Genomic DNA, 57,671 nt, shown 5'->3' with positions numbered 1-57,671 from the left:
TATAGCCAAACGTAAGCCGATCCGCCATTTAATGATCAACACCAATGGTGTCAGAATAGCAAAGGATAAAGAGTTTACTGCAAGATTGGCTACCTATATGCCGGATTTTGAAGTGTATCTGCAATTCGATTCCTTCAAACCTTCGGTTCTTGAACGCATGAGAGGTAAGGATCTGACGGATATACGCAGGCAGGCTATAGAAAACCTGAATGAAGCAGACCTGAGTACTACACTGGTAGTAACGCTGCAAAAGAACATGAATGATGATGAAATAGGAGAAATCATCGATTATGCCTTGAAACAACCTTGTGTCAGGGGCGTTACTTTTCAACCTGTGCAGGTGGCAGGAAGAACAGACGATTTTGATCCGGCTACTGATCGTATAACTTTAACGGAAGTACGTCAGCAAATCCTTGCTCAATCACCTATCTGGAAGGCCAATGATATTATTCCTGTTCCCTGCAATCCCGATGCTTTAGCAATGGCTTATGCTCTGAAAATAGACGGACAGGTTTTTCCACTCACCAGATATGTTGATCCTGCTGTGTTACTGAACAATGGGAAAAATACAATTGTATATGAGCAGGATGAAAGGTTACACCAGCACGTACTTAAAATATTCAGTACAGGTATTTCAACAGATGCAGCAGTAAATGATATGCAGTCGCTGCTTTGCTGTTTGCCACAGGTACAGGCGCCGGGGCTTAGTTATAAAAACTTATTTCGCATAGTGATCATGCGTTTCCTGGATGCTTATGATTTTGATGTTCGCGCCATTAAGAAGTCATGTGTTCATATTGTGCATAAAGATGGGCGTATCATCCCATTTGAAACTATGAATCTTTTTTATAGAGATGATAAAGAAGCATATTTGAAGGAATTGCAGAAGGAGAGAGAATCCATATCAATCATTTAAACAAGTTGTATGAGCAGTTTTGCCAAGAAAGTACTGATCTTTATTTTAATACCGCTTGGGGTGCTGGGATTATGTTCGATGTTTGGTAGAAATGGTGAGGGTTTTCTGACGGGATTAGCATTCATAGGCTTTTTATTAATAGGATATTTTTTTGCCTCAGTAGTTATGTTTATAGCAAACCGTAATGAGATAGCAAAGGCGCTGCTACTGGCTACAGGAATAATTTTGCTGGTAGGGTTATCTATTTGCGGGATTATTTTGGGGGGAAGTTGATTAACAGGTGGTTTGATGTTGAAACCTAATATGTATCATTTTCAATGGAAGAGAAACTTATTCGTCGTTACCAGAAGTTAATTTTTCTATATCATCTAAATCCTTATGTCGTCCTACTGCCTTTTTGGCTTCAATAAGATTATTTAAATGCAAAAATCTTATCATTAACCCTTCATCATTGAATAACTGAGCATTTGCAAATGCGGAATTAAATTCTACACCTTTCAAATTTGTTATAATGTCGATGCTTACTGGAGGACGTCCATAAGAAAACACATCTATATTATCTGCAAAAAATTTAGCTTCAGTCATATCATATATTGGAAGGCCGAACTCCATAAATGCAAGAGTTAACTTAAGATAATTTTCTTTAGTTCTGTTTACCCAAATATCCATATCTCCGGTAACTCTTCTATAACCATGAAGGATTACAGCATATCCACCAACCAAGATGTATTCTACATTATGTTTATTCATTGCTTGAATAAAATCTCTGAAATCATCATTAAAAATGGTTCCCATTAGCGACCAAATTTCTTAATAATAAAGTAGTTTTTATCAAGTTTAGGCTGGTTTTGCATTGTAAATCCATACGCCTGAGAGATTAAATAATATGCTTGACGCAAACGTTCAGCATATGGGGTATCTTTGCTAAAGATATTTCTATTCTCTGCTTCTTCAAAAGACTGGATTTTAAATGCAGATCTATCTAATTTAAAATCTTTCATGATTATTATTTATTTATTAAAGATAAATCTTTTCAGCTTGCCGACATTAATAGTAAACCATACTTTAATTGGCAATAATCTAATTTGTTATAAATCAATATATTGCAATGATATTTTTAGATAGAAAAAGGGGTGTCTCAAAAGTAATGAGACACCCCTTTTCTATTATTTAAGATTCAATTATATCACCACATTGATCATCTTTCCTTTAATGACGATCATGCGTTTAGGCGTTTTCCCTTCCAGCCATTTTTCAACAACCGGGTTAGCCAGTACTGCTTTTTCTATTTCCTCCGTTGCCAGATTCAGATCGAAGCTCATTTCAGTACGGGTTTTACCGTTGATGGCAATTGGGTAGGTAAATGCAGATTCTACAGTGTATTTCTCTTCAAACACAGGGTAAAGTGCATTTAAGATGCTTTCGTTATGACCCATATATTGCCACAGTTCTTCGCAAAGGTGTGGCGCATATGGAGTCAGTAAAACCAGCAAAGGTTCCAGAATGGCGCGTTTATGGCAATTCATGGAAGCCAATTCATTTACACAGATCATAAACTGACTAACAGCTGTATTGAAAGAGAAGCCATTAGTATCGTGATCTATTTTCTGAATGGTTTTATGTAATACTTTCAGCTCTTCAGGAGTAGGAGTCTGTTCGTTTACCAGGATACCTTTTTGCTCGTCTGCAAATAAGCGCCACAGCTTTTTCAGGAAGCGGTGAACACCTTCAATACCTTTGGTATCCCAAGGTTTGGATTGTTCTACAGGACCCAGGAACATTTCATACATACGGAAGGTATCCGCACCATACTTGTTTACCAGATCATTCGGATTAACGGTATTGAATAAACGTTTACTCATTTTCTCCAACTGTACACCACAGATGTATTTACCATCTTCGAGGATGAAGGTAGCATTAGCAAAATCCGGTTTCCATTTCTTCAGAGCTTCAGTATCCAGTTCCAGACCATCTACGATATTAACGTCCACGTGTAATGGATCGGTTTCGTATTGGTCTTTCAGGCCATGAGAAACATATTGGTTAGTACCACGGATGCGGTAAACCAATCTGGAGCTTCCTCCGATCATACCTTGGTTGATCAGTGACTTGAAAGGTTCCTGGAAGCCGATGAAGCCCAGGTCGAACAATACTTTTGTCCACATTCTTGAATATAACAGGTGGCCAACAGCATGTTCTGTTCCTCCAACATATACATCTACCTGATTCCAGTAGTCGGTGGCTTTACGATCGGCGAAGGTATGGTTGTTATGTGGGTCCATATAACGCAGGAAATACCAGCTACTACCGGCATAACCAGGCATTGTGTTGGTTTCGCGTTTTACTCCCGGAGAGACATTTACCCAATCGGTAACATTGGCCAATGGTCCTTCTCCTTCTGGTCCTGGTTTGTAGTTTTCCACATATGGCAATTCTACTGGCAGGTCTTTTTCGTCCATGGCATAAGGAATACCATCTTTATAGAGAATTGGGAATGGTTCGCCCCAATAACGTTGACGGCTAAATCCGGCATCTCTCATTTTATAGTTGATCTGCCTGCGGCCGATGCCCATTTCTTCCAGCTTATTGATAACTACGTCCATCGCTGGTTTCATTTCCATACCGTTGAGGAAGCCGCTGTTTTGTAGCTTTGCTTCTTTGGTTGGATTAGCTTCAGTACCATTAAAGGCATCTCCAATTATGTTGGTAATCGGAATATTGAAGTGTTGAGCAAAGCCATAGTCGCGCTGATCGCCACATGGAACAGCCATGATTGCGCCAGTACCATAACCGGCCAATACATATTCTGCAATCCATACGGGGATTTCGCGTCCATCGAATGGGTTGATGGCGTAAGCACCGGTAAAGCAACCGGTAATTTGTTTTACGTCTGCCATACGTTCTCTTTCAGAGCGACTTTGAACGTAATCCAGGTATTTATCGATTGCTTCTTTTTGTTCCGGAGTAGTGATTTTAGCTACCAATTCATGTTCCGGAGCCAATACCATGAAATCGACGCCGAAAATGGTATCAGGGCGGGTGGTATATACTTCAATCTTTTCGTTGTTGCCTTTCAGATCGAATTTAATCTCAGCACCCTGGCTTTTACCAATCCAGTTGCGTTGCATTTCTTTCATGGCATCGCTGAAGTTTACTGTTTCCAGTCCTTCCAGCAGTCGGTTTGCATATTCGGTGATACGCAGGAACCATTGGCGCATTTTTTTCTTAACTACGGGATGACCACCACGTTCGCTAAGTCCGTTGATTACTTCATCGTTGGCCAATACGGTACCTAATGCTTCGCACCAGTTTACTTCTGCATAGGCCAGATAAGCCAGTCGGTACTCCATCAGAATGTGCCTGCGGGTAACTTCATCGTAATTTTTCCAGTCTTCGGCTGAGAACTGGATGGTGCGATCGCCAGGGCAAACATGATTTTTATTTCCTTCCAGCTCAAAAATCCCGATCAGAGTTTGAAGAGGAAGTGCTTTTTGCTGTGATCTGTCGTACCAGCTTTCGAACAGTTGCAGGAAGATCCATTGAGTCCATTTGTAATATGATGGATCGCTGGTATTTACTTCTCTGCTCCAATCGTAGCAGAATCCAATATTATCTAGTTGTTGTCTGAAGGCTTTAATGTTTTGTTCAGTAGTAACAACAGGATGTTGCCCGGTTTCGAGGGCGTATTGTTCGGTTGGGAGGCCAAAAGCATCGTACCCCATAGTATGGAGCACATTATAGCCTTTGAGCCTTTTATAACGAGCATAAATGTCTGTTGCAATATACCCCAGTGGGTGTCCTACGTGCAGACCCGAACCCGATGGGTAGGGGAACATATCCAGCACGTAGCATTTCGGCTTGGCACTATCATTACTTACGTGGTAGATATGGGAATCTTCCCATTGTTGCTGCCACTTTTTTTCGATTGCCCTGAAATTATATTCCATATCGATTGAAGCTGGCCTTAAAGGACCTTGTGTAAACAATACAATTGGTCGTTAAGGCGTTATCATTAAAAAATTAAAAACCTATTCGGCAAAATAATGTTAAATTCATTAATACACCAATGTCAATCCCTCACAACTACATATCTTGCTTTTCCATTGCCACCTGTTTGGGATATTAACTGATGGAAGGGCAAAATTAAACACATAACTACTATTTTTTATTATTTTCGCCGATAAACTGCAAGATTAATGGCGCAATCCGGGAAATCATCAGCAAAGAAGTCTAAACCATCCTACCTGTACTCCATCATTGGTGTAGCACTGGTATTGTTTTTACTGGGCACATTGGGTCTGGTGGTCATACATGCCAACAAATTAAGCATGTATTTTAAGGAGAGCATTGAAATACAAGTGATTTTAAGAGACAATGTCCGCGAAAATCAGGCTTTGGCACTTAAAGATTCAATTGCCAATAAGCCATATATAAAATCTATTGAATATGTGTCTAAAGACATGGCGGCTGAGAGATTTAAGAAAGAATTCAGGGAAGATTTTCTTACCCTGCTTCAATATAATCCTCTTTACAGCAGTATAAATATCCGGGCTAATGCCGGATATGTGAATAATGATAGCTTAAAGATTATTGAAAATAATCTGTTGCAACAGAGCATTGTAAGAGAGGTTTCCTATCAGCGCTCTTTGGTGAGCAAGCTGAATGAAAATGTGAATAAGATAGGATTGGTGATTTTACTTATCAGTGCATTATTGTGTCTGGCAGTTATTTTCCTTATCGATAATACAATCAGGCTGGCAATGTTCAGTAACCGTTTCCTGATCAAAACCATGCAAATGGTAGGAGCCACCAGGTGGTTTATTGCCAAACCATTTGATATGCGCAGCATTATAAATGGAGCGATTAGTGCGGTAATTGCAATAGCTGCACTGGTTGGAGTAATGTCTGCTGCCGATACAGTATTACCAGAACTTGCCGGATTAAGGGATAATCTGATGATTGCAGTATTGTTTGTCGGAATGCTTCTGATTGGAATTAGTATTTCATTAGTTAGCACACATAGAGCAGTAATGAAATATCTTCGTTTAAAACTAGACGATCTTTATTAATAATATTATTCAGAAAATAATAACATCAAACTTATGGCTCAAACAACCGTTAAGTCAACAAACCAGGTATCACCAGAAGGTAAACCTATTTTCCCTAAAGAGAACTATAAATTCATGCTGATCGGGATTATAGTGATCATTATTGGTTTTCTGTTAATGACAGGTGGAGATTCTCCTGATCCTAATACCTTTAAAGCATCTGATGTTTATAGCTTCCGCAGAATTACCCTGGCACCAATTGTTATTGTATTGGGCCTGTTAATAGAAGTTTATGCCATCATGCGTCGTCCTAAAGCCAACGCGTAATCAACAACAGATAAAATATTTAATAGCGATGAAGACCCTCATCGCTTTTTTTTTCACTATTAACCATATTGAATTCGATGAATGCTTTTCAGGCTATTATCATTGCCATAGTAGAAGGATTGACAGAATTTCTGCCTATTTCCTCTACAGGCCACATGATTATTGTTAGCTCTCTTTTAGGAATTGGCAAAGATGATTTTACTAAACTTTTTGAGATTGTTATTCAGCTGGGAGCAATTCTGGCTGTAGTGGTATTGTACTGGAGAAAGTTTTTTGTTTTTGATAAGAATAGAATGCAATTCTATTTTAAACTAATCATAGCGGTAATCCCGGCCCTTATTATGGGATACCTGTTTAGTGATAAAATTGATATGTTGTTGGAAAGCCCTTTAACAGTAGGTATTACCTTATTGGTAGGAGGGATTATTCTTTTGTTTGTAGATAAATGGTTCAATAAACCGGAAGTACTGAAAGAAGAAGATATAAATGTATTTCAGGCCTTGAGAATTGGGTTATATCAATGTTTGGCCATGATTCCAGGAACCAGCCGTAGTGCGGCTTCTATTGTTGGAGGTATGCAGCAAAAACTTTCCCGCGACGTGGCAGCCGAATTTTCCTTCTTCCTGGCAGTGCCAACAATGGCTGCTGCTACCGGTTATAAATTGTTGAAAGGCAGAGAATTGTTGATGGCGCATCCGGAAAACCTGAAACTATTACTGATAGGTAATGTTGTTGCGTTTGTAGTAGCATTGCTCGCTATCCGCTTCTTCATCGGCACTGTAAAACGTTTTGGTTTTAAAATGTGGGGTTACTACCGTATTGTAGTGGGTATCATCATTATTGCAGCTATTTTGCTGGGATATCAGTTGGAAGTATAGGTTATTTATATAAAAAGCAGAAGCCTCGAAATCACTTCGAGGCTTCTGCTTTTTATACAAATATCTATTATCCCTTCACTGCCAGGAGCAGCTCCAGATCAGTATATTTTAATTTAAAACGTTCGCTGAGGTGATAATTGGTTAAAGCCCCTTTATATAGGTAGATGCCATTTCTTACCCCACGCTTAATCCAGACAAGGTTTTCGAATCCTCCGTCATCGGCGGCTTCTACAAGCAACGGCATCAGCACATTGCTGATAGCTTCAGATGCCGTACGGGCAAAACCAGAAGGAATATTTGGTACACAATAGTGTACTACATCATATTTCTTGAAAACCGGGTTTTCGTGAGTGGTGATTTCCGAAGTTTCGAAACAACCGCCCCTGTCTATGCTCACATCTACGATCACAGAACCAGCTTTCATATTGCTCACCATTGATTCTGTTACAACAATAGGAGTACGCCCGCTTTGAGAAGAAAGGGCTCCTACAGCCACATCTGCATTTTTTAATTGCTCGGCAAGTACTTTAGGCTGAATTACGCTGGTAAATACACGAACTCCGATATTATTCTGCAGACGCTTTAATTTATAGATATTATTATCGAATACCTTCACGGAAGATCCTAAGGCCAGGGCTGTGCGGGCAGCAAATTCGCCAACAATACCTGCACCGATAATTACAACTTTGGTTGGTGGAATACCGGTGATTCCTCCAAGCAAAATTCCCTTCCCTTTATTATCATTACTCAGATACTGGCCGGCAATTAACATACAGGCTCCTCCTGCAATTTCACTCATCGCCCTAACGATAGGATAGGTGCCCGCATCATCTTTCAGGTTTTCGAACGACAGCAGCGTAATACGCTTATCCATCATTTTTTGCACCTGGTGAGCTTTCAGAGCAGCCAGATGTATAGGAGAAATAATGATTTGATGAGGATGAAGCAATTCTATTTCTTCATCATTAAGAGGGGCCGACTTCACGATAATTTCTGCTTTAAAAACTTCCTTTTTATCGTAAAGGATTTCTGCACCCGCCTCAGAATAGTCGGTATCGTAGTAATGCGATCCATCGCCAGCTTTATGCTCTACTACGATATGATGCCCATGCGCAGCCAGAATGCTGACAGCATCCGGGGTTAGAGCGATCCTGTTTTCCTGAAAAGAGGTTTCCTTGGGTATACCTATGTATAAACGGGAATTTTTTTGTGGAATATCCAGCGTTTCTTCCAGTGTTGAATAGGTAAAGCCAGCACTTACTACAGGTTTTTGCCTCTGCTCCATAAAACGGTTTATTGTTTTAATATCGAAGAATTCAAAGATACGTTATTTAGTAGAGGATGTTATTTCACTTAATATCCTTTTTTGGTCTGATTGCACCTCAATTTGAAGATGAACCGTGTCTTCCGGTAACATTCCAGCAACTATATCAGGCCATTCAACAAAACAAATAGCATCCTGGTATAAAGTGTCTTCCACCCCTGCACTGATTGCATCATCCTCATCCTTAAGCCTGTACAAATCCAGATGAAATAGCTGTCGGGGGTTCCCATTTTCATCTCTGTACCCATATTCGTTAATGATAGAAAAGGTTGGACTGGCGGTAGTATCGGCAACTCCCTTTGCTGCACATAAAGCTTTTACTAAAGTCGTTTTTCCCGCTCCCATGGCGCCTGTTAAGGTGAACACTCTTTTCTCCGGATATTTATCCCAAAATTCTTTAGCTATAACAGCTAACTGATCCAACGTGAAAGTCCATTGCATCTGCGAATTTAAAGATTTCCTGCCTGATGAGTTATAGTCATATTTTTACGAGCCCGACTTTGTTAATTGATTGATTTACATTGAGATACTATTATAGTATATGTTTTTTTAATATTTTTATATATTGATTTATAAATATTTAGATAGCAAGTCTAAATGCGTCTTTGTTGCATTAATATTTTACCCAATTCATCCATCAACGAATAACTTTGTAAGAACGGAGGAAAAAGGGAAATGACAGCCATAAATTGTAAGGTTGAAGGCATGCATTGCACCAATTGTGCCTTGAGTGTTTCAAAATATCTGGAGAAAAAAGGGATGCAGGAGGTGAACGTAAGCTTCGCCACCGAAGAAGTGAGTTTTATTGCTCCCGAAAATGCCGATTCAACCGAAATATTAGCAGGAATTAATCAACTGGGTTTTAGGGTAGTACTACCTGAAGATACTACAGTTAAAAATGTTCCATTCTATACTACCCTGGGTTTTAAATTTGTTTTCTGCGCCATATTCACGTTGCCCCTGCTACTTCATATGTGGGTAAACTGGTCCTGGCTGCATAACCCCTGGGTACAATTAACACTTACACTCCCGGTATATATAACGGGAATGTTGCATTTCGGCAAAAGTGCCTACAGATCCCTGGCCAACAGATTGGCTAATATGGATGTATTAGTCAGCCTGGGAGCTTCTGCTGCATTTATTTATAGCCTCATTGGCACTCTGGTATTCAAACAAACCGATTATCTCTTCTTTGAAACTACTGCCGCTATTATAACATTAGTATTCCTGGGCAATCTATTAGAAGAAAAATCTGTAAAACAAACTACATCCGCTATTACCGAACTGGCTAAGATGCAGATTACAACTGCAAAGCTGATCAATACAGATCATGGCCACGAACACATATCAGAAGTAGATAACCGCACACTGAAGTCAGGTGATTGCGTACTGGTAAATACCGGCGACCAGATTCCAATGGATGGTACTATCTATTGGGGAAATGGGCATGTCAATGAATCTATGATATCAGGAGAAAGTGCTCCTGTTGCCAAAAGCATAAACGATAAAGTAATTGGAGGCACCCTGCTTGAAGAAGGTAGTATTAAGATGTTTGTTACTGCTACAGGTAAAGATACAGTGCTGTCTTATATTATAGAATTGGTAAAACAAGCCCAGGCCGATAAACCACCTATGCAAAAACTGGCCGACAAAATCAGTTCCATTTTTGTACCGCTGGTATTAAGTATTTCGCTTGTAACTTTCCTTGGCTGGTATTTTATTGGTCAGATTCCTTTCTCTTCTGCAATGATGCGTAGCATAGCCGTGCTGGTGATTTCCTGCCCTTGTGCAATGGGACTGGCTACTCCGGCTGCTGTAATGGTAGGATTAGGAAGGGCCGCGAAAAAAGGAATTCTGATTAAAGGAGGCCATACCCTCGAAATGTTCAAAAACATTAAACAGGTAGTGTTTGATAAAACCGGAACCCTTACTACCGGCAAACTACAACTCAATGCTTACCACTTCAGTGGAATGACTGAAGAAGAATTTAAACAGATCGTATATAGCCTCGAAAAATATTCCTCTCACCCAATTGCTAAATCCATCGTTAAAGCATGGAAATCGCCAGCCCTAACCCTGCAACAGATCAGGGAACATAAAGGTCTTGGCATGAAAGCTCAAGACAAGGATGGAAATCAATGGCAGCTGGGATCATTTAAACTGGCAAACCAGGTAACGACAGACGATAGCCATAATCTATACCTGCTGAAAAACAATGAACTGGTTGGATGGATCGATTTTACAGATGAGATCAGACCCGAAGCAGCAACGGTAATTCAGCAACTTTTACAGGTAGGGATCAAACCTATTTTACTCAGTGGAGATACCAGCCGCAAATGCTCTGAACTGGCAGGAAAACTGGGTATCAGGGAAGTATACGCCGAGCAAACTCCCGACCAGAAATTAGAGCAAATAGCACGACTAATGGAAATTGCTCCTACTGTTATGGTAGGTGATGGCATCAACGATGCTCCTGCTCTGGCTAAAGCAACTATCGGCGTTTCACTCAGTGATGCCACTCAGGTTGCCATGCAAAGTGCCAATGTGCTTTTACTGAATAATAATCTCGGAGCGTTGCCTTTAGCATTAGGCCTTGGAAAGCATACCTATCTTACAATTAAACAAAACTTATTCTGGGCCTTTATTTACAATGTTGTAGCCATCCCGGTTGCCGCACTCGGACTATTAAACCCGATTATCGGAGCCGGAGTTATGGGGCTCTCTGATCTTATATTGGCAGTGAATTCTGTAAGGTTACGTTATAAAAATGTTTCCAAATAGGCCAGTGGAGTGAAATGCGTATCTTCGCGCGTAACCATTAGATTATTTTTGAATTCTCCGGCTACCATATTAAAACTATATTGGGGATACCAGCAGTTTCGGCCCTTACAGGAAGATATTATCAATGCTATTCTTGCAAAACAAGATACACTGGCTTTGTTACCTACCGGTGGTGGAAAATCGATTTGCTTTCAGGTACCTGCATTAATGCGCCCTGGCATCTGCCTGGTTGTTACCCCGCTCATTGCTTTGATGAAAGATCAGGTAGCCAACCTTAAGCGCAAGAATATAACAGCGTATGCTATCTATTCGGGAATGCCATTCCAGGAAGTTGAAAGGGTGTTGGAAGCGGCGAGACGTGGAAAATGCAAGTTTTTATATGTATCTCCCGAACGCTTACAGAGTAAGCTGTTTCAGACCTATTGTGATGGATTGCCGGTAAATCTGATAGCGGTAGATGAGGCTCACTGTATTTCTCAATGGGGCTACGATTTCAGACCGGCCTATTTACAGATTGCCGATATCCGTAGCTTTTTCCCCGATGCACCTGTTTTAGCACTTACTGCTTCTGCCACACCTAAAGTTCAGAAAGATATTTGTGAGAAGCTTTTATTGAAAGATCCTAAGGTTTTTACGAAAAGCTTTGCCAGGTCCAACCTGTCTTATAGTGTGCTGGAAGAAAGTACTAAAATCAATAAAATACAGCATATCCTGTCTAAAGTAGAAGGTTGTGGCATCGTTTATTGTCGTAACCGTCGCCGTACCAAAGAAATTGCAGATTTGCTTCAAATGCAGGGAATTTCTGCCAGCTTCTATCATGCAGGCTTACCACAGGCCGATAGGAATGCAAGGCAGGAAGCCTGGATTAATAATGAAACCAGGGTAATGGTTTGTACCAATGCTTTCGGAATGGGAATCGATAAGCCGGATGTACGAATTGTAATCCACTTCGATACTCCCGATAGCCTCGAAGCATATTATCAGGAAGCCGGGCGGGCAGGAAGGGATGAACAAAAAGCTTATGCTGTTGCCCTTTTTAATGATGATGAATTAACAGAAATGCTTGGCCGGGTTGATCTGCAATTCCCTAACCTGGAAACAGTAAGAACCGTATACCAGGCAATTGTTAACTACCTCCAAATCCCTGTTGGTAGCGCAGAAGGCGAATACTTCGATTTCGAAATCAATGATTTTGCCCGCACATTTCAACTGAATCTTACCCTCGTTTATAGCGCCATCAAGTTACTGGAACAGGAAGGATTAGTGCAGCTGAGTGAAAGCGTATTACTTCCTTCCAAAGCGATGTTCCTTGTTGAAAAAGAAACACTATACGAATTTGAGGCTAACTATCCGGCGCTGGAAGAAATTATTAAAACATTGTTGAGAACCTATGAAGGGATCTTCGATAATGAAGTACCAATCTATGAAAGACAAATTAGCCGGTTGCTCCTGATTGAGGAAGATGAAATTATTACATCCCTGAATCAGTTAAATCAGGCTGGAATCCTGCAATATCAACCCCGCCGCGATAGTCCGCAGATCTGTTTTTTACAGGAACGCTGCTCGGCAGCACGGCTCCACATCAACATGACTAAAGTTGAAATTCGTAAAAAAGCCTACATAGAGAGACTTGATGCGATGATTGCTTATGTCAGAAATAAAAGTAACTGCCGCACTGTTCAATTGGTAAACTACTTTGGAGAAAGGGATACAGAACCTTGCGGTGTATGTGATATTTGTATTCAAAAGAAACAAGCTCCCTTTACCCGGCAGGATTTTAAGCGTTTAACAGAAGAAGTAATTGCTGTATTGGAAAAAGATGCGTTATTGCTTAGTGGCTTACAGGGAAAATTCTCCGGAGTCGCTGTTCATCATCTGCTGGAGGTTTTGCAATTTCTGAATAGCGAAGGTGTTGTAATACGTAGTGAGGCTGGAGAATATTCAAAAATCCGCCGCCGCCTTTTATAAAAGAACAACAGCGGATTTTAGTATAATTTTTATTTAGATAGATGCACTACTTTACCAGTTTCACTGCTTTCAAACGCTGCTTCAATAACTTCAACAACTCTTATTGCATCTTCTGGTAATACAGGATTCGGTGCATTATTGGCAATGGCTTCATAAATTCCCTGGTAGTAATCCATATAATTACCACTCCCGCCCGGAACAAATTCTTTCACCACCTTTCCGTTTATTTCTGTGTGCAACAAACCCCATTCATGCGGAGCTTCTGCACCCCAGTCCGGACTGTTAGGGAATAATCCTCTTTGTAACTGAGCTTCCTGGATATCGGATTTGGTTTTGATGAAGGAACCAATGCGGCCATGGATCTGGTATGCAGGTAATGCTTCTCTTACGAGGTAGCTGCACTTTACGCGGGCACGTAAATTATCGTAATAGAGCACCAATTCAAAATAATCATCAACAATTGAATCTTTGCGAATGATACGGATATCGGCCCACACAGATTTAGGCATTCCAAAGATCGTTAATACCTGATCTATCAGGTGAGAGCCCAGATCATATAATGCTCCGGTACCAGCACCACCAACTTCTTTATGTTTCTTGTAGCTAAGTTCTTCTTTAAATCGATCGTAGTGGATTTCTGCTTCCAGTACATCACCTAACTGACCTGATTCAATTACTTTCTTAACTACTTTATAATCGCTGTCGTAACGACGATTGTGGTATACGCTCAGTAATAATCCTTTTGATTTAGCCAGTTGCGCCAGTTCTTTACCTTCGGCAGAATGTACTGTGAAGGGTTTTTCTACGATTACATTCTTACCTGCTTCCAGTGCGGCTTTAGCATATTCGTAGTGGGTGTAGTTAGGAGTATTTACTACAATAAGCTCTAAAGTTTTATCTGCCAGCATTTCTTCGATGCTTCTATAAACTTTTACATCCGGATAGCGTTCCTGTGCCAGGTTTTTGCTTCTTTCCATTACTGCAGTAAATTCAAATCCTGGATTTACGTGCAGGAACGGAGCATGGAAAATCTGGCCAGACATGCCATACGAGCATACGCCCGTTTTAATAACTTTACTCATACTTTTTGTGCTATATATTTTACTATCGTTTTAAAACCAACTTTTCCCTTTTTTGCTTCTACCGCCTAATCCTAAAGCTCCCAGTATGCTCCGGGTAATAACGCTGGCGGCAGTACGCCCAGCCTGGCGGGCTGCCGGGCTATTCAATACTTCTTCCAGAAATCCTTTTTCCTTTTTCTGAGAACTACCGCTCGTTGTATTCTGATTGGAGGTATTAGCTGTTTTATCGGCTGCTTCCTGCAGCTTAGCTGTGAGAATCTCATAAGCGCTCTCATTATCTATTACCTCACTATACTTTTTCACAAGCTTTGAATTATTCACAATTGCGTCTATTTCAGTCGGTGTAAGTACATCCATCCTTGAACGAGGCGATACCAGCATCGTAGCGGCTAAAGGGGTAGGAATGCCTTTTTCGTTTAAACAGGTAATCAGCGCTTCCCCAATTCCAATCTGAGTTAACAGTTCATCTGTTTTATAAAAATCTGAAAGCGGATAGTTTTCAGCTGTTTGTTTGATGGTTTTGCGATCATTAGCTGTAAAGGCTCTCAGGGCATGTTGTACTTTCAATCCTAATTGGCCCAGAACAGATGCCGGAACATCCATTGGATTTTGAGTGCAGAAAAATATCCCGATTCCTTTTGAGCGAATGAGTTTTATTATTGTATCTATTTGTTTAAGCAACGCATCACTGGCTTCATTAAAGATGAGGTGAGCTTCGTCTATAAACATTACCAGCTTAGGTTTATCAAGATCTCCTTCTTCAGGCATGGTTGCATAAAGTTCGGCCAGCAGGCTAAGCATGAATGTGGAGAAAAGTTTAGGCTTGTCCTGTATATCGTTTACTCTCAGGATAGAAATAATACCTCTGCCATCATCGCTGATCCGCATCAGATCATCTACTTCAAATGATCTTTCTCCGAAAAACAAATCTGCGCCCTGTTGTTCCAGTTCAATTACTTTTCTAAGGATTGTACCCGTAGAGGTAGTAGATATTTTACCGTAGTCCTTTTCCAGATCGGCTTTTCCCTCATCGCTGGAGTATTGCAGAACTTTTTTGAAGTCTTTCAGGTCTAGCAGTGGAAGTTTGTTATCGTCGCAATATTTAAATAGCATGGCTACAAGCCCTGCCTGCGTATCGTTGAGTTCTAATATTTTTGAAAGGAGAATAGGGCCAAATTCGCTGACGGTGGCTCGTAGGCGTACTCCTTTTTCCTGGCTTAAAGAAAGAAGTTCAGCAGGGTAGGCAGCAGGGCTCCAGGAACCTCCAATTAACTTATACCGTTCTTCAATTTTGGGGCTGTCTGTACCGGCGGCAGCAATGCCACTTAAATCGCCCTTAATATCCATAAGCAATACAGGAACACTGGCATCGCTAAGACCTTCAGCAATAATCTGAAGGGTTTTTGTTTTACCGGTTCCGGTGGCTCCAGCAATCAGGCCATGACGGTTCAAGGTTTTTAACGGTAAATAAACGTCGGCACCCGGAACAACTTCACCATTCAACATCGCACATCCTAACCTAAAATGCTCTCCTTTAAATGAGTAGCCGTTTTTAATGTATTCGAGAAATGCATCCTGATTGGCCATGAGTATTTTTTTATGAAGATAATAAAAACAAAAAAGAGTTTTCTCGCAAAGGCGCAAAGATTAATATTAAGGCGCAAAGGGTTTTTTTAAGAAAAATAAAGATCGAAGTGGATATTATTAAGGATGTCTGACTAGTTTCTATTTAGAATAAAAACTTTCCAGCAGTTCTTAATAATATCCGCTTCGATCCTTATTTTTAAAAGTCCTTTGCGCCTTAATATTAATCTTTGCGCCTTTGCGAGAAAATCAATTATAAATCTTCTTCTCTCTCCAACATCAAAATTGCACCCTGGGGAACTATATAATAGGTTTCTTCCTGATAAACTACCTCTGTTGAACCACTTACAAGGAAGATAGCCAAATCTCCTTCCTTAACCTGTAATGGGATATATTTTACTTTCTCCTCTTCAGGTTTCCAGGCTTCATCGCTATCGGCAGGGAGGGGAATAGCATACCCGGGGCCTGTTTTAATTACATAACCTCGTTGTACCTTCTCTTTTTCCTGAACGCCGGGAGGAAGATATAAACCACTACTGGTGCGGTCATGCGGAGTAAGAGGTTTTATAAGCACTCTATCACCTACAACGATCAGTTTTTTCAATTTATTCTCTGGTGTTATATGAATAGCCATGTGTTCATTCTATCAAATTTAATGCTGGCCTGAAGCAGGTGACAGACTGACAGCACTAAGCTAGAGATCTTTTAATTTAAAGGTTTCGTTTGCTCTGATGCCCTTATCTGTTTGCTGTAGGGTACAGCATTCATTAACGGGATCATGCTCAAAGAACAAGATGTATTGCTTATCCAACGCTTCCTTTAAAAAACTTTTTTTCTCCTGCAAAGTAGTAAGCGGGAACATATCGTAAGCCATTATATAAGGGATCGGTATATGTCCTATTGATGGCAACAGATCTGCCATATAAAGGATAGTTTTTCCTTTATAGTTAATTTGCGGTAACATCATAGCATCTGTATGGCCATTTACATATCTGACAGAGAAATTGTCAGTGAAGCTGACACCATCTTGATGATCCAAAAATTTGAGCTGACCACTTTCCTGAATTGGTAATATATTGTCCTTTAGAAATGAGGCTTTCTCCCGCTCATTTGGTTCGGTAGCCCATTTCCAATGGTCTGCATTACTCCAGTAAGTAGCATTTTTAAATGCAGGAACGAGTTTGTCACCTTGTTTTACTATGCTTCCGCCACAGTGGTCGAAATGCAGATGGGTCAGGAAAACATCTGTAATATCATCCCGATGAAAGCCATGGGCAGCCAGTGATTTATCCAGGGTAGCATCGCCATGCAAATAATAATGGCTGAAGAATTTGGCATCCTGCTTATCCCCAATTCCATTATCTACCAATATCAGACGTTTACCATCTTCTATCAATAAGCAACGCATCGCCCAGGAACAAAGATTGTTTTCATCGGCTGGGTTCAGTTTATTCCAGATAGTTTTAGGAACTACGCCAAACATAGCTCCACCATCTAATTTAAAAAAGCCGGTATCTATGGTGTATAATTTCATAAAGCATTGATTAATACTTAACAAATATACTTAAACCCCTTGTTTTTGTTTTTTCAAAGCAGAGTAGGTCCAAATAAGGCCAATCAAAAAGAAAATAACCAGAGCTAAAACTGAGAAACGAATATTTCCGGTTACGTCTTCAATATAGGCAAATGTGAACATACCAATTACAATTGAAATCTTTTCAGTTACATCATAATAACTAAAGAAAGAGGCTGTATCGGTAGTTTCCGGCATCAGCTTAGCGTAGGTAGATCGACTGAGGGATTGAATTCCTCCCATTACCAAACCAACAGCGGTAGCCAGGCAATAGAAATGTATGGCTGTTGTCATCAGATAACCTGCAATACAGATCAGGATCCAGAACAAAATAACGGCAATCAGTACACGTAAATTTCCAAAGATTCCTGAGAGTTTGGCTATCAGCCATGCTCCAGGGATAGCCACCAGCTGAATGATTACTATGGTAAAAATAAGGTTGGAGGAAGGGAGTTTTAATACTTTATCGCCAAATATAGCTGCAGCCAACATTACCGTTTGCACTCCCATACTATAGAAGAAGAATCCCCGCAGGAAACGTTTTAATACTGGCATTTGTTTTACCTGTGCAAAAACTTTGCGTAGTTCTTTAAATCCATCGGTGATAGCTTTGCCTTTGTGAGCATCCTTAGAAGCAATGCTATCTGGTAATCTTTTGAAGGTAATCTGAGCAAATCCTAACCACCATATACCTACTAATAAGAATGTTATTCTTACGGGTAATCCGCCGTCCCAGCCTAGTGGTTCTGCCATCAGTACTAGAGCAAATCCTAATAGTTGGAGGATTACACTTCCGATATAACCCATGCTGAAACCTTTGGCACTTACAGTGTCGCGGTCTTCAGGCGCGGCAATTTCCGGGAGGTAGGAGTTGTAGAAAACCAGGCCACCACAATAGCCGATAGTTGCCAGAATAAAAGCAAATACACCCAAAGCCAGGCTGTTGTGATCAAAGAAAAACAGAGTACAGCAGGACAGGGAGCCTATGAGCGTGAAAAACTTAAGGAAGTTCTTTTTATTTCCTCTTGTATCTGCAATGGAAGACAGGATAGGAGAGGTAAATGCTACAATCAGGAAAGCTACAGCAGTAGCGTAACTATACAAAGCAGAATTTAGAAACTTCATTCCCAGGAACGTGAGATGTTCGTCTGTCACCGCTAGAAAATAGATAGGGAAAAAGGTAGTAGTGATAACAAGGTTGTACACGGAGTTGGCCCAATCGTACATTGCCCAGCCATTAATAACTTTCTTACTGGCAGTCTTCATATCATGCATTTTAGCATGGGCGAAGATAGTATTACCTTTTAAATGATGAAAGCTATTTATAGTGTGATATGTGAATATAGTCTTTACACATAAAGTACTCCTGTTCGTCGTTGGAGCTGACAATGATAAGGCGATTGCCTCCGTATTCTGTGATTAGTTGCTGATAAACTGCAACTCCTGCTGCATCGAGGTTCGTGCAGGGTTCATCGAGCATCAGGACCGGCACATCTGAAAGAATGGCCAGAGCAAGTTTTATTCTTTGCTTCATACCGGAAGAGAAGTAGCGGATTTGCTTTTTTGCAGCTTTTTCCAATCCTACCAGTTCCATTGCTTTACCAGGTTCAATACCGGGTAGGAAGCTTTTAAATTGCTGATGAAAATGGATGGCTTCAGTGAGTGTGAATTCTTCGACCAATTCGAGATATGGAGTGGCAAAAGTACAGTTGTTAAAGAACTCGTCGTGTGCGATTGTTTCCTGGGGGGTCGAATAGGTAATGGTGCCCTCACTATGTTGGATGGCACCAGCAATTACCTGTAATAGAGTTGATTTCCCGGAGCCATTAGGGCCCAGGATGGCATAACGCCCTCCTTGTTCGAAAGAGAGCGTTACCCGACGGAATATCCAGTCGTAATTATATCGTTTTCCTACCTGATCAAGAGATATCATCATTCGTACGGGAAGTATAACCTCTCATAATACCTCTACCTGAATCGCGGATGAATGATAATATTTCATCGCGTTCGTCGGTAGCCGGGAATTCTGCTTCTATCATGCTGATAGCTTTAGACAGTTTGTAACCTTTTACAAAGATGACACGGTAGATATCGAGAATATGATTGATTTTTTCCAGGGAGAATCCTCTTCTTTTCAGTCCAACTGAGTTTACACCTACATAGGACAGCGGCTCACGGGCTGCTTTAACGTAAGGAGGAACATCTTTACGTACAAGAGAACCACCGGTTACAAAAGCATGATCACCGATTTTGCAGAACTGTTGAACAGCCACCATACCGGCGAGTACAACATGATCGCCAACGGTAATATGTCCGGCTAATGTAGTGTTGTTTGAAAACACGCAGTAGTTGCCTACTTCGCAGTCATGGGCGATGTGACTATATGCCATGATCAGGCAGTTGTCGCCCACTACAGTTCTCCATTTATCTTTGGTTCCGCGGTTAATGGTTACATATTCGCGGATGGTAGTATTGTTTCCAATTTCTACAGTCGTTTCTTCCCCCGCATATTTCAAATCCTGAGGGATTGCTGAAATTACAGCGCCAGGAAATATGCGACAGTTTTTGCCGATGCGTGCACCATCCATGATGGTAACATTAGAGCCAATCCAGGTACCCTCTCCGATTTCTACATTTTTATGTATGACGGTAAACGGGTCAATCTTAACATTGGGCGCTACTTTGGCGTCCGGATGTATATATGTTAGCGGGTGGATCATTGCTTAGGTTTGCCTTCTCTGGTTTTTATAATTTGTGCTATCATATCGGCTTCCGTGGCAACTTTATTGCCAATGAATACAGTGCCCCGCATTTCTACGAGCCCTCTTCTGATAGGACTGAGTAATTCCATTTTTAGGATCATGGTATCTCCTGGAACTACTTTCTGCTTGAATTTGCAGTTATCAATTTTCAGGAAATAAGTATCATAGTTTTCAGGATCTGGTACTCTGTTCAGAGCCAGGATTCCACCTACCTGTGCCAAAGCCTCCAGTTGAAGTACGCCTGGCATTACCGGGTTACCCGGGAAGTGACCTTGGAAGAAACCTTCGTTGAAGGTAACATTCTTGATACCCACTACTTTTTCTTCTTCCAGTTCTATGATTTTATCAACCAGCAACATCGGGTAACGATGTGGCAAAGTTCTTTCGATACGTGGGGTATCAAAGATTGGTGGCTGATTAGGATCGTAAACCGGTAGGTCTTTATTGTGTTTATTTTTCTTGATATAAGCCTTAATCTGGCGGGCAAATTCTACGTTGGTAGAGTGGCCAGGGCGATTGGCAATAATATGGGCATGAATTGGGTAACCAATTAATGCGAGGTCTCCAACTACATCCAGCAGTTTATGTCTGGCTGGTTCGTTAGGGAAACGTAATTCAATATTATTCAGGATACCTTCCTTCTGAACAGAAATGGTTTCACGATTGAATACTTTAGCCAAACGAGCCAGTTCTTCTTCAGAAACAGGTTTGTCAACTACCACAATTGCATTGTTGATATCTCCACCTTTAATGAGGTTGAGCGATAATTGATATTCCAGTTCGTGAAGGAAGCAGAAAGTACGGCAAGGAGCGATTTCAGTGGTGAATTCTTCAATGCCTTTCATTTTGGCATGCTGAGTGCCCAGAACAGGGGAATTGAAGTCTATAAGGCAGGTAATACGATAATCAACTGCTGGCATAGCCACCATCTCTACTTTTTTCTTTTCGTCGTAGAAACTGATATTGGTATCGATGGTATAATAAACTTTCTTCGCATCCTGGTTTTGCAGGCCAGTTTTTTCGATAGCGGTAATGAATTCATAGGCGCTACCATCCATAATTGGAATTTCGCCTGCATCCAGTTCTACTAAAACGTTATCGACGCCGGTACCTGCCAAAGCAGCCATAATATGTTCTACGGTACTTACTCTGGCACCGTTATGCTCCAAAGTGGTGCTGCGGGTAGTTTCCACTACGTAGTCTACATCCGCTTTAACAATAGGCTGACCAGGCAGATCTATGCGCTGAAACTTGATGCCATGTCCGGGAGGCGCCGGTTTGAGCGTCATATTCACATGGGCGCCTGTATGCAAGCCAATACCTGACAAAGCAATTTCACCTTTCAAGGTATGTTGGTATTGCAACTGTTGATTTTCCATAATAACCTAACTAATATGTAACTATTTGAACGGTAATTAATTAAACTCCTGCTTTCTCCTGAAGCAGTTGTTTTACCATCTCCTCCAATTCTTTCACTCTCTTTTCAAGGTCCGGCAAATTTCTAAAAATTGCCTGACTTTTCAGCGAACTTTTGTAATCGTAGGCCGGAGAGCCTGTCAGTGAAGAATTTGGGGTGGTAATAGATTTAGATAATCCGCTTTGTGCGTTGATTTTGGTTCCATCAGCGATATGGATGTGACCAACCATACCTACTTGTCCACCTATTACACAATTCTGGCCGATTTTAGTACTACCGGAAACGCCGGTTTGTGCAGCTATAACGGTATTAATACCTATATCCACGTTATGAGCTACCTGAATCAGGTTGTCTAATTTTACGCCCTGGCGGATAACGGTACTACCCATAGTGGCACGGTCGATAGTGGTGTTGGCACCTATTTCTACGTCATCGTTGATGACTACATTGCCTATTTGGGGCACTTTCTTGTAGGATCCATCTGCCTGAGGGGCAAAACCGAATCCATCGCCTCCGATTACGCATCCTGCATGCAGCATTACTCGTTTGCCAACCACACAGTTGTCATACACCTTTACCCCGGGGTAGAGGATAGAGTCGTTGTTTACTACTACATTGTCGCCCAGGTAAACGCCCGGATAAATTTTCACGTTATCTCCCAATACCACATTTTCACCCAGGTAAGCAAAAGCTCCTACATATACGTTGGCTCCCATTTTCACGGAAGCAGGGATAAACGAAGGTTGCTGTATGCCAGATTTATTACTTGTTAGATATCGATATTGCTCCAATAGTGAGGCAAAGCTGCTATAGGCATCTTTAACTCTGATAAGAGTGGGTTTAACAGGACGCTCGATTACCAGGCTTTCATTCACGATCAGAATGGAAGCATTGGTAGAATATATGAATTCTTCATATTTAGGATTAGCTATAAAGCTGAGCATGCCCTCATTCGCTTCTTCAATTTTGGCGATGTTGCTCACCTTAACGTCCGGATTTCCCTCCAGCTTCCCATTCAGCATGGTAGCTAATTGTAATGCGCTAAACTGCATAGTTTAAATTTGTAATGTTTTTCAGACCTGACACCGGATAGTTTCTTATAAAACGTTGTTAGCCTGAATTTTTGGATGACAAATGTAGAATTTTTTTACCGGTATCGCCAGCGTATGGCTAATCAGTGCATTGTCGATGGATGAAATGTCTTTTACACTCCCATCTTTAAATAGAATATTAATCTTTTCGTCGTTTACATTATAGGCTCTTAAAGTGGCAGCCCCGGAAAAAACAAAGTAATCCAGATCTGCATCTTCTATGCCCCATTTCTCTTTAACCTGTTCTTTTAGTTGCTCAATCTTCTGCTCTTCAAATGCCTGATTGCTCAATACTACCTTAAATAAATTCCTGTTTATCAACCAGTTACTTAAAAGTGATAAAACTTTATCCTCATGATTCGCCCAAACTTTGATTGCACCAGTTATATCATAATCATCTAGCAAACAAAAACGTTGTAAACATTCTTCCGACCTCTCAAAATTATCCCGGGTGATATTATTATACAGGAAATACGACAAAGCCGGAGAGCAAAACAGTTCCTTGCCTTCCTGCGCTAAAGCCTTAGCCCTTAATAACACCTTCACGAGCATGTTTTCTGCACTCAATACTGTTTTATGGAGATATACCTGCCAATACATCAGTCTGCGTGCAATTATGAATTTCTCAATAGAATAAATCCCTTTCTCCTCTACCATCAACTCCCCATTGTGAACAATGAGCATCTTGATAATTCTATCGTATCCGATAGTTCCTTCTGCAACTCCTGTGAAAAAACTATCCCGGTTCAGGTAATCCATTCTATCGACATCTAACTGGCTGGAAACCAGTTGATGCAGAAATTTTTTATGGTATCTGTTGTTGAAAATTTCGATTGTTAGACTCAAGGCTCCATCCATCTGTCTATTCAGGTCTTCCATCAGCCACTGACTGATCTCTTCATGAGACACTCCCTCAATTATTCCATTCTCTAAAGCATGGGAATAGGGTCCATGACCTATGTCATGCAATAAAATGGCCAATTTTGCGGCCACCTCTTCTTCAGTAGTGATTTCTGTACCCTTGCTGCGTAATTCCTGTAAGGCCATGCTCATGAGATGATAAGCTCCCATGCTATGATGAAAACGCGTATGCATAGCACCAGGATACACCAGATAGGCCAGGGCCATTTGGTGGATACGGCGAAGCCGCTGGTAATATGGATGTGAAATGAGGTTAAGAATCAACGGGTGATCTATGGTGATAAAGCCATACACCGGATCATTAACAATTTTTCGCTTGCGTTCGGTCATTGCATTTAATTATAAGAATCCTGACGGGGATCCGCATCGGGAATCTTCAGTGCCTTTGTGCAAAACTACACCTAGAATTAATTATATGTAAATTTTTTACTTATAATGACGCTCGTCGTCCACGAAACCCCTATAACAGCGAAAACAATTGGTAGGTTGCAGGTAGATATTCTGCGAAGTTAATTAACTTTCTCACCCCTCGTACGATTTAAATAATCCTTTTTTGGCTGGATATGTTCTTTTTAACATATAATTACATGGAAATGATAGTCGAGGAACGATTTTTGACAAAAAAATGGGGTAATTTCCCTTTTTACGAGAACCTTAAATCTTTCTATGAATCAGATAAATATACTATGGGTTGATGACGAAATTGAATCCCTTAAGTCACAGATCATTTTTTTAGAAAGCAAAGGATATAAAGTTTCTGCCCTCACAAATGGGTACGATGCACTCGAATTCCTGAAAGAACAGGTAGTAGATGTTGTATTGCTCGATGAATCTATGCCTGGAATTACCGGATTGGAAACCCTTGGAAAAATAAAAGAAATCGATCAGCAGATCCCCATCGTGATGATCACTAAAAATGAGGCTGAAAACGTGATGGATGATGCCATCGGCTCACAAATCACCGATTATCTCATTAAACCGGTAAATCCCAATCAGGTTTTACTATCTCTCAAAAAAATAATAGACAACAAACGTCTGGTGGCCGAAAAAACTACCAGCGCATACCAGCAGGAGTTCCGCAGCCTATTCATGGCATTGAGTTCTAACCCCGACCATTCCGAATGGGCCGATATTTACAAAAAACTGGTCTACTGGGAAATGGAAATGACTAAAACCAATAGCCCTGAAATGCTGGAAGTACTGAATGCCCAGAAAACAGAAGCCAATAACGAATTTTCAAAATTTATTGCCCGCAATTACAGCGATTGGCTTCACCCTAAAGCTATTGATGCTCCGGTAATGTCACATACCCTGTTTCAGGATAAGGTAGTACCAAATCTGGACCCTAACGTTCCAAATGTATTTCTCCTTATAGATAACCTGCGATTCGACCAATGGAAGGCGATTATGCCAATTTTTCAGGAATCGTTTCGTTTAGTGGAGGAAGATAGCTTCTACAGTATTTTACCTACCAGCACCCAATATAGCAGAAATGCGATTTTCGCCGGATTACTACCAATTGATATTGAGCATAAGTTTCCACAGGAATGGAAAAATGACGATGAAGAAGGAGGGAAAAACCTCTATGAAGAACATTTCTTTGCAGAACAGCTTAAAAGGCTGAAAATGGATAGCCGTTTTTCGTACACTAAGGTTACCAATCACGCCGATGCTCAAACAATGCTTAATAATATCCACAATATGATGGACTATCCATTAAGCATAATCGTGTACAACTTTGTGGATATGCTGAGCCATGCCCGTACCGAAATGGAAGTACTGAAAGAACTGGCCGGCGATGAAGCCTCTTATCGCTCCATTACTGCCAGCTGGTTCGAACATAGCCCATTGAATCAGGCATTAAAGCGGATCAGCGATAAAAAGATCAATCTCATTATTGCAACAGATCATGGCAGTGTAAGGGTTAAAACCCCTGTAAAAGTGATAGGTGATAAGCAAACAACTACAAATCTTCGCTATAAACATGGCCGGAACCTGAACTATGACCCTAAAGAAGTATTGGCATTCAGAGATCCGAGAGATGCAGGCTTACCTAAACCTAACGTAAATTCGTCCTATATTTTTGCAAAAGGTGACGGTTATCTCTGTTATCCGAACAACTATAATTATTTTGTAAACTACTACAGAAATACCTTCCAACATGGTGGGATCTCGCTTGAGGAGATGATAGTACCATTTGCAAGAATGATAACCAGGTAATTGCTTTTTGCTATTTTTGCCGCATGAACATTAAAATCACACCCAATAACCTGACCAAGCTGGAAAAGATTTTTGAAGATTCAAAGTATGTACTGCGCTTTGAAAAGGGAAGCTTTAACTCTGGTTACTGCATATTGGAACACAAAAAAGTGGTAGTGATCAATAAATTCCTCAATATGGAAGGGCGTATTAACACCCTTATTGATATTTTAAGCACCCTGCCTCTGGATGAGGAAATGTTAACAGCCGAATCACATAAGCTGTATAAACAGATCCAGGCAGATAAACCTATTACCGAAACACCTTCAGAGCCTTCTGAAGAACAATCAGCTGAATAGGAAAAAGAAAAAGCAAAAGGAATGAAAGTTACATTCTTAGGTACAGGCACTTCACAAGGCGTTCCGGTAATAGCCTGCGGTTGTAATGTTTGTACTTCTACCGATAAAAAAGATAAAAGGCTTAGAAGCAGCATTATGGTTTCTTCACCCGCCGGAAATATTGTGGTAGATACTACCCCTGATTTCAGGTACCAGATGCTACGTGAAAAAGTCGGTCATCTCGAAGCCGTACTCGTAACCCATTCTCATAAAGATCATATTGCCGGAATGGATGATATCAGAGCGTTTAACTATTTTCAACAAAGCGCTATTAATATCTATGCCTCCGAATTTACACAAACCGTCATCAAACGTGAATTTGCCTACGCATTTTCCGAATTTAAATATCCGGGTATCCCGGAAATTAACCTGCAAACCATTTCTGATACCCCATTTGAGGTTAATGGACTTACAGTGACGCCAATACACGTCATGCATCATCAAATGCCTGTAATTGGCTTCAGATTCCATGACTTTACCTATATCACAGATGCTAACTTCATTGCTGAAGAAGAGAAAGAGAAGATAAAAGGCTCCAAAATTCTGGTTCTGAATGCACTTAGAAGAGAAAAGCATATCTCTCATTTTACTTTAGATGAAGCCATTGCCCTAGGTAAGGAACTGGAAGTACCGGAAGTGTATTTTACACATATCAGCCACCAGTTAGGCCTGCATGAAGAAGTGACGAAAGAGCTCCCCCCTGGCATGGCACTGGCATATGATGGACTAACACTGGAAATCTAGGCTTTGCATTTGGTTAACGAAAGGCCGAAGCAATGTTTGTAGCTTCGTAGCAGTTTGTTAGCCTATGTTGAAGCAATTTATACGTGAATTCTTTCAGTTTTCCCGCAAAGAGCGCGCTGGCATTATTCTGCTCAGTATCCTGATTATTTTTACTCATTATTTGCCGGATTGGATTAACCCACCATACCTACCAGATACCGATAAGGATTTACAGGCAGCGGTAGACGATTTTCATCGTCAACTCATCTACGACAGTATAATAACTGTTCCCAAAACAGTTAGGCTACCAAAGTATCCCGTTCAGAAATCTTTCACCAGATATAAAGACACTTTAAGTCATTATGTAAAGAAAAAACCTCCTATAATCGATATAAATACGGCAGATAGCCTTCAATGGCAGTTGCTGCCCGGCATTGGCCCCGGGTTTTCGAGGCGGATTGTAAAGTTCCGGGAAGCCCTTGGAGGGTTCTATGAGGTGCAGCAGGTGGCAGAATGTTATGGATTACCCGATAGTACATTTCAAAAAATTCAACCTTTTTTAAAGATTGGTGATAGTTCTCTAAAAATTCTAGACCTCAACCTCACAGATGAAAAATCTTTGGCATCCCATCCATACATCCGCTATAAACTGGCCCATTTAATAGTGCAATATCGTAGCATGCATGCGGGTTTCAGCCAGGTATCCGACCTTCGGCAGCTACCGTTGGTGGATGATATTATTTATCGTAAAATTGAACATTACATAACGGTCAAACATTAAACCCACGTATTTATGAATTTTGAGCCTACGGAAATGCAACAACAGATTGCACAAATGATCCGGGATTTCGGAAAAACAAACATACAGCCATACGTGATTGAATGGGATGAGAAGCAGGAGTTCCCCGCTGCAGTGCTTAGGCAAATGGGGCAGCTGGGCCTGATGGGAGTGCTGGTGCCTCAGGAATACGGGGGAAGTGGATTAGGATACCTGGAATATGTAACCGTAATAAGTGAGGTGGCCAGAATATGCGGAGCTATCGGGTTAAGCGTAGCCGCACATAATTCCTTATGCACCGGGCATATCCTGCAATTTGGCAATGAAGAACAAAAACAGCGTTATTTGCCCAAATTGGCTACTGCTGAATGGATAGGAGCATGGGGGCTTACTGAGCCTAATACGGGTTCGGATGCCATGAATATGAAATGTGTTGCTCATAAGGAGGGTAATGAATGGGTGATTAATGGTACTAAAAACTGGATTACACATGGTAAAAGCGGAGAAGTGGCGGTAGTGATAGCCCGCACCGGAGATATCAGAGATAGCCATGGTATGAGCGCATTTATTGTAGAGAGGGGTACCCCAGGGTTTAGCGGCGGAAAGAAAGAGAATAAGCTGGGAATGCGTGCTTCCGAAACCGCTGAAATGATTTTTGATAATTGCAGAATACCTGAAGCTAATTTGTTGGGGAAAGTTGGTGAGGGCTTTATTCAGGCGATGAAAGTATTGGATGGAGGAAGAATATCTATAGCTGCATTATCATTGGGAATTGCTAAGGGAGCAAGGGATGCAGCATTAAAATATGCAAAAGAGCGCCATCAGTTCGATCAGCCTATTGCTAATTTTCAGGGAATATCCTTTAAACTGGCCGATATGGCTACCGAAATAGAGGCCGCGGAATTACTCACCTTACAGGCAGCAGATATGAAAAACCGAAAGGTTAAAATGACAGCGCAAGCCGCCATGGCTAAGTATTTCGCGTCTGAAGTAGCTGTAAGGGTTGCTAATGATGCTGTTCAGATTTTCGGTGGATATGGTTATACAAAGGACTTTCCTGTCGAAAAATTTTATCGAGATGCAAAATTATGTACTATTGGAGAGGGTACTTCCGAGATCCAGAAAGTGGTAATTGCGAGAGAGGTTTTACGTTGATTTTGATAAGATTGAAGACCAATTTTTTTTATAATTTGTGAATATTAGTATTATTACCGTTCATCAATTTTTCAAAAAAAAATAACATTAACCCTTTAGTGTTATTGAATATTGCAAAAGGAACGTTAAATTTGGGTTAATTCGTCACTCTTTACCGTTTATCAACCTTAACACAAAATCACAGAAAGATTTGAAACATTTCTACCCATTGAAAAGCACCCTTTAAGGGTGCTTTTCTATACCTGAATGTTTGGGAGAATGTATAAAACTATAGGAAGTTTCTGTACTTCCACGTTATGATTTTTAAGTAGTACTACTGGTTTTTTTCTTACATCGGCCTATTACCTTTACCAATCAAAATATTATTAACTGTTATGTTCTCCAAGATTTTAAAATGGGCTGGTATTGTACTGGCCAGCCTGCTGGTTATAGGTGCAATCACCTATTCTGTACTTGCTTATAAGTTTAATCAAAAGGTAAACAACACTTATGCAGTAAATGTACGACCTATCCAAGTAGGTACTGATTCTGCAACCATTGCCAATGGTAAGCATCTTTATGAAATTAAAGGTTGTGGCGAATGCCACGCTGCCGATTTAGGCGGAAAAGTATTTGTAAATGATCCGGCAATCGGAACAATTGGAGGGTCCAATCTTACCTATGGTAAGAATGGTTTGCCTGAAAGTTTTGATGATAAAGCCTGGTTAAGCGCATTGCGCCATGGTTTAAATGTTGAAAACAAGTCTTTGTTATTAATGCCGTCTGAAGACTATTACAGGATGGATGATGAGGATATTTCAGCTATTATAGCCTTTTGCAAATCACAACCCTATGTAGATCGTCCAAGTCCAGAGATCGTCATTAAACCTATGGGGAAAATCCTGGCTGTATTGGGTAAACTTCCGTTATTCCCTGCAGATATAATAGATCATCAGCATCAGCAACCTGCTGTTGTGGAAAAAACAGCTTCTGTTAGTTATGGCAAGTATTTATCGGCTTCCTGCACGGGATGTCATAAGACTACATTAACCGGTGGTGAAAATCCTGTTCCAGGAGGTGCTACTGTGGCTAATATTACGTCATCCGGCCATATTGGTAAATGGAGCAAGGATGAATTTATTACTGCTTTACGTACCGGCAATACACCTGAAGGAAAAGCATTGAAAAATGAGGATATGCCTTGGCAAATGACAGCGAAATATACTGATGTAGAATTAGAAGCGCTGTATCTGTATCTGAAGAGTTTGTAGCTCGCAGGCTCGCAGGCTTTTCTCGCAATGGCACAAAGATTAATATTAAGAAGTATAAGGATCGAAGCGAATGTTATTAAGAACTACTGACTGGTTTCTATTATAATTGAAACCTAACGGAAGTCCTTAAAAACATTCGCTTCGATCCTTATACTTCTTAATATTAATCTTTGTGCCATTGCGAGAAAAAGCTCGCTTGCGAGCTACCCCAGAAAATCATCGGTTGCTGCATTGCTTTCTTTAGCCATACCAGCAAACCAGTTATCAACGGTACCGGCGATAAATGGAGGCAGTTTACCTTTTACATATTCTTTGATAACATCAATAGCCTGAGCAGCTTGTTCGGGTGTGAGGCCGGCTTTTTCCTGCAATTGCTGAATTAGTTCTTGCATAAAATTGTGTTTTTTATGGTTCGAAGATTGGTTGTATTTTAATGCAAAAGGATTTACTGAGATTAAAGATGTTTCAGTAAATCCTTTTGTTAGAATCTTATCTGGTATATAGTACTAAGCTACCTTCAATTGAACCAAGGTTGATTTTTCCAGTTTAGCTTCGGCATATTCTCTGGTCAGATGGAACACTTCTTCAGTGGAAGATGGAAGTTCATACATTGCATCGCTCAGCACAACTTCACAGATAGAGCGTAAGCCACGGGCTCCGAGTTTGTATTCCATAGCTTTATCAACGATATAGTCGATGGCAGCTTCTTCAACCTGCAGGTCGATATTTTCTACTTTAAACAGCTTTTTATATTGCTTGATAAGCGCATTTTTTGGTGCTGTTAAAATAGATTTCAGGGTGTCACGATCTAAAGAGTTCAGATAGGTGACAACCGGTAAGCGGCCCAGTAATTCAGGGATAAGACCGAAAGATTTCAGATCCTGAGAGTTGATGTATCTGAGGATTTGTTTTCTGTTTTCTTCTTCTTTTTCCTTGTTAACGGTAAAGCCGATAGAATGGGTTTGAACTCTTCTGCTGATGATTCTTTCGATACCATCGAAAGCGCCACCGCAGATGAACAGAATATTCTGAGTGTTGAGTTTAATCAGTTTTTGTTCGGGGTGCTTACGGCCGCCCTGAGGAGGTACCAGTACTTCAGTTCCTTCCAGGAGTTTGAGTAATCCTTGTTGCACGCCTTCGCCGCTTACATCACGGGTGATGGAAGGGTTATCGCTTTTACGGGCGATTTTATCGATTTCGTCGATATATACGATACCGCGTTCTGCAGCTTCAACGTCGTAGTTGCAAACTTGCAGGAGGCGGCTTAATATGCTTTCAACGTCTTCACCTACGTAACCTGCTTCTGTGAAAACAGTAGCATCAACGATGGTAAAGGGAACGTTTAATTGTTTGGCGATTGATTTAGCCAGCAAGGTTTTACCGGTACCGGTTTCACCCACCATGACGATGTTGGATTTTTCGATTTCCACTTCATCATCTTCGATTTTTTGGTTTAATCTTTTATAGTGGTTGTAAACAGCAACAGCCAGTATTTTTTTGGCGTCATCTTGACCGATAACATATTCGTCCAGGAACTTCTTGATATCGACTGGTTTAGCTACTTTGGTAGTAAAGTGCTGGGCAGCCGGAGAAGTGGTTTTACGACCTGGGGTAAATAACTCCTGATCTATTATTTCCTGAGCGTTAGCCACACAGTTTTCACAGATATGTCCTTCAGCGCCAGCGATCAATATCTGCACTTCTTCTTTAGAGCGGCTGCAAAAGGAACAACGAATTTTTGATTCTTTCATTACTGAATAGATTAATTTTCTACGAAACTATCATTGTCAGGGTTACAAATTTACGGTAAATCGGTTAAAACAGTGTAGCGAAGGAAGCAGCGTTTTTTTTGTAATATGTCGCTACCTTCTTCGCTACAAGCTATTATTCGATTAAGCTTTAGGCTTATTGAGGAGTTTCCAGATTTTTCTTAGGATTTTTCTGAAGAACGTCATCAATGATACCATATTCTTTTGCTTCGTCGGCGGTCATCCAGTAGTCACGATCTGAATCTTTCTCTACTTTTTTCACTGGTTGTCCGCAGTGGGTTGCAATGATTTCGTTGAGTTCTTTCTTCAGTTTCACGAATTCACGAGCGGTGATTTCGATATCGGAAGTCTGACCTTCAGCGCCACCATGAGGTTGGTGGATCATTACGCGAGCGTGTTTCAGAGCTGTACGTTTTCCTTTGTTACCAGCTACCAGCAATACAGCGCCAAAAGAGGCAGCCATACCGGTGCAGATAGTAGCAACTTCCGGAGAAATGATCTGCATGGTGTCGTAGATACCTAAACCGGCATATACGCTACCACCAGGGCTATTGATATACATCTGAATATCGCGGTTACGATCGGCAGATTCGAGGAACAACAGTTGAGCCGTGATTACGTTTGCAACATAGTCGTTAATCGGGTCGCCGAGGAAAATAATACGATCAGCCATCAACCGGGAGAAAACGTCCATCTGAGTCATATTCATCTGACGTTCTTCCAGGATATACGGGGTCAGGCTATTGAGCTGGTGACTTTTAGCATAGCTATCTACAACCAGGCTGCTGATTCCACGATGATGGATGGCATATTTTCTGAATTCGTTATTAATGTTCATGATGGTGATGTTTATGAGGTAAATTAACAAAATCTTCTGCTTTGATTTCCTCTTCTGTTACTTTCACCTTAGCTTCAGCCCAGTCAAATAATTTGGTTGTGATCATTTCGCGATAAGTCTGGTCTACAAACTTTTCGTCTTGTAAAAGGCGATCCAGGTAGCTGTCTAACCACTCTGCTCCGTCAGATGCAGCAGCACCGTAGTAGCCTAATACTTTTTGTTTGGCATTGTCTTTCAGTTCATCGAAAGAAACGTCCAGTTTATTTTCTTTAACCAGTTTATCGCTGATCAGTGTCCAACGTAATTGGTGGTCGAAGCTTGGATATTCTTTTTCTGCTTCTTCGGCAGTTTTAGGTTTTTCACCGCCAACTTGCAGCCAACGTTTGAGGAAATCCTTTGGTAAATCGATAGGAGTTTCGTGAACCAGCACTTCGAACAGATCGTTGTGGAGATGGTTGCGGCTTTCAGAATCCCAGTATTTACCGATTTCTTCTTTCAGTTTAGCACGGAAAGCTTCTTCAGTGGTGATTTCTTCTCCCGGATAAACTTCTTTGAAGAACTCTTCGTTTAATTCTCTTTTTTCAATCAGACCAACTTTAGTGATAGTCAGTTTGAAATATTTTTGAGCTGCTTCTTTATCGTCAGTTGCAAAGCCCAGGTCTTTCAGGATCCAGCCCAGACGTTGCTCGTCGAAAGAAGTTGCTAATTGGAAAACGATAGTATCATCGATTTTTTTACCCATTAATTGCTCCTGAATAGATGGAGTGAAATATTTAACGAGTAATGCATTCTCTTTTACGATACCGCCTTCGATAACATTGCCTTTTGCATCTGCTTCCTCGAATTTAACGTTTATAACGTTATCTTCAGAAGTAATTGTTTCAGGTTCGGTAGTTTTTCCACCTTTTAATTGTAAACGGTTTACTTCATCTTCAACCATTTCGTCAGAAACCGCTACTTTATAACGGGTAAGAGTGGTCTTGTTGTTGTCGAGTGGAGTAACATCAAAAGCTGGTTTCAAACCAACTTCAAATTCAAAGGCATATTCAGCCGGAGCATTGAAGTCTAGGTTCTTAGCCTCTTTATCGAGTGATAACGGTTGACCGAAGATTTCCAGCTTTTCATTTTGCACGTATCCCATCAACTCTTTTTCAACTGTTTTCAGGATCTCATCGCCGAAGATAGCCTGACCATGCATCTTCTTAACCATGCCAGCAGGCACCATTCCTTTACGGAAGCCTGGGATATTAGCTTGTTTGCTGAATTGTTTTACTGCTTTGTCAAAATTAGGAAGATAATCTTCCTGGCTCAATTTCACAGTGATCTTATCGTTCAATAAACCAATGTTTTCTCTCGTTACGGTTGCCATAATTGAATTATATAAAGTGTTCTTTAAGAAGCAATAATGATTCCTTGTTTATTTTTCTGCCATGAAGTCACAACGGCGGGTAGGATTGGCAGGGCGCGTTTCCCGGAAAAATTATGATGAAAATCAATCTGCATACGGCATTGGTGAGGTAAATGATTCTGAATCGCCTATCTATACCACACTTGCCATATTGACGTATCACATAACCATCTTTAATGAATAAGACATTAAAATCTTATACTATTAAAACCGTTTTGCAGTGTAAGTTACTGAAAATCAGTACGATACTTAAACTGCACACTTTTAGGCTGCGCGAAGATAATTAATTTAGACGGCATAATTCCCTTATTTACTCTTAAAATTCAACGGTTGCCATTCCATTATAATCTAAGGAATGGGATTTTTTAGTAATATTAATAACAGAAAACCTGTGCCAGAAATTCGACATCTGTTCTTGAGATGAGTTTTCCCCTACACATAGCATTTATCTACCTTTTTGATCTAATATGAGTTATAATGAAAAATGAAATAGTATTAAGGTTTGGTATCTGGAGATTTAATGATATTACCCATGATGAAATCAGCAGGATCTTAGGTGTTACCCCCTCCTTTGTTCTAATTAGAGGAGAGCCAAGAAATCCTAAAATTCCAATGCCGGCAAAGGAAAATGGCTGGTTACTGGAAGCCACTTCTGATACAACTACTTCCTTTGAAGAACAAATGAATATCTTATTAAAATTTTTTGAAGAGAAAAAGGATGTTTTGAAACCCTTATGCGAAAAGTATTATTCAGAGATCTCCTGTGCTGTATTTACATATTTTGGGAACGAAGAAAGTACCCCGTGGTTGCACCTGGATACAAGGTATAACAACCTGGTTAAAGAGTTAAACATTGAGTTTGATGTAGATCTTTATTGTATGCCCAACGATCCATCTTAAGATGCTTGTTTTTCTTAATGAGCATGTTAGAAGGAAATAGTTATAATGAAGGTTACCCCTTTGTGGGCGAACATACTTACCTCGCTACTCAGGAAGTTTTTGCAAATGAAAAAAAGAACGGCGACTATGAATTTTTATGAAAAAAATGACTTTCCCCAATACATTTAAAAAGAAATAAAAATGAAATTTATAATAGCATTTTGTTTATTGTTTCTGGGGAATTTCAAGATGTACTATTCTGATAAACCTGTAAGAATTGGAATAAAGGAAGCAACCCAAACTAAGTATAGGGCAGGAAAGTATAAATCGATTAAGCATTTTTTGGACAGTATATGCTTTACAGGGAACTTATCCCTTAAAAAGAAGAATATTATTACGCGTAAAAATGCGCGGATTGATACTCTTTATTCTAAGCAAGGTCTTAAACTTGTGAAAAGTATGGGAATTGTCAAGCAATACTATTTTCCAAAAAAAGGGCATGATTTTGATGATCCCGGAACTTGCTATAGTTTCTTAGGCATAGGAAATAAATGCTTTGATAAGGATACTGTTATGTGTTGGCAGCAGTTTAAGTATTACCCTAACAATTTAATCACATACAATAAGTCCTCTTTTATAATGATGAAATGTGCGCCTTATCCTGGTAATTGTATAGGAGGTGCCTGTAGGGTGAATTTTTATCCGGTAATTGGATTTTATGGGTCAGATACTAGTTTTCATTACTTTGTTAACACTGATGATATTGGAGGGCTTAGGTATTCAGATATAAACCATGATGAGTTCCTTGATTTTTTGTCTATTCAAAGCACTTTCGATGATAAGGATTATCAAAAGCTAGCAACGTGGAAAAAGAAATATAAAAATTTTGAGTGTACAGAAGCGGGTCAATGTTATAAAATAACAGCTTTATCTTTTAAGAAAGGAAAATGGGAAACTTTGAAAGATAAGAATGGGGAAGAGTATTTTATGTTAATCAAATTGAATCGACCATTGGATGAGAATAGCAGCTTTGAATTGTTAATGTCAAATTGGCCATAGTTAAGATTCATTTGGATCAATGCAAACAAAAAAGGCTGTTCCTTTCGAAACAGCCTTTTTAATTTTGAGTGCGGGTGGAGGGACTCGAACCCCCATGCCGCGAAGCACTAGATCCTAAGTCTAGCGTGTCTACCAATTTCACCACACCCGCATTTTTATGAACTTTATCCCTTAGATCAGGATTTAAAGGACTGCAAAGGTATAGTTTTTTCTGAATTAACAAAATCAATTATTAGATTTTTGTGTAAGAAGATTTAGAAATCTCCGGGAACCTGCTTAAATTAACAGTGATTTTATACCAAAAGTCAGACTCTTGCCATGGCTAAAACCTTTTTTGAAGAATTAAATAGTACTGCTACCGGAGTAGCCTACAAGAATATCAACCTGAAAAAGGCTGCACTGGCCTTTTTTGCCAATAGTGGAAATGCTACCATTGCCGACTTGTGTAAAGAACTTAACCTTAGTACCCCTAAAGTTACTAATCTGGTAAATGACCTGATTACCGATGGATTGGTTATGGATTACGGGAAAATTGAATCTACCGGTGGTAGAAAACCTAATCTTTATGGACTCGTGCCAGATTCGGCTTTCTTTATCGGGGTTGATGTAAAACAGGATCACCTGAACCTGGGCCTTTCTGATTTGCACAAAAATCTGATAACAACCGTAGAAGGACTACCCTATAAATTAGATAATACCAAAGAGTCTCTGGAAGAACTATGCCTGCTGATCAACCAGTTTATAGATGGATTGACCGTACCCAAAGAAAAAATATTAGGAATCGGAATCAATATCCAGGGCCGAATCAACTATGCTACCGGGTATAACTATAGCCTTTTTCATTTCGATGATGAACCGCTAAGTAAAGTCATCGCAGATAAAGTAGGCATCCAGGTATTCCTTGAAAACGATTCAAGGGCCATGGCGTATGGCGAATTCAGTTCCGATATCGTGAATGGAGAAAAGAATGTACTATTTCTAAATCTGGATTATGGTATAGGTATGGGTGTTGTAATTAACGGAGAACTCTATTACGGTAAATCCGGCTACAGTGGCGAAGTAGGACATATTCCCATGTTCGATAATGAAATCATCTGTCATTGTGGAAAAAAAGGTTGCCTCGAAACAGAAGCCAGTGGATGGGCACTGGTTAGTATGTTCCGCCAGAAATTAGCTGCAGGTTCCTCCTCAATGCTTACACGTAACCACAAATCGCCCGACGATATACACATGCATGATATTATTGAAGCTGCCAACAATGATGATATGCTTGCTATTGAAATGTTAGGAAAAGTAGGAGAAAATTTAGGTAGAGGTGTGGCATTGCTCATGAATATTTTTAATCCCGAATTAGTAATTCTGGGTGGTGCCTTATCAGAAGCCAGAGAACATATTCGCCTGCCAATAAGAAGTGCTATGAATAAATATTCGTTGAGTTTGGTAAGTAACGATTCGGCCCTGAAAATGTCGAGACTGGGGGAGAAAGCCGGAATTATCGGAGCTTGTTTATTGGTTAGAAATAAGGTGTTGATAAGTTGATTTTAAGTAACTTTATCAGACCTGAATTCCAATTTCTTACCCAAAAACAATCTTTATGGCAAACCTAACAGCGTATCTGGTTTTTGGCAACAATTGTCGTGAAGCCATGAACTTTTATCAAAAAGTATTTGGCGGCGATCTGAAGGTAATGACCATGGCAGATTCGCCCATGAAAGATCAGACACCTCCTGAAGCCAAAGACCTAGTCATGCATGCTTTTTTGCAAGCTCCTGGTTTTGCATTAATGGCATCTGATGGAATGCCTGGTCAGCCACCTGTAAACGGAGATTCTGTTCAGCTGGCAATCGGTGTTACTTCAGTTGAAGATGCAGAGAGAATTTATCAACAGCTATCAGCTGGCGGGCAGGTTAAAATGCCTTTACAGGAAACATTCTGGGCACATCGTTATGGTCAGTTTGCCGACAAGTTTGGTATCAACTGGATGGTAAGCTATAACAAGCCAATGTAGTTTCCAATTTCCGGATTCAGTGATCTTATTGTTTTAAGGCTTTAAGTTTAGCAAACAGATGTCTGAATCCGGAAATTAATTTCTCCGAAATACCCCATTGTTTTCGCTTCTCAATTGCTGGTTTAAATCCAGGGTCATACGTAATTATCAGATCAATCATCTTTCTGCAGGTTGCTGCATCTCCCTTCCCTTCAAAGGCTAAAGCCATCAGGTAACGAATGGTAGAAACCTCCTGATCCCAGGTCCAGTTATTAGCTGCATAGATATTCAGACTTTGAATACAATAGGAAAGACAACCATTATAATCCTTAATTCCCAGATTGGCTTCTGCGAGATAAGAGAAAATACTGATCTTATAATTCGGAGCATTGTCCGATATATCGCCCTGCTGCATTATCTCCAGGGTATGTTGCATGTCTGTTATACACGACTGGTAACGGCTCAGGCGTAGTGATGCTTTACCCCGGAAATAAAAGATCTTCATCTGTGAGATGACTGGCAATTGTGCTATGCCACCAATAGAAATACGATTATTTATGGCACCAATGCAATGTTCGTATTGGTGATTGTCGAAGTAGAGATACATAAGATTAAAGTAGGCATCGCTATCATCTGGTTTCTCGGTAAGATGGGTTTCCAGTGCCTGAATTCTTTCATTCAGATCATTACTTCGGTTAGTACGAATAAATGCGCGCCCGGTCTTTATTCTATCGATATTTAAAACAATTTTATCCCGCTCATAAGCCGGTAAGGTATCCAGTTGAGGAATTATCTGAGAATTATAATCGGCTAAAATCTTTTCATATAATAAGAGAGCGGTATTATGTTCTTCCAGTGCACAGAGGTCCTCAATCAGGCGTTCATGGATAGAAACATAGTACATTAAAGGCAGTACTTCTTTATACTCTTCCAGGATTTTTTTACGATCTGTAATTGCGGCTTCAAGTTTACCGATATTATGATAGGCATCGGCCCTGGATTCCAATTGTTCCCAGAACGGAGAAATATTGTATCCTATGGTGTGCACCAGCACTGCTTCTACATAAACTTTTGATTCATTTAAAGTGATCCCGTAATTATTACAACACATTGCATAGTGTAACAAATTTGAGGCATCAGCTTTACCAATATTCTTATTCCAGTAGTTATAGTAACAATCGAAAGATTTTTTATACAGGAACCGCCGCATTTTCAACATTCCAGGATGGAATTCTTTATTGCTGATTTCACTGAAATCCATCCCCGCAAGGTACCATTCAAAGGCTGATGCTTCATCGTTGTTGGGCCACGACTCAGGAAATTCTCCGGTTGTTTTATAGGTTGCATAATACCACCTGATAATGCAGGCTGGAGTTGGGTTGCCATGCAATGCTTTATTAAACCAGTTGCAGGCTTCTTCATAACTACCAATATTAAAGAGGGCAGTGCCTATGTAATAGCTAAAGAAGGCAGCATTTTCCTGATATTGTGTTAAAAGTTTCTTGCCGGTAGAGATTTGCTGTAGAGTACTATCTTCATAATCATCTCCAAAAAAATAACTTCTATACTCAATAGATGCTTTACAATAAGCAAGACACAATGATATATCTGCTGTTCCTGCTTCTATGAGTTGTTTTATTTCATTTAACAGAACAGCAATTTCACTTTCACTATTCTCTGTATTATAGAACAGGTAAGGCAGCAGTTGCTCGGTGAATTTGTAGTCTTTAAGCAGAAAGGCAACTTTCATTATTGAAATAATCCTTTTGGTGAATGGATTATTTTCGAAAGCCTGTTTATAATATTCAAGAGCCAGTGTTTTATTATTGTTTTGAAGATATAGGTCTCCAACGCGTATAAAACACTCGTATCTGGCAGAATTGAGCTGTGGAAGATTGTCGGTATACAGATTATTGATAATTTCAAGATAGGCTATCAGGTCGTCCAGTGCGGCTTCTTTTTCATCTTTCATAAGGGAAAGATGAAAGCGGTACAGAAGTGCCAGGGATGCAGCTTCTTTATTATCAGATGCAATAATTATGGAACAATCGCTCAGGGTTTCAGTGTCTTTTTCGATAATTTCGTGCGCACCAATCCATGCACGGTTTAGCCGGGCTTGTAGATGATCGGGGTCCAGGTCTAATACTTTACTAAAGGCTTCATAGGCAGATAAATACACTGCAATGGCTAAGTCGGTATTGCTTGTGTTTTTAGCTTCTTCCAGGAGAGATAACCCTAATAGTTGCCATCCGGTGCTATTTTCGGGATTTTCCTGCAACCAGGTGTCTAACTGCGTAATAACCTCCGTATATGCCTGCTCGTTGTACAGATTTTCCAATTCTTCGAGTTCCATACAATTATTCCATCCTCTAATTTATTAATAATGCCTCAAGGTTGCTAAAATAATTCTAAATACTGGGTTTGAATATTTATATTTAGAGACCATTTATTATCAGCCAGAAAACGTTCAAATCCTTTGCCATGAAAGCAATAATAGTATTGTTATTACTCCTGGGTAATACAGTGTTATATGCCCAGGACTGTGATTGCAAAAAAAAGCTCGACAGTGTAACTACTTATCTTAGAAAGAATTATGTAGGATTCATCGACAAAGTTAATCCCGCTACACAACAGTCCTATATTAGTATGTTGACCCGCGTTTCCGCTCAGGCAAGTATTGCCCGAAGTTACGCTCATTGTGTATATGTCATTAATAGTTATTTGCAGTTCTTTAAAGACCGGCATCTATACTTATCTACAGCTTTTGGGCCTAAAAGAGAGAGTATTACCATTCCTGCTGCACAGTTGAAATTATTGGAACAACAACCGGTAGGAGGTGTTACTGGTATTTATAAATCCGATAGTCTGGAAATTGCCCTCGTAAAACAACCGAAAGGCATCCGGACCTATGCGGCAATTATATTACCTCCTGGAACTGCAAGCTGGAAACCCAATGACATCCTATTTGAATTGGTAAGCCGGGGTGCCGAGAAATTCGACATCATCAACTATGCGCGATGGGAACAAAAGCAGTTCGACAGTCTTAAAATCAATAAGACAACAAATGAACTATTTCATTACGGCTGGGGAAAGCAACAGGTAAATTCAACAGTCGCCCCATCCAAAGTTCCCGCTTTTGCTGATGAACCTGAAAATATCAGTTTCTTCAAACAACTCGATGATAGCACAGGATATCTGAGAATCAGGAGCTTTGCCCTCTCACATTATGGATCAATAGATTCGGTTATAAATGCTAATGATGATTATATCCGGAAGAATAGTAAGTTAATAATTGATATCAGGGGGTGCGATAGTGGTAATTATAAATTGGCAGAACGTTTACGCCCCTTGCTATATACACAGCCAGTTCGACTTGTTGGTGTAGATTTTTTTGCAACACCAGATAATGTTGCGGCCTGGAGACAATTACTGGAAGCACAGGCAACTCAACTGCCCGATGAATATGTAGAACAGATAAAAGAGGTGCTGCAACAATCCTCCGGCTTACAGGGCAGGCTAGTGAGTATGGGGCCAGACGAAAACATGATTCTGCCTTCTCCGACTACTTTTCCTGAAAAGGTAGCTATTATTATAGATGAAACCTGTAAGGAAACGGCCGAACAGTTTTTACTCGAAGCAAAACAGAGTACAAAAGTAAAATTGTATGGAGTTCCAACTACCGGAATGCTAGATTATTCTCATCCTACCAATGTTAAATTTTTTGCGCCAAATTTTTTATTAGTTTATCCAGTCACTCGCTCGAGAAGAATTTCTGCCAATCAAGGTATTGATAATAAGGGAGTTGTGCCGGATTATGTGTTGGATTATTTTAAGCCCGGATGGCTATACGAAGTTCAGAAAAATTAAAAAATTCTGGTGTTGTTAAGAACTGATTAACACTTTCAATTTCTTAATACCTCATCTTTATGCTACAAAGCATATGCTCGCGCATATATGAGGGTTTAAAAAATAGTAACAATGGTAGAAAAAGTTGCCTCACAATTCTTTGTGAGGCTTTTTTATTAGAATAATTTTTGTTGAAGGATTTCTGTTAGTATAGAAGTTAATTCGTGCAGGCTATTAGGCTTGGTCAGAAAGTAGGATGCTCCCAAGGCGCGGGTTTCCTTTTTATCTGCCTCGTGTGAAGAGGTCGTATAAATAATAACCGGAATGTGTTTCAGGTGTTCCAATTGTTGAATTTCAGCCAAAAATTGTTTTCCATCAATTCTGGGCATATTTAAATCTACAAAAATCAGATCAGGCCTTAAATTCTGATTCAGCTTTATTAATGCATCCTCCCCATTAATAGCTTCATGATAACTGATATCTGGTGCCAACTCTCGTAATACTTCGCCAAATATCATTCTATCATCAATATCATCATCTATTAAAAGGACAGAGGTATATTTACAATTGTTGTCGGACATAACTTTCTTGAATAGAGACAAATCTATGATTTTGTTGTTATTTTATTATAATTTATAATGCCGGAACATTTGGTAAGAACCCGGGTTATAATAAAACCCAACAGGAATAAGCATCTAAACGACAGTCATTAAAAATAAACAAGCTCAGGCAGATGAAGAAATTTTTTATGCAGCTCCCTCTTCCCAGGAAGTTGATGCTGATCGCTGTGATACCGCTATTATGCCTATTGTACTTTGGATTTACTGTTTTCTCAAGGCAAAATGAAGACATTAAAACAATAGACCGACTTTCACAAAGGGTAGCTAATGCTACCGCAATCATGAAAGTAGCAGATGAAATTCATGCCGAAAGAAGAAGTAGTGTTAATTATGTACTACAAACCGGGAGCCTCAACGACCTGCTCACTCAACGTGCTAAAACAGATTTAGCCATCGATGCAGTGAAAGGCCGGTTAATCGCTTCCGATAATAGATTCTTTCAGTATTCTCTCCTAAATACCCTCCAAAAGAAAAGGAAGGAAATAGATAATAAAATAATGCCTCAAAGAGAGGTATTGGACTATTACTCTAACCTGATTTTCAGATTAAATGAACTGGCAAACATCAATACTCCCGACTTGCCAATGATGTCCACCATTCAGCAGGATATGAGCGCACAGTATCTGCTGGCGCAAATGACTGCCTACCAGGGAATGATCAGGATGGATATTTATTATTTTATGTTGAAGAAGGAAGTTTGGCCCGAAGACTTTTCACGTATCGAGAATAACTACGATATGGTCAATTCTTTCAGAGCCGAATTTCTTGATAAAGGATCTCCACAACTGGTAAAGGATTTTCAGAAATTGGAAGCCAGCAACGAATATAGAATTACCAGCGACTTTATTAAAAGTACCATCCAAACCCGGAAAATTGATACCCTCTTTAATGCCGACTCCTGGTGGGATATTTCCTCCCAATCGGTAGATCAGGTTAAGCAATTGCAACGTGCCATAATGGATAAAGTGGGTAAAGACGCCAAAGTAATCTCAAAACGCGAAAACGATATTAAAACCCAATACATAGTGGCATTAGTCATTATCGTAGTTTTAGTAGTTGTTTTCCTTAGTATCACAATTAAAAGTATTACTGATAGCCTTGAATTACTCAGAAGCTCGGCTGTTAATATTTCCAGGGGGCTTACAGGAACAGTACCCATAATAAATATTAATACCAAAGATGCTATTGGAAGCCTTGCCAGATCATTTGAAACAATTGAACAAACCAATCAGGATCTCGCTGATGCGGCCGACAATATTGGTAAAGGGAACTTTAATATTGATATAAAACCCCGCAGCAGTGAAGATGTACTGGGTAATGCAATCGTTAAGATGGCTGCAGATCTGAAAGTATTCCGTAAAAACAATGATCAGAAAATATGGGTGCAGGAAGGCTTAAATCGTATAAGTGAAACCCTGCTTGGCGAAAAAGATTTGCCCACTCTTAGTGGTAACGCCCTTACGGATATAATTCAATATGCCGGTGCCCAAACAGGGGTATTGTACGTAAAACAGGCAGGCCAATTACAACTAACAGCAGATTATGCCCTGGCTCCCGAGCATAAAGCCCCTGTTGTAATTGAATTGGGTAAAACGCTGCTAGGGCAAAGCCTCCAGCAGCGGGAACCTATTTACCTGAAAGAAACACCCGACGATTTCCTGCATGTTAGCACTGCAACCAGCGACGCGAAACCCGGACACGTTTTAATTATCCCTCTTGTACATGCCGGAATTGCCGAAGGTGTCATTGAAATGGGCTCTTTATACCCCTTTGGGGATGAAGTACTGGAATTTGTAAAACAAGCTGCAGTTAATATTGCTATTGCCATTCAAAGTACCAGAAGCAGATCAAGATTACAGGAATTGCTGGAAGAAACCCAGGCACAGGCCGAAGAACTCCAAACTCAACACAGTGAACTGGAAAGCCTAAACGTAGAACTGGAAGCCCAGGCCCAACGACTTCAGGTTTCTGAAGAGGAGCTGAAGGTGCAACAGGAAGAACTCATGCAGTCGAACCACGAACTGGAAGAAAGAAGCAAAATGCTGGAAGATAAAAACCAGATTATTGTTGAACGGAATCTGGATATCCAGAAAAAAGCGGAAGAACTTGAACTCAGCACAAGATACAAATCGGAGTTCCTGGCTAATATGTCGCATGAACTTAGGACCCCTCTGAATTCAATTCTGTTACTATCCCGTTTGCTTTCAGAAAATCATGATAAAAATCTGAATAACGACCAGGTTGAATATGCATCTGTTATCAATAATTCCGGAAAAGGATTGTTGACCTTAATCGATGAAATCCTCGATCTGTCAAAGATCGAATCAGGTAAGATGGAATTGGAATTTGCAGAGGTTAGTATTGCATCTATCTGTAATAATATGCAATCATTATTTGAGCATATAGCAAAAGATAAAGGACTGCAATTAAGTATAGAGGTGCAGGAAACTGTACCTGCTACTATAGATACTGATCAGATCAGGTTGGAACAAATCCTGAAAAATCTCTTGTCAAATGCGCTCAAATTCACAGCTAAAGGAGATGTACAGCTGCTTGTGAAAATGGGCGACAGATCCGATACTATCAACTTTGTTGTAAGGGATTCTGGTATTGGAATTCCTGAAGATAAGCAGCAGGTTATCTTTGAAGCATTTCAGCAAGCCGATGGTTCTACCCGCCGCAAATATGGAGGTACCGGCCTTGGCTTATCTATTAGCCGGGAGTTGGCAAAATTGCTTGGTGGTAAAATAACTGTTAGCAGCGAACCAGGAAAAGGTAGTGAATTTGTTGTAACCATACCTATTGCCAGCGAAGCCGTAGAAAACACTCCTGTACAGGAAATAGATACCACTGTTCCTGAAAAAGAAGAAACAGAAGATAAAAATAGGTTCATAACACCTGTTATTCCCGCAACCATTGAGGATGACAGAGGTTTGATCACGAACGATGACAAAGTTATATTGATAGTCGAGGATGACACCTATTTTGCTAAGGCGTTGCTGGACTTTACGAGAAAACGCGGTTATAAAGGTATTGTGACTGTCAGAGGTGATGATGCAGCCGAACTAGCAAGACTCTTTAAACCGGTGGGTATATTATTGGACATACAGTTACCGGTTAAAGATGGTTGGCAGGTAATGGAAGAACTGAAAAGCGATCCTCGTACCCGTCCGATCCCTGTGCATATTATGTCTTCAATGGAGGCCAGAAAGGAGAGCCTGATGAAAGGAGCTGTAGATTTTATTAGCAAACCTGTAGACATGGAGAGTATGCAAATGGTATTTGAGAAACTGGAATTTGTATTGCAACGATCTACCAAAAAAGTATTGATCCTGGAAGAAAATACCAAGCATGCAAAAGCATTGGCTTATTTCTTAAGCAACTACCAGGTGAATTCAGAAATCAGCAGTTCTGTATCAGAAGGTATTGACTTATTGCAGCAGAAGGATGTGGATTGTGTAATACTGGATATGGGAATACCTGATCAGAAAGCTTATGAAGCCCTGGAAACTGTGAAGGAAATTAAAGGGCTGGAACATCTGCCCATCATAATATTTACAGGCAAGAGCCTTTCAAAAACCGAAGAGCAAAAGATTCGCCAGTATGCCGATTCAATTGTGATTAAAACAGCTCATTCCTATCAGCGGATGTTGGATGAAGTATCATTATTCTTGCATCTGGTATCAGAACAAACTCCATCATCTCCATCCGGATCAGGTAAGATGGGGGTACTTAACGAAGTATTAAAAGATAAAACTGTTTTAATTGCAGATGATGATGTGAGAAATATCTTTTCATTAACGAAAGCACTGGAATTGCATCAGATGAAAGTGCTTTCAGCAATTGATGGAAAAGAAGCCTTGCAGCAGCTGGCCGGACACAAAGTAGATGTTGTACTGATGGATATGATGATGCCGGAGATGGATGGTTACGACGCAATTGCTGCAATAAGAAAGCAGTCGGTATACAAGAACCTGCCTATCATCGCAGTTACAGCCAAGGCTATGATGGGCGACAGGGAAAAGTGCCTGAAGGCCGGGGCCAGTGACTATATTTCAAAGCCTGTAGACGTAGATCAACTTTTATCGTTGTTACGTGTATGGTTGTACGATAAATCCATGAAATAAGTACTATGGAACAAAAGCAAGTATTAATTGTAGATGATGATGTACGAAATATTTTCGCTTTAAAGGCAGTTTTGCGTTCCCGGAACATTTCTTGTATTACAACTGGCACAGGAAGCGAAGCGCTACAGTTATTAAAACAGGAAAATGAAATTAAAGTGGTGCTGATGGATATTATGATGCCTGATATGGATGGTTATGAAACCATCAGTACAATCAGGCAAATGCCCGGAAAAGAACACATTCCTATTATAGCTGTAACAGCAAAGGCGATGACAGGAGACAGGGAAAAATGCCTGGAAGCCGGCGCTAATAATTACATTTCAAAACCAATTGATGTAGATGAGTTATTAATACAACTACAACAATATTTATAAGTGAATTAGTGGGTAGAAATCAGATTAATGAGCAGGAAGTAGCCTTGTTACTAAACGATGTGCTGGAAAGATATGGGTACGATTTTACAGATTATGCTCCGGCATCTATTAACCGAAGAGTAAATCACCTTTATCAGTTAGACCGGTTTCCTAGCTTTGCAGAGTTTAGGTATCGGATCATCTCAGATTCTGTATATGCATTACGTTTTGTAGAGGAAATCACAGTTAATGTGACAGAGATGTTTCGTGACCCTTCCTTTTATCATGCCTTACGTAAAGAGGTCTTACCAATTTTAGCCACTTACCCGTCTATCAGAGTATGGCATGCCGGCTGCTCAACAGGTGAAGAAGTATATTCCTTCGCTATTCTGCTGAAAGAAGCCGGATTATTACATAAATCTATTATTTATGCTACTGATGTAAATGCCAGTGTATTGGAAAAAGGGAGAAAAGGAATCTTTCGTCTTTCCCAAATGCAGCAATACAGCAGAAATTATATGGAAGCAGGTGGGGTAGAGGATTTTTCTTCCTACTATACGGCCAACTATGAATATGCAAAATTCAGGGAAGAACTGGGAGAGAAGATCATCTTTTCTCCACATAACCTCGTTACCGATGGCTCATTCAATGAATTTCAATTGATTATTTGCAGAAATGTTTTAATTTATTTCAACAAGCAATTACAGGACAGAGTGCTTACTCTATTCTGTGAGAGTCTGGAGCAACTTGGCTTTTTGGCCCTTGGTAGTAAGGAAACCCTTAACTTTACCAGAGTGGCAAAGAAGTTCAAACAGATCGACAGTAAAGAGAAGATCTGGAGGAAAGTGAATCTCTAAAAACCGGATTAATGGCAGCACCATATTTAATTGCAATTGGAGGATCTGCAGGCGGGCTACAACCAGTTCTTACCCTTCTACCAGAGCTTTCAGCTGATCTGAATGCAGCCATTATCATTGTTTTACACCGACAAAATCATAATGCCTCTGTGTTGCCGGAGCTACTCGCCGCAAGAACTTCATGGACGGTTAAAGAAGCCGCGGAAAAAGAACCTCTCGAAAGTGGAACAATCTATATAGCACCAGCCGATTACCATCTGTTGATCGAAACAGATCATACTTTATCACTCGATGATTCGGAGAAGGTCAACTTTAGTCGCCCGAGCATAGATGTTACCTTTAGCACAGCCGCGATGGCTTACAAAAGCCATATGACGGCCATATTGTTATCAGGTGCCAATGCTGATGGAGTTGATGGGTTGATGGATGTTAATGATGCAGGAGGTATAACAGCAGTGCAGGACCCAACGACAGCAGAAGTTGACTATATGCCCAAACAGGCTTTGGAGCAGGTTAAAATAGCTCATATACTAACACCGCAGGATATGGCTACATTTATAAACAGTATTGCCAAGGTATGATTATTGTTGTATCCGCCCGGGATTCCGTAAATTTTCATGGAGTATGATTTTAATTGTTGATGATAAGCCGGAAAACATCCTATCTATCCGGAAAACTCTTGAGTTATATGACTTTGAAGTAGATACTGCATTGTCGGGAGAAGAGGCATTGAAGAAAATCCTTAAGCATAGTTATACAGTTATCATCCTAGATGTACAAATGCCAAGTATGGATGGATTTGAGGTAGCAGAAGCCATCAGCGGGTATAGTAAGGCCAAGGATATTCCCATCATCTTTTTATCGGCAGTTAATAAAGACAAACGATTTATAGTTAAAGGTTACGATTCAGGAGGGATAGACTATATCACCAAACCTGTAGATCCGGATATCCTGCTGATGAAGGTCAAAACCTTTTCCAGGTTATATCAGCAGTCGTTGGAGCTTAAGCAGATGCACCAATCCTTAAAGGAAGAAGTAGAAGTCCGCAAATTGGCTCAGGAAGCCCTGATTGCTCACCAGCAACAGGTTAATGAAGTATTGGAACAGAAGGTAAAAGAAAGGACAGAAGAATTGCGCAGAATCAATAAATCGCTGGAAGTAAGTAATCATGACTTACAACAGTTTGCTTCTGTTGCATCACACGACCTGAAAGAACCTTTACGTAAGATTCAGTTGTTTGGCGCCATCCTCAAAGATAAATTCCTGCACTCCGATCCTAATGCCATGTCGTATATGGAGCGTATTGTACGTTCTTCAGAGCGAATGGCAAGATTAATCAACGACTTGCTGAACTATAGCCGACTGTCTGTTGAAAGTATATACGAACCTACAGACTTTAATATTCTGATTCATGAAATCCTGAGTGATCTTGAGTTGATGATCTCGGAGAAGGATGCAATGATATATGTAGAAAAAATACCACAGATTGAAGCTGCCGCCGGGCAAATGAGACAGGTGTTTCAGAATATAATAAGCAATGCCCTTAAGTTTTCAAGAGAAGGAGTGGCTCCACAAATAAATATTACCTCAGAAATAGTAATAGACCTGAATCCTGATAGTGCGCGTTTCGAGGGAGGAAAGTATTGCAGAATCACTATTAGCGATAATGGTATTGGGTTTAATGAGAAATATCTCTCAAAGATCTTCACCATTTTTCAGCGGTTGCATAATGCCGATAAATATGAAGGAACGGGTATAGGGTTGGCAATAGCGAAAAAGGTGCTCGACAAACACGGAGGGCTGATTACCGCTAAAAGCCAGGAAGGAGTAGGAACCTCATTTGTACTGGTATTACCGATACAAAGATTGATATCATAAAAAAAGCCTGTAAATCTTGTGATTTACAGGCTTCGAAGTGGAGGATAACGGGCTCGAACCGTTCACCTCAAACATGCCATGCTTGCGCTCTACCAGATGAGCTAATCCCCCTTCTACTTCCCCTTTCGGGATTGCAAAAATATATTTTTTCTTTAAAATGCCAACGATTTAGATAAAATCTTTAAAAATAATTGCAACAGTTTCCTTTAATTCCTTTACTAATAACGGTTTGCGGAGCAATTTTACGACCATAGGATTAGCGTTGGTGCGGGTTATATCACCATAATCCAGTGAAGAAGACACCATTACTATATGGCATTGTGATTTGATTTTGTGTGGGTAAGAGTCGAAGGCTTGTAAAAATTCGAATCCATCCATCTCGGGCATCTGAATATCCAATAATATAATCGTAGGTGGAATTCTGGGCAGGGTTATATTGGACGATAGAAATTCCAGTGCCTTATTGGCATTTACAAATGAAAGTACTGTTTTGCTGATCTGCTGTAAGTCGATCAGCTTCTCATGTAATAACAGATCAATTTCATTGTCATCAATTAAAATAACACGTAGGTCAGGTATCGAATTCATTTCTGTTGGGAATGGTAATTTCGAATTGTGTGCCTTCTCCATATTTGGATGCGACATTAATGGTTCCTCCAATTTTATTCAATGCCTCCTTCACAATATATAAGCCAATTCCGCTTCCTGGCTTATTATTGTTTTTAGAGCGGAAAAACATCTTGAAGATATTATTCAGATGCTCACTCAGGATACCAATTCCATTATCGCGGATCGAAATAGTTGCTTTATGTGGCTCTACTTTTACAGTCAGATGAACCATTGGATTGGCTTCCTCTGGTTTTTGGTACTTAACAGCATTGGAAATTAGATTGTTTAAAATAACGCTGATCCTGAATGTATCACCACGGAAATCAACTGATTGATCGACCTGTGTTTGAAATAAAATAGAGGTATTTTGTGGCTTGAAGGCAGTAATACAATCATTTAACAAATTCGTGAAATCGATTTTCTCATATTCAACCTCCAAACGTGAATTTCTGTAGTATTCTATAATCTTTTGTATGAAGTCATCCAGCTTTAATACACAAGATTCCACCATATTCATATAGCCGTTGGGATCAATTACAGAATTGTCTAATCTTGAAAGGTTAATAATGCCAAGAACAGACATGAGTGGAGATCTGAGATCGTGCGAAGTAGAGTAGATAAACCTGTTTAACTCGTCATTGGTTTTCTCCAGCTCTATTATTTTTTCCTGGAGTTGCCTGCGGGTCCTGAATATCTCGTAGGCATTATTGATGGTTTTATGCAACTCGTGTTCATCCCAGGGCTTTTTGATATAAGAGTAGATATGCCCTTTGTTAATGGCATCAATAATATCTTCTACATCAGTATAGCCAGTTAGTAGTATGCGAATGGGCTCCGGGAGGGTATCTTTTATTTCGTTAAAGAATTCTACCCCCGTAGAAACAGGCATCTTCTGATCGGCAATGATAATATGTACAGTGATCTCCTTTAACAACTGTTTACCTTCCTGGGCAGACGAAGCTGTGTATATTTCATAACTCCTGCGGAAGCTGGCTTTAAACGCATTCAGGTTATGGATTTCATCATCTATGTACAGTATTCTTATACGGTTTTCTTTCATCAAAAAGACCTTATGGTTATTACTATAAATTAGTCGCGATATGTAATGGTAAATATATAATAAATTCGGCTCCTTCGCCTGGAGCTGAATTTACGACAATTTTCCCCTTATGTTTCTCAATAATACTAAATACAATAGATAATCCCAGCCCTGTTCCTTCTCCTACATCCTTGGTTGTGAAGAAAGGATCAAATATTTTTTCCTTCACAGCATCCGACATCCCTGTTCCGGTATCCTTAATTGTAATAACAATGAATTCTTCTTCCTTACTGGTTTTAATGGAAATAAATTCATTTTGATGTACTGGCTTGGTTTTAATTGCATTAAGGGCATTTGAAAAGATGTTCATAAACACCTGGTTCACTTTCCCTGCATAACATTCTATCTTAGGTAAGGAACCATAATCCTTAATAATATTAACATACGGAGGTATTCCATTCCGAAGCAATACCAGCGTGGAATCCAGACCTTCATGAATGTCGATTGATTTTACTTCGCTTTCATCTAACCGGCTGAAAGTTCTGAGTCCTTTTACAATTTCAGCAGTTCTGGTTGCCCCATCTTCAATCCCTTTTATCAGCGAGTTAATTTCTTCATGTATATAGTCAATATCTATCTCTTTTTTAAAGGCATCAATTTCAGCCAGAGTGCCTTTAACATCTTCTGCATGATGCAGCTCATTATATCTGTGCAGTAATTCTTCGAGGTCGGCAATATCCAGTTTTAAAGGCTTGATATTGGAAGTCACAAAGTTGATTGGATTATTGATTTCATGGGCAATACCAGCCGTAAGCTGACCCAGAGATGCCATCTTTTCCTTTTCAACCAGTCGGGTTTGTGCATCTTTCAGATTGGTGAGTGCATTGTTTAACTCCAGATTTGTAGCCTGTAAGTCTTCAGTTCTGTCCTTTACTTTGCTTTCCAGGATAATATTTTGTTCTCTTACCAAACGCTCATTCTCCTGAGAGATAGCAAGGGCCATCTGCTGAGAAGCTTCTTTTTCGGCCTTAAACACGTTGATACGATGTGCCAGGGCGAAAGAGAGCAACAGAACTTCAAGACCTGACCCTACCTGAAGCGCATAGAAAGTAAAGTTGTTGTATGGTAGTAGGTTGAAGTTACGTAAAACAAATACAAAGATGCTGAGTAAAAACACCGACCATGCAGCCAGGAAGAACCGTGCTGCGTTTACCCCTTTAAGACTGATTCTGTAAGCTACCAGGAATACAATTATAGCAGCCATAAATGCATCGAACTGCACAAGTATCTGGGCATACACATATTCATTCATGAACGTAGGGATGAAACACAGCAGATATAATACTATCATGGTGTTGATCATCTTATTTCCTATAGGGTAATTTTCCTTGGTAGATAGGAATTGCTGGATAAACCACAGGGCCGTTAGTCCGTTGAAAATCGGAACCAAGGCGGTTGAGTGCATAGCCAGCCATGGGCTGTTTGGCCATAAAAACCTGAAGGCATATCCTTGTAACGTTACCTGGGTAAGGCCTACAAAGATGATATAACTTACATAGGTAAGGTAGCTTTTATCGCGGGTAGATATATAAATAAAGAGATTGTAGAATGTCATGGCGAGAATAACGCCAACGTATATACCAAAGATGATATCACGTTTACTGTTTTTCTCATAAATAGTTTCGGCAGTACCCAGAAACATAGGCAATTGTAATTGCTCACCTGCCCTGGCTCTCAGGTAGAAATCCTTAGAGGTATTGCGGGGAATATTTAGTTTGAATCTGTAATTCTGATGGTCGTAACCTCTGGCTTTGTAGGGTACAAACTCGCCTAGTCTTGTGCTGGTGTAAGAGCCATCTGCCCTCAGTTCAAAGATGGTTATATCGTCAATAGTGGGTGATTCAACTTCCAGGACAAGTTGATTGGAAGAAGAGTGGTTGGTGATACTAAATTTTGCCCATTGTGTATAAGGTGTTATCTGAAGGTTGGGAACATCTTGCAGTGAAGGGGTGAAGGTCTGTTTTTGAACCTCTTCAAAAGATAAATTATTTGTTCTATCTGAATACAGCCCAAGGTGGCTACCGATTTGTAACAACTTTTTATTGTCCTGGAAATCGATAGGGGATTGAGCAGTAACATTAAAAAATACGGCTAAAGTGATGATCGACCATAAAGCAACTGCCTTAGAAATCATTATCGATGAATTATTTATTGTTTAATTACGTTTATAAGCCCTGATTACCGGTAACAGGGGTAGAGTGTGCGTGCGATGGTATTCGCAAACTGTAATTTACCTCATAACTTCCTTTAGGGCCTACTTCAAGTTTGGTTTGAACCAAATTTTCCCTTAGATCAGTTATTAAGAGCTTTTCTTTGGGATCTGCATATTCCAGACTATAACAATCATTGATTACCATTGCAGTTGCCAGGAAGTCGTCTTTAGGATAGAAAAATGTTCCTTTATTTCCAAGTGATTCGTCAATAGCAAAACCTACACGTTTTCCTATTCGGGTGGTAATAGGAGCGCATAATACGTGGAAGGTATCAATTGGTAATTGAGCAGCCAATACAACACCTACTCTGGCCAATACCTGGCTTCCTATTCCCATTCCTGCTACTTCTTTTGAATTCCACATTCCACATATTTCTGCGCTGCCTTTCTTTATATAAGAATAAATTTTAGGATCATATTTACCTATAGCTGTTTCGATAGGCAGTGGCAACAAGCCATCAGCCAATTGTACACGGGCACCACCATAAGTTTTGGTACGGGTTTCGTCCTCAACAATGATTACAATAGTGTTTTCGTGTTGCATCCAGTCTGCATTCCCGGATGTTACCTGGGAAATGCCGTAGTAAATTTCCAGAAGTTTAAGATGTCCGGTATAAAATCTCATACAGGACTCAGGATCATCTGGAGCCCTAAATACCCTTACATTAATCATGACATTGCGAAATAGCTCTTATACAAGGCGTAAGTATGTTAAACAATCAACTGCTCAAAATCTATGTAATACCTGCCTGAACTTTTCAACTGATTCAAGGCTATACGTCTACATGTATCTGCGACCAACGCACCCCCCAACACTACAGATGATGCTAACTGTGGCCACGTTGTAATTGTTTTGCCAATTTCGCCAAGGGAATATTTCATTCTTGATGAAGCATTCTCTAATTCGAGCATAGGACTGAAAATTGGCAGCTTTTCTGCATCTGTCAGGCCTTTTAATGTGGCAATATCCACTTCAGGTACCATTCCGTGTAATAATGGTCGCTCAGGTTCAAGATCAAAACGCTCAATATCTATCATTCCCCTGTCGTTCATTTCCATTACTACCGGAATCTTTAGTTTCTTAGCCATAATACGGCTCAGAATCTTGATATCTACCCCATCACATTCTTCAATGAAAATATCCAACAACCCATCCCCGGTGAAGAATTCTTCCATATTCCCCTCTGTTAGTCCATCCTCAAAAATCTTGACCTTAATAAATGGGTCCAGTTCTGCAATTTCGCGTGCTGCAATAATCACTTTGGGAAGCTGCAAACAATGTACTCCACAACGTAATCTATTCATGTTGGTAAGTTCAAGGGTATCAAAGTCGGCTAACCTGATCTCACCACAAAGTCGTTCCATTACTATTGTAAGAGCAATAGACTGGCCTACTGAAAGGCCAACAATACCATATTTCTTCTTACGGAGAATTTTAATTTCCTCCGGCATAAGTTTATATTGGTTTCTACTGGTTCTAAGTTCAATAAATTCTTCTTCATCCACCAGGTGAACAACTCTGTCACTCCAGGGATAATAAACCCAAATTCCAATATGCGACAGCGGGGTTTCTCCAATATAGGCACTTACTTTTTCTTCGCTTTCTTCCGGTGTAAGGCGTTTTGTCGGGTTCCTGATCTTCATTAACTCCCGTAGCTGAGAGTATATGCTATCATTGATTCTGATGTGCGGATTTGCTTTAAGAAGGGTATCAAAGGCCTGTTGGTCTTTTGCATTCTTCAAATCGTAAAAAACAGGTTTGTATTCGTTGCTTTCAACCTGTTGGCGCATGAGGTGCTCTTGTATCATGATTCCAGCTTTATCGAGGTAGTGCATTGGTTGCTAGAATAGAACTACTAATCGTTGTATAAAAGCATTCCTTGCCCTGATAATATTCTTGCGTTTGATTTAATTGTATCGGTTATTTGTTGGCGAAATGGCGGGTTAATTCAGTTAACTAAAAAACTGTTGGCCCGGGATAAATAACTATTGGCAATCATAAGTTTAACTACAACTCAATATCGTAATCAAGATATGAATGTAAGGTAAAATAGTAATTTAATGTGAAATGGAGTAAAAGTTTCCGATATTTTGATATTAAAATCGCGATTTTATACATTTGCTTTGCTTATTCTATTTAATGTTAGTCGCTTCCCACCAGCGATTATTGGTTTGAAATTTGCGGCGTTTAGCCTCCTGAATACAGTCTTTATTATACTTTAATATATTTTAAATTAAAAAATATGGATAAGAGAGCATTTCTCAAACTAACAGGTCTGGCTGGTGCTGCAGCTATTTTCAGCAGCCCATTAGGCAGCCTGGCTACTCCGGCAACAGTTATATCCGGAAAACCATCCTTTACAGCTGATCCTAAGGCACCCTTTGTTCTGCCTCCATTACCTTACGCTTATGATGCCCTGGAACCCAACATCGATAAGCTGACAATGGAAATCCACCATGATAAGCACCACGCAGCTTATGTAAAGAATCTTAATGATGCTGTGGTAAATACTCCATTTGCCAACTATACCCTGGAAGAAATTCAGAATAAAGTAACCGATAAGGACAAGGCTATACGAAATAATGGTGGTGGCCACTATAATCACTCTCTTTTCTGGACATTATTATCTCCAACCAAGAAAACACCTTCCGCAAAGCTGAAAGCTGCTATAACAAAAGATTTTGGCACCTGGGAAGCATTTCAAACCAAATTTAATGATGCCGCTAAGTCAGTGTTTGGATCTGGCTGGGCATGGCTCATCGTCACTCCTGATAAAAAACTAGCTATAACTACTACGCCTAATCAGGATAATCCGTTAATGCATAATATCGTTAAAGATAAAGGCCACCCAATTCTGGCATTGGATGTATGGGAACATGCCTATTATCTTAAACATCAGAATAAACGCCCCGAATATATTGATGCTTTCTGGAATGTTGTGAATTGGGATGAAGTAGAAAAACGCTATAACGCTGCATAACTACTCGCGTTGCTCGTTTGTGTTTCTCGCAGAGTAGGAGAGATTAATATTAAGAGGCATAAGGATCGAAGCGAATATTTTTAAGAACTACTGATAGATTTCAACAATAATAGAAATCAGTCAGCAACTCTTAAAAAATATTCGCTTCGATCCTTATGCCTCTTAATATTAATCTCTCCTACTCTGCGAGAAACACAAGCGAGCAACGCGAGCTACCTGCGCTTGAAGAATACAAAACCGTTCTTTTCCCCGATTAATTCGAGGTTCGGATGTTGCCTGTATGGCTCGCTATCGGTAATTCTGCAAATAAAATAAGTTGGCTTATCTACCTGGCCGTTCAACAACCAGTCTTCATTATAATAATTTTTATTGGCAGGAGGTTGCTGGCGCGTGTAGTAATGCTGAGCATAACTATGATAACTCAACGCCTTTACATATACATCCTTGCCCTGGAAAGACTCGAAAAACTCAATGGCGGCGCGTTGAGAATAGGCCTCAATCTTAGGAACGAAATGTAATACCGTTACCTGAATTACCAGAATTGTACTGATGAATAAACAGAGTAATCCTTTGGTTACTTGTTTCCGAGCGAGCAGCACACAGCTGATTATTATCAGAATAATATATCCGATACCGTAAGCAGATTCAAAAACAGACCATGGTACGGAAGCCTGCAGATTAGCTACTGCAAATTTATCACCGATATAAGGAATGAGCAGATCTTTATACACACCCACCAACGGTAATACTGCAATCGCTATTCCCAGCAATAAGCCTATTATCAGGATTAAGGCATTATTCCAGCCTTTAAGTTGTTGACGACCTTCTGAAAGCTGAAATACTTTATATGCAGCCAGGAAGGTTAGCGGGAAATAGCAAAGGGAAGAGTAGTGGACAATCTTCGTTTTTACTAGTGAAAATAAGATGAGTACAACCCAGAATAATACCCACATCCAGCGGGTGAAGTCCTTTAC

52 protein-coding genes and 2 tRNA genes (2 of these 54 cut by a window edge) are annotated in these 57,671 nt (G+C 40.1%); 25 read left to right on the top strand and 29 right to left on the bottom strand.

What is annotated here, in order from left to right; all coding sequences use genetic code 11:
* Both DVR12_RS25840 and DVR12_RS25835 read left to right on the top strand, forming a co-directional pair.
* A protein-coding gene (locus DVR12_RS25840; protein ID WP_116978703.1) for a radical SAM protein crosses the window boundary here: on the top strand, window positions 1-916 show its 3' portion. Its footprint begins 494 nt before the window's first position; only the last 916 of its 1,410 coding nucleotides appear in the window; the start codon falls outside the window, past its left edge; the stop codon is at window positions 914-916.
* Between the two features lie 9 nt (window positions 917-925).
* Entirely contained in the window at window positions 926-1,189 is a 264-nt protein-coding gene (locus DVR12_RS25835) for a hypothetical protein (RefSeq protein WP_116978702.1), read from the top strand.
* Between the two features lie 57 nt (window positions 1,190-1,246).
* On the opposite strand, the gene DVR12_RS25830 is transcribed toward DVR12_RS25835, so the two are convergent.
* The 3 genes from DVR12_RS25830 to leuS all read right to left on the bottom strand — a co-directional run bounded on the left by DVR12_RS25830 (window position 1,247) and on the right by leuS (window position 4,863).
* Complete coding sequence (locus tag DVR12_RS25830; RefSeq protein WP_116978701.1) at window positions 1,247-1,711, bottom strand: hypothetical protein; 465 nt, start codon at window positions 1,709-1,711, stop codon at window positions 1,247-1,249.
* Window positions 1,711-1,917: a hypothetical protein gene (locus tag DVR12_RS25825; RefSeq protein WP_116978700.1), complete on the bottom strand. Its 207-nt coding sequence runs from the start codon at window positions 1,915-1,917 to the stop codon at window positions 1,711-1,713. The genes DVR12_RS25830 and DVR12_RS25825 overlap by 1 nt, the downstream gene beginning before the upstream one ends.
* 180 nt (window positions 1,918-2,097) lie before the next feature.
* Window positions 2,098-4,863, bottom strand: coding sequence for a leucine--tRNA ligase (gene leuS, locus DVR12_RS25820; RefSeq protein WP_116978699.1), 2,766 nt, complete (start codon window positions 4,861-4,863; stop codon window positions 2,098-2,100).
* Between the two features lie 249 nt (window positions 4,864-5,112).
* Here leuS and DVR12_RS25815 point away from each other — a divergent pair, with 249 nt between their 5' ends.
* From DVR12_RS25815 to DVR12_RS25805, 3 genes are all read left to right on the top strand, one after another.
* Window positions 5,113-5,985, top strand: a complete 873-nt coding sequence (locus DVR12_RS25815; RefSeq protein WP_116978698.1) for a cell division protein FtsX — start codon at window positions 5,113-5,115, stop codon at window positions 5,983-5,985.
* A 33-nt stretch (window positions 5,986-6,018) separates the two neighbouring features.
* Window positions 6,019-6,291, top strand: coding sequence for a DUF3098 domain-containing protein (locus DVR12_RS25810; RefSeq protein ID WP_116978697.1), 273 nt, complete (start codon window positions 6,019-6,021; stop codon window positions 6,289-6,291).
* Between the two features lie 77 nt (window positions 6,292-6,368).
* Window positions 6,369-7,169 (top strand): undecaprenyl-diphosphate phosphatase, encoded by an 801-nt coding sequence (locus DVR12_RS25805; protein ID WP_116978696.1) that lies wholly within the window; start codon window positions 6,369-6,371, stop codon window positions 7,167-7,169.
* 67 nt (window positions 7,170-7,236) lie between these two features.
* Here DVR12_RS25805 and DVR12_RS25800 read toward each other — a convergent pair whose 3' ends face one another.
* Together DVR12_RS25800 and tsaE are read right to left on the bottom strand one after the other, a co-directional pair.
* Window positions 7,237-8,454, bottom strand: coding sequence for an alanine dehydrogenase (locus tag DVR12_RS25800; protein WP_116978695.1), 1,218 nt, complete (start codon window positions 8,452-8,454; stop codon window positions 7,237-7,239).
* A gap of 42 nt (window positions 8,455-8,496) precedes the next feature.
* Window positions 8,497-8,934, bottom strand: a complete 438-nt coding sequence (tsaE, locus tag DVR12_RS25795; protein ID WP_116978694.1) for a tRNA (adenosine(37)-N6)-threonylcarbamoyltransferase complex ATPase subunit type 1 TsaE — start codon at window positions 8,932-8,934, stop codon at window positions 8,497-8,499.
* Window positions 8,935-9,198: 264 nt separating this feature from the next.
* Here tsaE and DVR12_RS25790 point away from each other — a divergent pair, with 264 nt between their 5' ends.
* Together DVR12_RS25790 and DVR12_RS25785 are read left to right on the top strand one after the other, a co-directional pair.
* Complete coding sequence (locus tag DVR12_RS25790; protein WP_233522465.1) at window positions 9,199-11,274, top strand: heavy metal translocating P-type ATPase; 2,076 nt, start codon at window positions 9,199-9,201, stop codon at window positions 11,272-11,274.
* Window positions 11,275-11,322: 48 nt separating this feature from the next.
* Window positions 11,323-13,242, top strand: coding sequence for a RecQ family ATP-dependent DNA helicase (locus tag DVR12_RS25785; RefSeq protein ID WP_116978692.1), 1,920 nt, complete (start codon window positions 11,323-11,325; stop codon window positions 13,240-13,242).
* A gap of 29 nt (window positions 13,243-13,271) precedes the next feature.
* Here DVR12_RS25785 and DVR12_RS25780 read toward each other — a convergent pair whose 3' ends face one another.
* The 10 genes from DVR12_RS25780 to DVR12_RS25735 form a co-directional block, all read right to left on the bottom strand.
* Window positions 13,272-14,324 (bottom strand): Gfo/Idh/MocA family oxidoreductase, encoded by a 1,053-nt coding sequence (locus tag DVR12_RS25780; protein WP_116978691.1) that lies wholly within the window; start codon window positions 14,322-14,324, stop codon window positions 13,272-13,274.
* Window positions 14,325-14,354: 30 nt separating this feature from the next.
* Window positions 14,355-15,911: a helicase HerA-like domain-containing protein gene (locus DVR12_RS25775; RefSeq protein WP_116978690.1), complete on the bottom strand. Its 1,557-nt coding sequence runs from the start codon at window positions 15,909-15,911 to the stop codon at window positions 14,355-14,357.
* A 250-nt stretch (window positions 15,912-16,161) separates the two neighbouring features.
* Window positions 16,162-16,542, bottom strand: coding sequence for a co-chaperone GroES (locus DVR12_RS25770; protein WP_199417206.1), 381 nt, complete (start codon window positions 16,540-16,542; stop codon window positions 16,162-16,164).
* Window positions 16,543-16,602: 60 nt separating this feature from the next.
* Entirely contained in the window at window positions 16,603-17,442 is an 840-nt protein-coding gene (locus DVR12_RS25765) for an MBL fold metallo-hydrolase (RefSeq protein ID WP_116978689.1), read from the bottom strand.
* A gap of 30 nt (window positions 17,443-17,472) precedes the next feature.
* Window positions 17,473-18,747 (bottom strand): MFS transporter, encoded by a 1,275-nt coding sequence (locus DVR12_RS25760; protein WP_116978730.1) that lies wholly within the window; start codon window positions 18,745-18,747, stop codon window positions 17,473-17,475.
* Window positions 18,748-18,799: 52 nt separating this feature from the next.
* Window positions 18,800-19,417, bottom strand: coding sequence for an ABC transporter ATP-binding protein (locus tag DVR12_RS25755; protein WP_116978688.1), 618 nt, complete (start codon window positions 19,415-19,417; stop codon window positions 18,800-18,802).
* Window positions 19,401-20,201, bottom strand: a complete 801-nt coding sequence (gene lpxA, locus DVR12_RS25750; protein WP_116978687.1) for an acyl-ACP--UDP-N-acetylglucosamine O-acyltransferase — start codon at window positions 20,199-20,201, stop codon at window positions 19,401-19,403. The genes DVR12_RS25755 and lpxA overlap by 17 nt, the downstream gene beginning before the upstream one ends.
* Entirely contained in the window at window positions 20,198-21,622 is a 1,425-nt protein-coding gene (locus DVR12_RS25745) for a bifunctional UDP-3-O-[3-hydroxymyristoyl] N-acetylglucosamine deacetylase/3-hydroxyacyl-ACP dehydratase (RefSeq protein ID WP_116978686.1), read from the bottom strand. The genes lpxA and DVR12_RS25745 overlap by 4 nt, the downstream gene beginning before the upstream one ends.
* Before the next feature lie 40 nt (window positions 21,623-21,662).
* Window positions 21,663-22,712 (bottom strand): UDP-3-O-(3-hydroxymyristoyl)glucosamine N-acyltransferase, encoded by a 1,050-nt coding sequence (lpxD, locus tag DVR12_RS25740; protein WP_116978685.1) that lies wholly within the window; start codon window positions 22,710-22,712, stop codon window positions 21,663-21,665.
* Between the two features lie 45 nt (window positions 22,713-22,757).
* Window positions 22,758-24,002, bottom strand: coding sequence for an HD domain-containing protein (locus tag DVR12_RS25735; protein ID WP_116978684.1), 1,245 nt, complete (start codon window positions 24,000-24,002; stop codon window positions 22,758-22,760).
* A gap of 336 nt (window positions 24,003-24,338) precedes the next feature.
* Between DVR12_RS25735 and porX the strand changes: the two genes are divergently transcribed.
* The 6 genes from porX to DVR12_RS25705 all read left to right on the top strand — a co-directional run bounded on the left by porX (window position 24,339) and on the right by DVR12_RS25705 (window position 30,175).
* Window positions 24,339-25,892, top strand: a complete 1,554-nt coding sequence (gene porX / locus DVR12_RS25730) for a T9SS response regulator signal transducer PorX (RefSeq protein ID WP_116978683.1) — start codon at window positions 24,339-24,341, stop codon at window positions 25,890-25,892.
* Window positions 25,893-25,915: 23 nt separating this feature from the next.
* Window positions 25,916-26,230, top strand: a complete 315-nt coding sequence (locus tag DVR12_RS25725; protein WP_116978682.1) for a hypothetical protein — start codon at window positions 25,916-25,918, stop codon at window positions 26,228-26,230.
* Between the two features lie 21 nt (window positions 26,231-26,251).
* A complete protein-coding gene (locus DVR12_RS25720; protein ID WP_116978681.1) occupies window positions 26,252-27,013 on the top strand; it encodes an MBL fold metallo-hydrolase in 762 nt (253 codons plus the stop codon).
* A gap of 64 nt (window positions 27,014-27,077) precedes the next feature.
* The gene (locus DVR12_RS25715; protein WP_116978680.1) at window positions 27,078-27,773 is read left to right on the top strand and encodes a ComEA family DNA-binding protein; all 696 of its coding nucleotides are present in this window, start codon (window positions 27,078-27,080) and stop codon (window positions 27,771-27,773) included.
* Between the two features lie 12 nt (window positions 27,774-27,785).
* Window positions 27,786-28,925, top strand: a complete 1,140-nt coding sequence (locus DVR12_RS25710) for an acyl-CoA dehydrogenase family protein (protein ID WP_116978679.1) — start codon at window positions 27,786-27,788, stop codon at window positions 28,923-28,925.
* Between the two features lie 374 nt (window positions 28,926-29,299).
* Entirely contained in the window at window positions 29,300-30,175 is an 876-nt protein-coding gene (locus DVR12_RS25705; RefSeq protein WP_116978678.1) for a c-type cytochrome, read from the top strand.
* A gap of 203 nt (window positions 30,176-30,378) precedes the next feature.
* On the opposite strand, the gene DVR12_RS25700 is transcribed toward DVR12_RS25705, so the two are convergent.
* The 4 genes from DVR12_RS25700 to tig all read right to left on the bottom strand — a co-directional run bounded on the left by DVR12_RS25700 (window position 30,379) and on the right by tig (window position 34,151).
* On the bottom strand, window positions 30,379-30,567 hold the full coding sequence (locus tag DVR12_RS25700; protein ID WP_116978677.1) for an HU family DNA-binding protein: 189 nt from the start codon (window positions 30,565-30,567) through the stop codon (window positions 30,379-30,381).
* A 114-nt stretch (window positions 30,568-30,681) separates the two neighbouring features.
* Window positions 30,682-31,926 (bottom strand): ATP-dependent Clp protease ATP-binding subunit ClpX, encoded by a 1,245-nt coding sequence (gene clpX / locus DVR12_RS25695; protein ID WP_116978676.1) that lies wholly within the window; start codon window positions 31,924-31,926, stop codon window positions 30,682-30,684.
* 154 nt (window positions 31,927-32,080) lie between these two features.
* Window positions 32,081-32,782: an ATP-dependent Clp endopeptidase proteolytic subunit ClpP gene (gene clpP / locus DVR12_RS25690; protein ID WP_116978675.1), complete on the bottom strand. Its 702-nt coding sequence runs from the start codon at window positions 32,780-32,782 to the stop codon at window positions 32,081-32,083.
* A complete protein-coding gene (gene tig / locus DVR12_RS25685) occupies window positions 32,772-34,151 on the bottom strand; it encodes a trigger factor (RefSeq protein ID WP_116978674.1) in 1,380 nt (459 codons plus the stop codon). The genes clpP and tig overlap by 11 nt, the downstream gene beginning before the upstream one ends.
* Window positions 34,152-34,212: 61 nt before the next feature.
* On the opposite strand from tig, the gene DVR12_RS27675 reads away from it, so the two are divergent.
* The 3 genes from DVR12_RS27675 (at window position 34,213) to DVR12_RS25675 (ending at window position 36,128) form a co-directional block, all read left to right on the top strand.
* A complete protein-coding gene (locus tag DVR12_RS27675) occupies window positions 34,213-34,374 on the top strand; it encodes a hypothetical protein (RefSeq protein ID WP_158563375.1) in 162 nt (53 codons plus the stop codon).
* A gap of 293 nt (window positions 34,375-34,667) precedes the next feature.
* Window positions 34,668-35,090, top strand: coding sequence for a DUF4279 domain-containing protein (locus DVR12_RS25680; RefSeq protein WP_116978673.1), 423 nt, complete (start codon window positions 34,668-34,670; stop codon window positions 35,088-35,090).
* Between the two features lie 180 nt (window positions 35,091-35,270).
* Complete coding sequence (locus DVR12_RS25675; RefSeq protein ID WP_116978672.1) at window positions 35,271-36,128, top strand: hypothetical protein; 858 nt, start codon at window positions 35,271-35,273, stop codon at window positions 36,126-36,128.
* 69 nt (window positions 36,129-36,197) lie between these two features.
* Here the strand turns inward: DVR12_RS25675 and DVR12_RS25670 are convergent.
* A tRNA-Leu gene (locus DVR12_RS25670) sits at window positions 36,198-36,279 on the bottom strand.
* 167 nt (window positions 36,280-36,446) lie between these two features.
* Between DVR12_RS25670 and DVR12_RS25665 the strand changes: the two genes are divergently transcribed.
* Together DVR12_RS25665 and DVR12_RS25660 are read left to right on the top strand one after the other, a co-directional pair.
* Entirely contained in the window at window positions 36,447-37,667 is a 1,221-nt protein-coding gene (locus DVR12_RS25665) for an ROK family transcriptional regulator (protein ID WP_116978671.1), read from the top strand.
* Between the two features lie 55 nt (window positions 37,668-37,722).
* The gene (locus DVR12_RS25660) at window positions 37,723-38,136 is read left to right on the top strand and encodes a VOC family protein (protein WP_116978670.1); all 414 of its coding nucleotides are present in this window, start codon (window positions 37,723-37,725) and stop codon (window positions 38,134-38,136) included.
* Between the two features lie 25 nt (window positions 38,137-38,161).
* On the opposite strand, the gene DVR12_RS25655 is transcribed toward DVR12_RS25660, so the two are convergent.
* Complete coding sequence (locus tag DVR12_RS25655; protein WP_116978669.1) at window positions 38,162-40,468, bottom strand: tetratricopeptide repeat protein; 2,307 nt, start codon at window positions 40,466-40,468, stop codon at window positions 38,162-38,164.
* A gap of 128 nt (window positions 40,469-40,596) precedes the next feature.
* Here DVR12_RS25655 and DVR12_RS25650 point away from each other — a divergent pair, with 128 nt between their 5' ends.
* Window positions 40,597-41,982 (top strand): S41 family peptidase, encoded by a 1,386-nt coding sequence (locus DVR12_RS25650; RefSeq protein WP_116978668.1) that lies wholly within the window; start codon window positions 40,597-40,599, stop codon window positions 41,980-41,982.
* A gap of 155 nt (window positions 41,983-42,137) precedes the next feature.
* Here DVR12_RS25650 and DVR12_RS25645 read toward each other — a convergent pair whose 3' ends face one another.
* Window positions 42,138-42,542: a response regulator gene (locus DVR12_RS25645; RefSeq protein ID WP_116978667.1), complete on the bottom strand. Its 405-nt coding sequence runs from the start codon at window positions 42,540-42,542 to the stop codon at window positions 42,138-42,140.
* A 152-nt stretch (window positions 42,543-42,694) separates the two neighbouring features.
* On the opposite strand from DVR12_RS25645, the gene DVR12_RS25640 reads away from it, so the two are divergent.
* From DVR12_RS25640 to DVR12_RS25620, 5 genes are read left to right on the top strand one after another with little or no spacing between them, the layout of a single operon-like run.
* Window positions 42,695-46,708, top strand: coding sequence for a response regulator (locus DVR12_RS25640; protein WP_116978666.1), 4,014 nt, complete (start codon window positions 42,695-42,697; stop codon window positions 46,706-46,708).
* 5 nt (window positions 46,709-46,713) lie between these two features.
* Window positions 46,714-47,082: a response regulator gene (locus DVR12_RS25635; RefSeq protein WP_116978665.1), complete on the top strand. Its 369-nt coding sequence runs from the start codon at window positions 46,714-46,716 to the stop codon at window positions 47,080-47,082.
* Between the two features lie 8 nt (window positions 47,083-47,090).
* The gene (locus DVR12_RS25630) at window positions 47,091-47,918 is read left to right on the top strand and encodes a CheR family methyltransferase (RefSeq protein WP_233522464.1); all 828 of its coding nucleotides are present in this window, start codon (window positions 47,091-47,093) and stop codon (window positions 47,916-47,918) included.
* An 11-nt stretch (window positions 47,919-47,929) separates the two neighbouring features.
* The gene (locus DVR12_RS25625; protein WP_116978663.1) at window positions 47,930-48,499 is read left to right on the top strand and encodes a chemotaxis protein CheB; all 570 of its coding nucleotides are present in this window, start codon (window positions 47,930-47,932) and stop codon (window positions 48,497-48,499) included.
* 43 nt (window positions 48,500-48,542) lie between these two features.
* Window positions 48,543-49,796, top strand: a complete 1,254-nt coding sequence (locus tag DVR12_RS25620) for a hybrid sensor histidine kinase/response regulator (RefSeq protein WP_116978662.1) — start codon at window positions 48,543-48,545, stop codon at window positions 49,794-49,796.
* Between the two features lie 38 nt (window positions 49,797-49,834).
* On the opposite strand, the gene DVR12_RS25615 is transcribed toward DVR12_RS25620, so the two are convergent.
* From DVR12_RS25615 to DVR12_RS25590, 6 genes are all read right to left on the bottom strand, one after another.
* Window positions 49,835-49,907 (bottom strand) — tRNA-Ala (locus DVR12_RS25615).
* Between the two features lie 57 nt (window positions 49,908-49,964).
* Window positions 49,965-50,384, bottom strand: coding sequence for a response regulator (locus DVR12_RS25610; RefSeq protein ID WP_158563374.1), 420 nt, complete (start codon window positions 50,382-50,384; stop codon window positions 49,965-49,967).
* Window positions 50,368-51,465 carry a sensor histidine kinase gene (locus DVR12_RS25605; RefSeq protein WP_116978660.1) on the bottom strand — a complete coding sequence of 366 codons (1,098 nt, stop codon included), beginning with the start codon at window positions 51,463-51,465 and terminating at the stop codon, window positions 50,368-50,370. Before DVR12_RS25605 ends, DVR12_RS25610 begins: the two co-directional genes overlap by 17 nt.
* Window positions 51,466-51,487: 22 nt before the next feature.
* Window positions 51,488-53,638, bottom strand: a complete 2,151-nt coding sequence (locus DVR12_RS25600; protein WP_116978659.1) for a sensor histidine kinase — start codon at window positions 53,636-53,638, stop codon at window positions 51,488-51,490.
* Window positions 53,639-53,669: 31 nt separating this feature from the next.
* On the bottom strand, window positions 53,670-54,389 hold the full coding sequence (locus DVR12_RS25595; RefSeq protein ID WP_116978658.1) for a hypothetical protein: 720 nt from the start codon (window positions 54,387-54,389) through the stop codon (window positions 53,670-53,672).
* A 38-nt stretch (window positions 54,390-54,427) separates the two neighbouring features.
* Window positions 54,428-55,525, bottom strand: coding sequence for a ThiF family adenylyltransferase (locus DVR12_RS25590; protein WP_233522463.1), 1,098 nt, complete (start codon window positions 55,523-55,525; stop codon window positions 54,428-54,430).
* A gap of 434 nt (window positions 55,526-55,959) precedes the next feature.
* On the opposite strand from DVR12_RS25590, the gene DVR12_RS25585 reads away from it, so the two are divergent.
* Window positions 55,960-56,697: a superoxide dismutase gene (locus tag DVR12_RS25585; protein WP_116978656.1), complete on the top strand. Its 738-nt coding sequence runs from the start codon at window positions 55,960-55,962 to the stop codon at window positions 56,695-56,697.
* 212 nt (window positions 56,698-56,909) lie between these two features.
* Here the strand turns inward: DVR12_RS25585 and DVR12_RS25580 are convergent, their stop codons facing one another.
* Window positions 56,910-57,671, bottom strand: partial view of an ArnT family glycosyltransferase gene (locus DVR12_RS25580; protein ID WP_116978655.1) — the end only. 858 nt of this gene lie beyond the right edge of the window; 762 of the gene's 1,620 nt are visible here — the last part of the coding sequence; the start codon falls outside the window, past its right edge; it ends in the stop codon at window positions 56,910-56,912.

Origin of the sequence: Chitinophaga silvatica (assembly GCF_003419895.1) — a bacterium.
In the GTDB taxonomy this organism is placed as follows: Bacteria; Bacteroidota; Bacteroidia; order Chitinophagales; family Chitinophagaceae; genus Chitinophaga; species Chitinophaga silvatica.
This window is presented reverse-complemented; position numbering and strand designations above follow the sequence as displayed.

Coding starts and splice junctions, on each gene's coding strand:
- DVR12_RS25600 (WP_116978659.1), bottom strand. CDS start 53,638: ATGATTTCTAAGGCAGTTGCTTTATGGTCGATCATCACTTTAGCCGTA.
- DVR12_RS25810 (WP_116978697.1), top strand. CDS start 6,019: ATGGCTCAAACAACCGTTAAGTCAACAAACCAGGTATCACCAGAAGGT.
- DVR12_RS25780 (WP_116978691.1), bottom strand. CDS start 14,324: ATGAGTAAAGTTATTAAAACGGGCGTATGCTCGTATGGCATGTCTGGC.
- DVR12_RS25655 (WP_116978669.1), bottom strand. CDS start 40,468: ATGGAACTCGAAGAATTGGAAAATCTGTACAACGAGCAGGCATATACG.
- DVR12_RS25645 (WP_116978667.1), bottom strand. CDS start 42,542: ATGTCCGACAACAATTGTAAATATACCTCTGTCCTTTTAATAGATGAT.
- DVR12_RS25640 (WP_116978666.1), top strand. CDS start 42,695: ATGAAGAAATTTTTTATGCAGCTCCCTCTTCCCAGGAAGTTGATGCTG.
- DVR12_RS25625 (WP_116978663.1), top strand. CDS start 47,930: ATGGCAGCACCATATTTAATTGCAATTGGAGGATCTGCAGGCGGGCTA.
- lpxD (WP_116978685.1), bottom strand. CDS start 22,712: ATGCAGTTTAGCGCATTACAATTAGCTACCATGCTGAATGGGAAGCTG.
- DVR12_RS27675 (WP_158563375.1), top strand. CDS start 34,213: ATGAAGTCACAACGGCGGGTAGGATTGGCAGGGCGCGTTTCCCGGAAA.
- DVR12_RS25585 (WP_116978656.1), top strand. CDS start 55,960: ATGGATAAGAGAGCATTTCTCAAACTAACAGGTCTGGCTGGTGCTGCA.
- DVR12_RS25725 (WP_116978682.1), top strand. CDS start 25,916: ATGAACATTAAAATCACACCCAATAACCTGACCAAGCTGGAAAAGATT.
- DVR12_RS25755 (WP_116978688.1), bottom strand. CDS start 19,417: ATGATGATATCTCTTGATCAGGTAGGAAAACGATATAATTACGACTGG.
- DVR12_RS25705 (WP_116978678.1), top strand. CDS start 29,300: ATGTTCTCCAAGATTTTAAAATGGGCTGGTATTGTACTGGCCAGCCTG.
- DVR12_RS25765 (WP_116978689.1), bottom strand. CDS start 17,442: ATGAAATTATACACCATAGATACCGGCTTTTTTAAATTAGATGGTGGA.
- DVR12_RS25800 (WP_116978695.1), bottom strand. CDS start 8,454: ATGGAGCAGAGGCAAAAACCTGTAGTAAGTGCTGGCTTTACCTATTCA.
- DVR12_RS25700 (WP_116978677.1), bottom strand. CDS start 30,567: ATGCAAGAACTAATTCAGCAATTGCAGGAAAAAGCCGGCCTCACACCC.
- DVR12_RS25595 (WP_116978658.1), bottom strand. CDS start 54,389: ATGATTAATGTAAGGGTATTTAGGGCTCCAGATGATCCTGAGTCCTGT.
- tig (WP_116978674.1), bottom strand. CDS start 34,151: ATGGCAACCGTAACGAGAGAAAACATTGGTTTATTGAACGATAAGATC.
- DVR12_RS25675 (WP_116978672.1), top strand. CDS start 35,271: ATGAAATTTATAATAGCATTTTGTTTATTGTTTCTGGGGAATTTCAAG.
- DVR12_RS25815 (WP_116978698.1), top strand. CDS start 5,113: ATGGCGCAATCCGGGAAATCATCAGCAAAGAAGTCTAAACCATCCTAC.
- lpxA (WP_116978687.1), bottom strand. CDS start 20,201: ATGATCCACCCGCTAACATATATACATCCGGACGCCAAAGTAGCGCCC.
- clpP (WP_116978675.1), bottom strand. CDS start 32,782: ATGAACATTAATAACGAATTCAGAAAATATGCCATCCATCATCGTGGA.
- DVR12_RS25745 (WP_116978686.1), bottom strand. CDS start 21,622: ATGGAAAATCAACAGTTGCAATACCAACATACCTTGAAAGGTGAAATT.
- DVR12_RS25710 (WP_116978679.1), top strand. CDS start 27,786: ATGAATTTTGAGCCTACGGAAATGCAACAACAGATTGCACAAATGATC.
- DVR12_RS25610 (WP_158563374.1), bottom strand. CDS start 50,384: ATGAATTCGATACCTGACCTACGTGTTATTTTAATTGATGACAATGAA.
- DVR12_RS25735 (WP_116978684.1), bottom strand. CDS start 24,002: ATGACCGAACGCAAGCGAAAAATTGTTAATGATCCGGTGTATGGCTTT.
- DVR12_RS25830 (WP_116978701.1), bottom strand. CDS start 1,711: ATGGGAACCATTTTTAATGATGATTTCAGAGATTTTATTCAAGCAATG.
- clpX (WP_116978676.1), bottom strand. CDS start 31,926: ATGAAAGAATCAAAAATTCGTTGTTCCTTTTGCAGCCGCTCTAAAGAA.
- DVR12_RS25635 (WP_116978665.1), top strand. CDS start 46,714: ATGGAACAAAAGCAAGTATTAATTGTAGATGATGATGTACGAAATATT.
- DVR12_RS25680 (WP_116978673.1), top strand. CDS start 34,668: ATGAAAAATGAAATAGTATTAAGGTTTGGTATCTGGAGATTTAATGAT.
- DVR12_RS25770 (WP_199417206.1), bottom strand. CDS start 16,542: ATGGCTATTCATATAACACCAGAGAATAAATTGAAAAAACTGATCGTT.
- leuS (WP_116978699.1), bottom strand. CDS start 4,863: ATGGAATATAATTTCAGGGCAATCGAAAAAAAGTGGCAGCAACAATGG.
- DVR12_RS25590 (WP_233522463.1), bottom strand. CDS start 55,525: ATGATACAAGAGCACCTCATGCGCCAACAGGTTGAAAGCAACGAATAC.
- tsaE (WP_116978694.1), bottom strand. CDS start 8,934: ATGCAATGGACTTTCACGTTGGATCAGTTAGCTGTTATAGCTAAAGAA.
- DVR12_RS25660 (WP_116978670.1), top strand. CDS start 37,723: ATGGCAAACCTAACAGCGTATCTGGTTTTTGGCAACAATTGTCGTGAA.
- DVR12_RS25605 (WP_116978660.1), bottom strand. CDS start 51,465: ATGAAAGAAAACCGTATAAGAATACTGTACATAGATGATGAAATCCAT.
- DVR12_RS25665 (WP_116978671.1), top strand. CDS start 36,447: ATGGCTAAAACCTTTTTTGAAGAATTAAATAGTACTGCTACCGGAGTA.
- DVR12_RS25720 (WP_116978681.1), top strand. CDS start 26,252: ATGAAAGTTACATTCTTAGGTACAGGCACTTCACAAGGCGTTCCGGTA.
- DVR12_RS25835 (WP_116978702.1), top strand. CDS start 926: ATGAGCAGTTTTGCCAAGAAAGTACTGATCTTTATTTTAATACCGCTT.
- DVR12_RS25805 (WP_116978696.1), top strand. CDS start 6,369: ATGAATGCTTTTCAGGCTATTATCATTGCCATAGTAGAAGGATTGACA.
- DVR12_RS25775 (WP_116978690.1), bottom strand. CDS start 15,911: ATGGCCAATCAGGATGCATTTCTCGAATACATTAAAAACGGCTACTCA.
- DVR12_RS25620 (WP_116978662.1), top strand. CDS start 48,543: ATGATTTTAATTGTTGATGATAAGCCGGAAAACATCCTATCTATCCGG.
- DVR12_RS25715 (WP_116978680.1), top strand. CDS start 27,078: ATGTTGAAGCAATTTATACGTGAATTCTTTCAGTTTTCCCGCAAAGAG.
- porX (WP_116978683.1), top strand. CDS start 24,339: ATGAATCAGATAAATATACTATGGGTTGATGACGAAATTGAATCCCTT.
- DVR12_RS25760 (WP_116978730.1), bottom strand. CDS start 18,747: ATGAAGACTGCCAGTAAGAAAGTTATTAATGGCTGGGCAATGTACGAT.
- DVR12_RS25790 (WP_233522465.1), top strand. CDS start 9,199: ATGCATTGCACCAATTGTGCCTTGAGTGTTTCAAAATATCTGGAGAAA.
- DVR12_RS25825 (WP_116978700.1), bottom strand. CDS start 1,917: ATGAAAGATTTTAAATTAGATAGATCTGCATTTAAAATCCAGTCTTTT.
- DVR12_RS25650 (WP_116978668.1), top strand. CDS start 40,597: ATGAAAGCAATAATAGTATTGTTATTACTCCTGGGTAATACAGTGTTA.